We start from the raw sequence: 57,671 nt of genomic DNA, 5'->3' as shown, positions 1-57,671 counted from the left end.
TTTCCGTTTCTGGAACTCCAGCTGCTTTTGCATTTGTAAAAAACAACTCATCGAAAGAAGGTGTCGGAATCATATGATCTACCGCATTTTGAAACAAACCAAATTCATAGCTTGTGCCCGTACTCAACGCAGCCCCTTTCACGATTTGTTCCACTTTTTTAAAGACTATATCTAACGTTTGGCGATTGCCAGCACGTAAATAAAAACGTCCTGCAGCATATTCAGGGATGACGTTAGCAGCAACTCCGCCGTTAGTGATGATCCCATGGATATTGACATCTTTAGGTAATTGTAAGCGTAGTGCGTTGATACCATTAAAAACTTGGATCAGTGCTTCTAATGCATTTACTCCCTTTTCGGGTGCTGCAGCAGCGTGAGAAGCAACTCCATAAAATTTGATATCAACTGGATCATTAGCTAGCGATTCGGTTGTTTTTCCGTAACGGTAAGCTGGATGAGCACATAAAGCAGCCGCCACATCGTCAAATAATCCCTCACGAACAAAGCTCCCTTTCGCTGAACCATTCTCTCCTCCTTCTTCCCCTGGTGTTCCATACACTCGGATCTCACCACCAATTTCGTCAATTTGTTTCTTAATGATACTCGCGGCTAATACGGAATACGTTCCAAAAAGATTATGTCCACACGCATGTCCAATTCCAGGAAGTGCATCAAATTCAGCTAAAAATGCAATCGTCGGACCTGGTTTATCTGAGCGATAGCTAGCAGCAAATCCTGTACGGTGTCCAGCGACCTCCTTTTCAACTGTAAAGCCTTCTTTTTCTAACTGGCGAATCAATGCAGCAGATGAATAAAATTCGTAATTGCTCACTTCTGGATGTTGATGGATATCCAAGGCAAGTGCTTGATATTCTGGTAATCTTTCTTGGATCGCTTCTTTCAATAAACTGGATCGATTCGTTGAAATAGTTGATGTAGTCATAAAAAAATTCCTCCTTGTATGCTGGCTTCCGATAAAAATTTCTAGTTCATTTGAGCTGTACTTTCTGATGATGCTCATTTACGACCAAAGGTTTTCCATGCTGGAACACTCGAACCTTTTGACGTTTCTTCAATGACTTTAGCAGTTGCTTCAGTTTGATAAGTATCAACGATTTTTTGATACGTACGGTTTGTTTCATCTTCTTTTCGGGCAACAATGATGTTGACATAAGGGCGGGCACGATCATCCACTGGTTCTAAGAAAATTGCATCTTTCGTTGGTGTGAACCCTGCATCGACTGCTACCCCACTATTGATGACCGAAAGACTCACATCGTTTAGCGCACGTGCTGTTTGCGAAGCATCCAATTCTGTGAGCTTAAGTTTTTTATCGTTTTCTGTCACATCAGAAATCGTCGGAGTCTGTCCTTTCGATGGATCAACTTTGATCAGCCCCGCTGATTGAAGAAGAAGTAAAGCGCGTCCCCCATTGGTTACATCATTAGGGATGGCTACTTTTGCACCTTCTTTTACTTCCTCAATCTTTTTGATCGTATTGGAATAGATTCCTAATGGGGCATTTACGGTGTTTCCGATTGAAACTAGATTTGTGCCATGTTCTTCATTATAGTTATCTAAAAAGAACTGGTGTTGAAAGGCATTCAAATCAATTGAGCCATCAGCTAAGGCCGCATTTGGTTGATTATAATCGGTAAACTTTACATATTCTAATTCAATATTCTCCTTTTTTAGACGTGCTTTTACATCGTCCCAAACATCTGTATCTTCACCAATCACCCCTAATTTGACAGTTGTTTCTTTTGTTTTTGTATCTGCCTTTCCTTGACTACAGCCTGCCAACCAAAATAATGCGACGAATGTCACTACAGCAAATCGAATCACTTTTTTCATTTTTTCTCCTCCATTAATGTGATATTTTTTTAATTAAAAAATTACTGATAAATTGACTTAAAAACACCAATGCCAAAATCAATAATGTCGCAACAACCGTTACGTCTGTTTGAAATCGATTATAGCCCCGAGAAATAGCTAAATTTCCTAAGCCACCAGCTCCTACAGCACCTGCCATTGCGGTTAAGCCAATAACATTGATGATCGTTAAAGCTGAGACACGAATGATACTAGGTAGTCCTTCCAGTAAATAAACACGAAAAATGATACCCAATGGACTCGTTCCCATTGCTTGTGCAGCTTCGATAACACCGGGATCAACTTCAAGCAAGGCATTTTCGATTTGTCGAGCAAAAAAAGGAACGATGCCGACAATCAGAGGAACTAGGGCTGCCGTTGCTCCAATTGTTGTTCCGACAATAAAACGAGTCGTCAATGCAAGTAAAGAGAGTAAAATGATAAATGGAATGGATCGTACGATATTGATCACCTTATCAAAAAGTTCAAAACATAAGCGGTTTTCAATTAATCCTTTAGGGCGGGTAACGACTAAAACCACCCCTAATATAATGCCCAAGATTCCCCCAATCAAAGCAGACCAGAAAGTCATATATAGTGTTTGCTTTGTCGCTTCAATGAATTCATCTGGGATCAAATAAACATTTGGCAGATAGCTTTTGAGCCATTCGTTCATCTTAAACGCCTCCTTCAACGAGTTTGATTCTTTCTTGTGTTTCATGTTTTTGTAAGAGATTGACTTTGATACCTAATTGGATCAAATAATCTAGAGCTTTTTGTTTTTGAATGCTATCTCCCGCTAAAGTTACCACCAAGCTACCTATCGGTGTTTCTTGCAGCCATTCGATATTGCCATAAAGAATGTTTGCTGTTACTTGGTATTTGCTATACAACTGGGCAATCAATGGTTCATTCGTTTGGCTCCCCACATAACTCAGTTCAACTAGCCATTTATCCGTAAGCTCTTCTGCAAATCCTTGCTGTCCAGTAATCTTTTCCAATGCTTGATCTAAGTGAGTCGCTGTACGTATAAAATCTTTCGTTAGTTCTTCTTTTGGATGACTAAAAATTTGAACACTACTTCCACTTTCGATAATTCGTCCAGCTTCCATCACCGCCACTTTATTACAAATTTCTTTTACTACTTGCATTTCGTGGGTGATCAAGACGATCGTTAATCCTAATTGGCGATTTAATTTTTTGAGCAGCGCTAGAATTTGATGAGTCGTTTTTGGATCAAGGGCACTCGTCGCTTCATCACAAAGCAATATTTTGGGATCATTTGCTAAAGCTCTCGCAATCGCTACTCGTTGTTTCTGTCCACCAGATAATTGGTTGGGATAGGCAGAAGCTTTTTCCTTTAACCCTACTAAATCCAGTAAGTCACTTACTTTCTGACGACGTTCCTGTTTTGATTTCCCAGTATACTTTAAGGAGAAATCAACGTTGTCAAAAATTGTGCGACTTTCCATTAAGTTGAAATGTTGAAAAATCATACCAATCGTTTTCCGTTCTTTTCTTAATTCTTTTGGTGTGAGATCACCTAAATTCGTCTGTTGGATGATTACTTCCCCCTTCGTTGGTTTCTGTAAGAAATTCATCACACGAACTAATGTGCTTTTTCCTGCCCCAGAGTAGCCCACAATGCCATAGACATCTCCTTGAGCAACTGATAAATTCACTTCATTGACAGCTGGGATGTCATTACCTTTTTGCTCAAAATGGACACTGATGTTTTTTAACTCAATCATTCGTTCTCCTCCTTGTTGTATAATAAAAAAGGCATCCTCAAGAAAATGAACTCAATCATTTCCTTGAGGACGCCTTTTTGCGTGTTACCACCTCATATTCAAGCCACATTCACATGTCGCTCCTCTTCAAGTACAAACATACTCTAGCGAGATACCGGTCGCAACCGTTACCGCCTCACAAAATGCTTGGGGTAAAATGCTCAGTAGCCATTTTCCAATCGTTCCTCTTTGCTTCTTCTCAGCTCCCGAAGCTCTCTGTTAAAAGATTTCCAACTGTACTTACTACATCATTGCAAAAAAATATAAAAAAAATCCTCTTACCAACAAAAAATGTTAGTAAAAGGACGACGAATCGTGGTACCACCTTTATTCGGAAGTTTCCTTCCCTCTAGCCAACGTCTCATTCCTGAGAGATTGGGGTTCAGTTTAACGGTTGAACGACGACCGAATTTATCTACTTATCGACAAATTATTCTCCAAGGCCATTTTCAACTTTGCGGATTTGACTCTTTTCACCAAACAGAGCCTCTCTAGGAAATCGTTCAAGTTTACTTTCCTTATCAACGAATATACTTATTTAGTTGTTGCGAATAATTTACCGTACTCATAATTAAAAGTCAAGGAAGAAGTTTACAAAAAAATGATTGAATTATTTTGTTGTTTTTTTATCTAACATTTCAATAACAGTTCGTAAGTCGTTTCCTTCAGCAAGTAAATTTAATTTTTCTTTTTCTTCTGCTGTATAATTTCGTTCAAAACTAGTATCTGGAATTAAAACAACGCCCATCCCAGCTCGGGAAGCAGAAGTAGCTCCAACTAAAGAATCTTCCACTGCAAATGCTTCTGAAGCAACTAATTTTGTTCTTTCTAAAGCGGTCAAGTAAGGAACAGGTGAAGGCTTGTTTTCACTTACTTCATCACCGAATGTCATCGTATCAAAATAATTAGCCAAATCAAATTGGGCTAAGATATCAGTCGCTCTTTTAGTAACTGTCGTTGTCGCTAATCCAAGTCGTAAGTCACGTTTTTTTAATTCAGCTAAAACTTCTTTCGCATAGGGTTTTAATTGTATCCCACCGTTATGAAGCTGTTGATAAAAATATTCTTCACGCTTAGCACGAACTTCTTGAACTTTTTCAGGGCTTCCAGCTGCTTTCACTAAAATGTCAAAACTTTGCTTCCAGTTTTTACCTCCCCAAGCATCTACTACTTCTTTGGGAATCGCTAAATCATACTGTTGGAATCCCCATAACCAACCATCACGATAAGTTTTCTCCGTGTCAACTAATAGTCCATCTAAATCAAATATTGCGCCTTTCATTTTTCACTATTCCTTTCAGAAAACAATATCCATAGTTTAGCATGTTTCATTGTTATTTGCACAGAACGAATCATATTTTCCTTTCATAATAAAATGAAAGGTGTAGAAAAAAATGAGTCCGAGGCACTTTTGAAGTGCCCCGAACTCATGATTAGAGGTGAGAATGGACGGGTAAACGGTGTTCATTCATCACCTCCTTGCAATAAGCCTGAATTTTTCAAAACATGAGGAGCTGTTTCAAAAAATTCTTTCTTATTGTCTTCGGAGCTACCCGATGACTTCACAACCTCTTTTTCACGGTGTTCATTCATCAACCATTACAATAGTTCACCGAATTTTTTAATATAGAATTTTTTGACCATTGTCACTAATATCAAGTAAGCTAAAATCGTTACGACTAACCAAGTCCAGTAAGTTCCTGGTAACGGCATCAAACCTAGTTCTGCACCAAAGCCTGTAAATGGCAGAATCGAACCTACAACGATTCCTAATGTCGTAATCGTAAACATCGCAAATGTCGCATTGCTTTGAATAAATGGAATCTTTGGTGTCCGTAGTGCGTGTAGGACTAATGTTTGTGACCATAATGATTCAACGAACCAACCTGCATGGAACAACGCAATAAATACGATCTTTTGTTGTGCATCTAATGTATGGAAATCTCCACCTACAACTGCTGGACAAATGATAAAGTACATCAATAAGTAGGTAGTGATATCAAAAATCGAACTCGTAGGTCCAAAGTATACCATAAATTTCCCAATGCTTGATGCTTCCCATTTTTTAGGCTCATGTAGATATTCTTTATCCATTTTATCCCATGGAAGTGAGATACAAGACACATCGTAAATCAAATTCAAAAAGAGAATTTGCAGTGGCAACATTGGTAAAAATGGTAAGAATGTGCTGGCAACTAAGACAGAGAACATATTCCCAAAGTTTGAACTTGCAGTTGCCTTGATGTATTTCATGATGTTCCCAAATGTTTCTCGACCAGATAAAAGACCTCTTTCTAAAATCGTTAAATCTTTTTCTAGTAAGATCACATCGGCTGATTCTTTTGCGATATCTACTGCTGTATCAACCGAAATACCGATATCCGCTACTTTCATTGCCGGTGCATCATTGATACCATCACCTAAAAAGCCCACGGTATGGCCATTTTGCCGTAAAGCAGTCGTTAAACGAGCCTTTTGTTGAGGATTCAATTTAACAAATACTTCATGATTTTCAGCAACTTGTGCTAATTCGCGATCATCCATTTCTGAAATCTTTTCGCCAGTGATCAATTCATTAATTTCCAGACCCACTTGACGACAAACCGAACGAGTGACTAATTCATTATCACCAGTTAAGACTTTGACTGCGACACCATGATCTTTCAATGCTTTTAGCGCTTGTTTCGTCGTTTCTTTTGGAGGATCAAGGAAAGCAAGGTATCCAATCAATACCATATCTGATTCATCTTTCACTGAAAATTCGCCAACTACGCTTGGGTTTGTTTTTTGGGCCACTCCGATTACACGTAGACCATCTTCATTTAAATCTCTCACTTTTGCAAGAACTGATTCTCTTTTTTCATTGGTTAATGGACTAACGATCCCATCAATGTCGATGTAATTAGAGATACTCAACATCTCTTCGATCGCACCTTTGGTAATCATTTGTGTTTTACCTGCGGTGTCCTCTACAACGACACTCATCCGACGACGTTCAAAGTCAAATGGAATTTCATCCACTTTGCGGTAATTGATTTTATCGGTTGCTAATGTTTGTTTGGCTTCATCAATAATTGCTACATCCAACAGATTTTTTAATCCTGTTTGATAGTAACTATTTAAATACGCATGGCGTAAAACACGATCATCTTCTTTACCAGAACAATCCATGTGGTATTCTAAAATGATTTTATCTTGAGTCAATGTCCCAGTTTTATCCGTACATAACACGTCGATCGCACCAAAGTTTTGGATCGCATTCAAATTTTTGATGACCGTTCCTTTTTTCGCCATCACGCTAGCACCTTTAACTAAGTTCGTAGTAACAATCATTGGTAACATTTCAGGTGTAAGACCGACTGCTACAGATAAACCGAATAGAAAAGCTTCTAGCCAATCCCCTTTAGTCAACCCATTGATAACGATAACTGTTGGTGCCATTAAAGCCATGAATTTGATCAATAACATGGATGTTTTATGAATACCAATTTCAAAGCTTGATTTGATCGGTTTTTCAGAGAGCGTTTGAGCCACATGTCCAAATAATGTTTCATTACCAACAGATACAATAATACCTTCAGCACTCCCACTGATAACGTTACTTCCCATAAAAGCCAAATTTTCATAACTAGTTTCACTCAAAGTCTCATCATCGTAAACAATCGCTTGCTTTTCGACAGGGTAACTTTCACCAGTTAAGGCAGCTTGTGAAATAAATAAATCTTTGGCTGACAACAGACGCATATCTGCAGGAATCATATCACCTGCTGATAATCGAACAAGGTCTCCACAAACGATTTCTTCCATTGGAATCTCAGTATAATCACCGTTACGTTTAACTGCTGCGGTTACTTTTACCAATGATTTTAATTTTTCTGCGGCTTGGTTAGAGCGAACAGATTGAACCAACGTCATCGTTCCACTGACGATGACCATCGTAAAGATGATAATTACTCCAAATAAATCTTTATCCCCAGGAGCGGCTAACACGTATTCTGTGATAAATGAAATCACTCCGAGTGCAATCAATACCAAGGTGAATGGTGTAATATAAGCTTTTAAAGCTTCTACAATAAAGGGTGTTTTCTTCCCATAAGAGATTGAATTTTCACCATATTTTTCTCTTGATTCTTCAATTTGTTCGTCTTTCATTCCTTGATCAGTCGAATGAAAGAAGTTCAATAATTCTTGTTTTGTCTTTCCTGCAAATGCAGCATACATTTTTTGTGTATCTCTCTTTTTTTCCATCTCATTTTTCTCCTTAGACCCAGTAAATATAAGCAATACTTATTTAAGCTGGGTTATTTTTAGTTAGTTGAGTAATGGAGAAAATACTGTATTTAAAGGGGCTGAAAACAGATAGATAATAGCCTCATCCAGCAATTTCTCTCGCATTATTTTCTTCGCAGGACTGTCATCCATTTGTTCTCATCTCCTTTAACTTGATAGAATTGTTCTTGTTTCTCTTTCGTTTTAAAAGCATCAACTTCCCAACGAAACCACCTCCATTTTTTGTTTGTTAGGATTGTTTCAACACAAAAAGACCTTTCATCAAAAATTCAGCGAAAGGTCGAAAAAGCACATAAAAAAAAGCTTCTTTGATCTCATCGTTGAGTTTTGACACTGTACAACGTAAAAAGCAATTCCTTGCTTTTAGCTACCTTATGAAAAGCCTTGTCTCGACAATTCCTGTTCTACCCATTGGCGTCTCTCGACGTTTTTGGGCAGTAGCCTGTGTTTGTATAGGAGCCTCACCTAACAAATCCTATTTAGTTTTCCTTCGTAAATATAACAACTTATGCACCGATTGTCAAACTTATTTTTTGCTTTTTCCAAACATTTATGGTAAATAAATTGTTTTTGATTGATGGGGTTAGAAAATTCTTATTGAATTTAATAGCCCGCATGTTGATCAGCTTTTTCACTTTGATTGTGGGTTTACTCAGACACCAGTATAATAAAGGTATAACAAAAAAAGGGGTGTATCAGATGGAACGTACATTGGTCATTATCAAACCGGATGGTGTCAGACGTCATTTAATTGGGCGGATCATCCAACGATTTGAAGAAAAAGGATTAGCAATTACTGAAATGAAGTTTGCAACAATGACAAAAGAACTCGCACAAGAGCATTATCATCACTTAAGTGGTCGGAGCTTTTTCGATGAATTGATTGATTATATGACCTCGGGACCAGTAGTCTATCTTGTTTTAGCTGGAGAGGATGTCATCGATATCGTCCGTAAGATGGTCGGTGCAACTAAAGCTGTAGATGCTGTTCCTGGAACGATTCGTGGAGATTATGCCTTACCTGGAACTGAAAATATCATTCATGCATCTGATTCAAGAGATGCTGCAACCAATGAAATCAATCGTTTTTTCCCATTATTCGATACAAAAAAGCAAAAATCTGAGATCGTTCATCCTGAATGACCAAACAGATTTGCTCTGACTGATAGTTGAGTGAAAGAGCAGAAAAGTACCTGACAGTTCGTTTAGTCAATGATTGTTGCAAGGTCTTTTCTACTCTTATTCACTTGTCTTACTTATTCTTGTTCTATTTTTGCAATCTGTTCAAACAACATCATTTTTTTCTCTTCTTCTTTTATCACTTCCAAGAGTTTCTCTTCAAGACGTTTGCGCTCTTTCTTGCCTAGGGTATATTCGATGACCGTAAAAAAAGTATTCAACTCTTTTGAAAGTGGTTCACCTAAGGCTTGTGCAATCAGCTTTCTGTAGTATTCTGTCATCAAACTTTCATAAATGATTGTTGATTTTTCTTTGTGTGCCAAACTGCGAGACATATCGAGGTTGATGCTACGCGCTTTTTTGAAACGTTTTTTATCGATATAATAAAGCGTGAGATTCATTAAAAATGTAAATAAATAGTCTTCATTCAAAGAATCGGTCATTTGTCGCATTCTTTTTTTGATTTTCAAGTAATGATTGTCTAGAAATGAATCACTGAAAATATAGGGATACTTGGAAAGAATGTCTAACTCAAAATGACCATATTCCCTGATTTTCATAAAGTATTCTTCAATCGTACGACACTCATATCCTAGAAATTCTAATTGCAACTCCATTTTTCCATTCGTCTGCCAAAACATCTGTAGATTTAACATTAAATAGTATAAATCAGCTGTTTTTTTATATTGCTTTCGGTTGTTGGCAATTTCCTTATAAGGATCAAAGTTCTCTTCTTGGATTTTATTTAAAAGATGCCGACTTTTCTTCGTTTTTTTGGGTTCTTCAAGCTGATTACGTAACCATTCATATTCGGCCAAAGAAATATTTAAGCGTTCCAAGAAGGCTTTTAGTGTACAAAAAGAGATCTTCTTTACGGTATGATTTTCGATTCCTACTAGAGATGTTTTGGAACAGATTCCCTTTGCTAACTGTGTTTGTGTCAACTTTCGATTCACTCGAAGTTGCTTGATTAATTCTCCATCATACATAATTGATCGTTACCAAAACCAATAACTGAGTGAGTGCCATGTACGAAACAGTTGATCTTTCATCCTTCTTGTAACACTTCTACAACACGTATCACATGACCGTTTGTATGATAAGAAATGTTTAGCCAAAGTGTTGAAAAATAAATTAGCTGCTTGGATCTGTGCTTCTATATGTACATGTTCGTTCATTGCCAGTTGTTGTTTTGATTAAACGTTTCCCCTCCTTGTTGTTTCTGATTTTTATTCTTCGGTCAACCTATAGCTGACAAGTTTATCCTATTTTCCTTTTCTATTTTTATTTGATTCAACTGAATTCAGCCATCATTTTTTACACCTATCCAAATTTCCTCGGATTTTTCACTTCCAAAAGAATCGCTGTAAAAAATTTGTTTCCTTCACTAATTACATACGCTAAAATAAAAAAGTTTACGAATTATATAAAAAAAACTTCCAAAAAAGTGAAAACAAATCGACTTTTTTGGAAGTTTTGTCAACTATTCATTTAATTATTCTCATCTGTTTCTGCAGGGTAAAGGTTAGTCGTTGTTTTATTTCCATTTTTAGAATAAACACTCGTGGACTTGCTTCCTTTTTGTTTTTCAATGGTTTCATTTTTCTCTGCATCATTTTTATAATCATACTTTTTGGGATCAATCGTTTTAAAGTTATCTGGTACATAGAAACGTAATAGATTCTCTTGATTCAACTTATCAGATAAACTTAAAGCCGTTTTGACTTGATTCTGATCTTTTTCCACTTCTTTTTGGATACCAGCTTTTTTAGGATCAATGATTTCCCCTGTTTGGTTATCATAAGTTTTTCCATCTAAAACGGTATATTTAGGTGTCACAAAATTACCATTTCTAAAGGCAACCAACTGATCATGCTGTGGTGAAAGCAAATCTGTACCAAAATGGATATAGTCTTTATCATTGATTCCTACTAAGTGTAACAGGGTAGGTAACACATCAATTTCGCCACCATATTCATGATTGATCTCACCTTTTTTATAACCTGGAATGTGGAACATCAATGGCACTCGCTGCATTTGAGCATTATCAAAATCATCCCAAGTAGCAGGGTCTTTTCCTAAAGCTTTCGCCAAGTCTTTATTATCCGTATTGGATATCCCAAAATGATCTCCGTAGATGACAAACATCGAATTTTGATAGATACCGGATTTTTTCAAATACGTAAAGAATTGTTCCAACGATTGATCTAAATAATGAGCTGTCCGGACGTAATCATCTACTCTGCTATTGCCAGTCTTCAATGATGGGAAATTAAAATGTTTATCGTCTGTATAGTATGGCGTATGATTGGTTACCGAAAGAAACTTAGTATAGAACGGTTGTTGTAAATGTTCCAAATATTTAGCTGATTCTCTGAATAAGTCCTTATCTAAAATACCATATCCCAACGTTTCATCTGAACTATTGAAATAAGAACGATCAAAGAAGTTGTCATAGCCTAAATTTTTATACACATGATCTCGGTTCCAGAAGCTCCCGACATTCCCATGGAAAACCGCGCTCGTATAACCTTGCTGTTGCGCCAAGATTGCTGGAGCAGCTTGGAACGTGTTATCTGAACCTAACTCGGTAAACAAAGAACCTTGTGGTAAACCAAAAGTTCCCGTCTCTAACATATTTTCTGCATCACTTGTTTTTCCTTGTCCAACTTCATGGAAGAAATTGTCAAAGCTGATCGTTGATTGATTCTTATAGATACTATTTAAGAATGGCGTTACTTCTTGACCATCTACCTTCATATTGATTAGAAATTGTTGGAAGCTTTCTAAATGCAGGACAATGATGTTTTTCCCTTTAGCCACGCCAAATGTTGCTGGATTAGGAGCAGCATAATGATTTTCGGTGTATTTTCTCACTTCTTCCACACCATTACTACTTGCATGCGCACGAACACTACTTGTCATCCCAGTTTTGATAGCATCGTAAATAGTATAGGCATCGATTCCCAAATATTTGACGATGTAAGAACGGTCAAACGTCCGTTGCAACAATTGGGGACGATTTGCTTCACTAAGCGCTAAATTTCCTGAAAAAATCAACGCTGACAGACAAGTAACTGCGATCGCCACTGGTTTAGAGACTGCAGGACTTTTTACTGGTATTTTTTTAACAAACATCCAGATGATGAGTCCTACAAATACTAATATATCCAACCAATACAAAATGTCATGAGGTCTCATTAATGCAAAGGAACTTCCTGATAAACCTTGCGAAACTTTAGAAAAGCCTAGAATAGACTTTACGGTCACGAAATCTGTAAATTCTCGATAAAAAATAATATTCAAATAAAGCAAAAGCGTATTTAAAATATCAATGATTAAAAGAACAATCAATGCGGGTTTCAATTTTTTTATATATAATGCTAAACCAAAAAACAACAATGTCGTTGCAATTGGATTAATCCACAGAATAAAGTATTGGATGCTGCCTTCAACGCCCAATGAAAAATCAACGTAATAGGCAAAGATCGTTTTCAGCCAAAAGAAAAAACTAGCTGTCAAAACAATCAGCAAACGATTTTGGCACAATTTTTTCAAATGTGTCACAAGTATCACTTCTCTCTTTTATTTTTTTTTATTCTGCTCCTAAAATATGAAAATTTCCTAAAAAAAGGGTTATTTTAAGATTTTTTTTAGAAATGAAGGGAGCAATTATGGATATCTATGCCAAAAAAAAGAACCCCTCAGACTAAATATGTCCATCCTGAGGAGTTTTTGTTAGCTGTTTTTGTTTTGGTCAACCTGAACTACAATAGTTCTAGTTATCGAATGAAGCAAGAACAATCAGTCAAAGATTCAGCAGAAAACAGTAACTTAGTAAAAACAAATGAGCTTCCATCATTTCAAACGAATGACTATCGTGCACCTTTCAGTACTTGAGCTGGAAAAGACGTGTTGCCCCATCTATTTCACAGTTTGCGTACTCTTACTAAAATACTCGTGTTACTTTGCCTTCTGTTGCTGACTTGCTTTGCTGTTTTTTGTGCTATTTTTAGTTGTACGACTCGATTGCGTCTTGGACTTACTTTGGGTCGTACTTTGAATTGTTTCCGAACGTTCAGAAGAACTTTCCTGAGTCGGCTCAACCTGAGTCGTATCAGAATTTTCTTTGACTTCTTTATTCATTTTTATCCACTCTTTCAGACGGGTACTAACAACCTCACGATTCACCTTATCTGAATAGCTGGTTATTACTTTTCCGTTCTTTAATCGAGCTAGTTTTTCTCCGTCATTGGTTAAAAGTAAGACGGTCAAATGTTTATCGTTGAATTGATATTGTCTTAACGAAATAGCACTTAAGACATCATCAATATTGATAAACTGATTACTTTCCTTGTCTTTTGGCAAATAAAGCTCTAATTCTCCCTTATCATAGTTGGCTACTATCTTGTAATCCTTCCACCAATAAGTAGAAAATTCTTTTTTAAATTTATCTACTGATTCTTTACTTGCAATGATTTTTTCTGTTTCTAGTTGAGCGATATCTGCTGTCATTTTTCCTGAAACTGCGGCTGATAAAAAAAGCAGTAAGAAAAAACCAACTAACCAAAAGAGAAGAAAAGGACGTTTTTTTCTCATACCTTTCTCCACTCCCATTCAAATTTGCCTATTCCATTATATACAAAAAATGAAGAGTAAAGACAAAAAAGTAAAAAAAGATATTAAATAACGAAAATTTTTTTATAAATAACCCATACTGATGTATTGTTTTATAAAAAAGGTTGTAACTAAATTTATAGTAAAGCAAATTTAGAACGTTTCTAAGATCATACTTTCACCAAAAAAACGTTATAAGTACATTGAAAATAACCTGAAACTTACAACGCTTGAGACTGTTAATCATTTACAACAATTACCTTTTGGATTAGTTTTGATAAACAATTTTGTTAATTGCATGCTTCGATTTATTTACCTTCGTTTTGGCTTGCTCTTTTCTTGAATAGACTTGAATAGACTTGAATAGACAGATTTCACTAATTTCTGTCCCTCTTGTTTACTTGATTACCCGAAAGTTATGATTCACTTCAGCATGAATTTGTTGATGTTTTCTTAAATAATCAGCAATCAGTTCAGTCATATCGATTTGGATTTCACGAATGATTTTATCGGCAGAGAACATGTGATAATTCCCACCACCGACCGCTCTGTACTGATTCATGACTACTTCCAGCTCTTCCTCAGGATGGATCGGTTTGCCTGCTCTGGCTAATTTAGTGATCCTTTGCCCTACTGGTTGACGTAAATCGATCTCATAATCAATGCCCTCATACATGTCATAATTATAATACTGTGGTTTAGGTTCAATGAACGCAGGATTAAATACGATCTCGCCTGATTCTATTGCCAAGAAGTTTGCTGTTTGTTCTAAGGCATCTCTTAGATCCTGCCCTGTAATTTTAAGAACTGCTAAAGTATTAGGATAAATATAATTGGTAATAATTTCTCTCATTGTAATAGTTTCATTGAATCCTTGACCTTCATTGTTGAACAGAGCCGTTCCAGAAATCGATACTCCGCTGGCAGCCATTTGCACCCGATTAATAAACTCAATATAAGGATGTTCCACGATTCGTGCTTGCATCGGATCAGTGATTTTCATGTCTCCTTGTACCTCTCCCACTGGTTGATCAAGCCATGTTTGCAATTCATTTTCTGTTTTTTGAACAAGTGAAAGAATGTCTTCATCTGCCTCGTCAGTTACTAAGGAAATCAGTTCTGCTTTTCCGTCCGAAACACGATAACCATTAACCGTTCGTTCCAAGGATAATTCGATTTTACCTAAAAATTCGCCACGATAGCCCGGTTGGATAATCGGCACACTATTTACCTTCGCAGCAATCACTCGATGTTGGTGCCCAGTAATCAACGCATCCATCCCAGCTACTTCTTGAAGTAGTTGGAAGCCTTCATTTTCGCCAGTCAATGCTTCGGTGGGTTCGCCAGTCTCTAAATCTTTCTCGAATCCACCATGATAAGCTACAACCACTACATCTGCTAATTCTCTAAGTTTAGGTACATATTGTTTTGCTGCTTCAACTGCAGAAACAAATTGTAGGTCTTTAATTGTTTCAGGTTGTTCCCAATGAGGAATATATTGCGTGGTCAACCCTAAAATTGCCACTTTGATCCCTTGTTTTTCAATCATCACATAGGGCTGTCCAAAATAAGGATCGCCTTTGCTCGTTAAAATATTAGCAGATAAGACAGGATGATGATAACTAGCGATAGCTTGTTCTAAGTAAGATAAGCCATAATTAAATTCATGATTTCCTAATATACTAGCATCCACATCCATTTCATTTAAGACATTCGTTAATTCTGAGACGTGGTGATCTTGTTGTTTTGCTAAGTAGTAACTAAAAGGTGACCCCTGAATGAAGTCACCGTTATCAATGACATAAAGAGGGTCTGGGCTAGTTTCTCTGATTTGTTTTATCCTACTGGCAATTTTAGCATAGCCATAAGGTTGTTCTTGATCCGTCGCATAGTTCGTTGGATAGATATACCCATGGACGTCACTAGTTGCTAACAATGTTATTTTCATACTTGTCTCCCATTTCATGAGACTGAACCAAAACTTGCCTCAGTCTCTTTTAGTCTCTCTAAAAACGAATAAACGGCGTTCAAGAAGCAACTCCTCAACAATAAGAGAGGAGCTAAACGCTTCTCTCACAACCTCTTGTTCACAGCGAGACAAAAGCAGCATCTTCGAAAAATAAGCCGAAATTGACCCAAAATTTGAGAAGAAAATTTCGGAAACTCCTTCTTATTTCTTGATGTTAAACACTTTTGTCTCAACCGCCTAAAGCAAACAAGCTAACGTTCTGAACGTTCTTTCGTTCGATTGTTTATTGATTCCAAGCATCTTCCAATTGAGGAACGGAATCTTTTATCAGTTTCTTCGTATCTTGATTCGTATTCGATAAAATGTTTTCCATGATCGAACGTACCTCATTATAAGCAGGATCTGCGTTTTCAATCACAGGGATCGAGAATAGATCAGAAGTAGCTGCTTCTAAATATTGTGGTACTTTTGTTTCTGTAGAATTCTTGTATTCATCACTTTCAAGAACCGATTCAACGATTGGCATATAACCAGTCATATTTGCCCAATACAGTTGGTTTTCCGGTTGTGCTAAAAATTTCATATATTCAAAAGCAGCTGTGCGTTTTTCAGCACTGGCACTACTGAACATATAGATATCCGTTCCTTGTTGCAAATTGATTTTTTCAGGACGTGGCGCAACGCCATACTCAAATTTTCCTTCAGTATCTTTTTTCACATAACCTTCTCCAGCAATCGAGCCAACAAACATTGCCACTTGTTCATTTGCAAAAGGACCTGACAAGTACTTATCCGATCCAGCAATTCGGAAATAACCATCTTTGACGCCCTCAGCATAGTAATCGATCACTTTTTGTGATTCTTTCCCATCTAAAGCTAAGTCTTTGTCAAAATCAACACCTTTATTTTTCATACCGATCGCATAGTAGTTATTCAATGAATCAAACCCAGCACCCACCACTTGCCCATCTGATTTTTCATAGATCGTTTTTGAAGCTTCTTTTAATTCTGCTAGTGTCGTCGGCACTTCAACGTTATATTGTTTTAATAGATCTGCATTGTAGAAAAGCATTTCCGTTGATTTGTTAAAAGGGATACCATATTGCTTGTCATCAATTTTAGCACCTTCTAATAATGAATCACGGATTTCTTCCTGATCCTTCCAGCCAATCGTATCATTTTCGATATAAGGGTTTAAATCAACCAACATCTCATCTTGAGCGGCATTCCATAGCCATCCTGGATAAGCTTGAGTGATTGTCGGCAGATCCTTAGGTGAAGGTAATGTCGAATTGATTTTTGCTTGAAGATCCGAATATTGCGATTGATTTTGCAACTCTACCTTGATATTAGGATTTTCTTTCATGAAGTCATCTGTAAGTTTAGTTAATGCTTCTTCTTGCGCACCATTCATCGCATGCCAGAAGTTGATCGTTGTCTTTTCATTGATTTCTGTTACGATATCCTCACTTGAACTATCTACCTTTTCATTCTTTCCACAAGCACTTAACGCAAATACTGCTGCTGCAGCCACAAACACAGAAGCCCATTTTTTCATTTTCATCTTCTTTTTACTCTCCCTTTTCTCTTATAAAATAATTTGTTCGCCACGTTTTGGCAAAATTCTTTCTCCATAAGGATTGACTAATTTCTCAGGTTTTAACGTATGGATCGGCACTAACACTTTTGGTTGTATCTTGTCGATGATTTCAGCTAAATCAGCTGGAAATGCGTGTCCAGACAGCGATAATCGAACAAATTCAACTTGCTTTTCAGCTAAAATCTTTAAAAAGACAGCATATTGTGGATCAAAATCTCCCAATGGTTGGGCATCACTATGAATGTATAAACCTCCTCCTTGCAAGTTTTCTATATTATCAACGACTTGCCAAACAAAAGTTGTTTCATCGTTGCGTAAAACTTCGTAGGGATATTCTAATTCTGACTGAAGAATCGGAATGACTGGACTATCCGTTAAATAGTAATAGGGCACATCCATTCCTAGGACTTCTTTCATTAATGCAGCCATATTCGCTTCTAAAACCATCGTTCGCGGGGATTGTTTCACCAGCATTTCAAAGCGTTTAAGGTTTGCTGGGTACCCATTGAAAGTAATTTGACGATTAGGATATTGATCGACCAGTTCACAAAAGCGCTGCACTAGCTCTTCTTCCGTAGCAATTGGCGTTTGTTCGCTTATTTCTCGGTCAGGAAAACTGATGCTGACGCCTTCCATCATCAATAAGTCAGTCTGAAATGATTTTTGACAAAACGTTTCTGTCATTTGCCGGTCATATCCATGAAGACGCAAGTCACCAGTGTAAGTCAAGAATCGGTCAGGCGTTTTGATTAGTAAAGCAGCTGCACCATACGCATCATGATCGACTGGTAGAATCTCCACACTGATTTCTCCGATCTGGACAGTTTCATAAGGAGATAATCCATTCATTTCACGTATAAACCCTTCTTTTTCAAAAGGAGAAGGAATCAAGAAATCGTTGTTTCGATGAAGGGAATGTAAGATTTGCTTCGTTTCATTTAAAGTGTATAAAGGAATTGCTGGATCAAGATAATTGATCATTTTTGAATGATCCAAATGAGCGTGAGATAAGAAAACGGCTGTATGCTGATACGGCTCTCTTTCTCCTGCTTGTATGTGCTGTACTTGATCAAACAGCCTTGGATCATATAATCCATTCAAGTCAGGAATCAATCGATGTTCAAGCAATGTATTTAAAGATTCATCAGCTAAGTCTAATTCTGGACGGTACTCTGTGCCAAAATCAAAAAAGATGTGTGAATCGCGGTAGGCAACTTCAATGATCGTTCCACCGATCGTTAAGATTCCGCTATGGAAAGTAATCACTGTTTTATCCTTTGATTCCATTTTTCGCCACTCCTCGTATAATTTCTTTTCTAAAAATCAAATAAATAATCAAAATCGGGATAACTGTTAACGTCGCCGCCGCCATTTGTAAATGAACGTCACTCCCACTTTCAGAGGTAAAAGCAGCTAAACCATTATTTAACAGGCGGAATTTTTTCTCGTTCGTCACAAGCAGTGGCCATAAAAATGAATTCCAACTTGAAATAAACGTCAAGATACCCACCGTGACTAATGCTGGTTTAGACATCGGCACTAAAATTTTCCAAATATACTCTAGATCACTGGCACCATCGATTTTAGCTGCTTTATAAAAGGTACTGGAAATACTCTTTAAATACCCGTTCAAATAATAAATATAAAAAATACTGGTCAAGAAAGGAATGATCAATGCACTATAGCTGTTTAGTAATCCCATTCGTGAAATCGTATTGTAATTCGTAAAAATAATGGACTCATAAGGAACCATTAGTAATGAGATCATGATTCCGATAATCAATTTTTTAAAACGAAATTCCAGACTTGTTAACGCAAAAGCCGCTAAAACAGATGTGATGACTGTAGCAATCGTAGTTACTAACGAAACAAAGACGGTATTGAAGAAATAACGTAAAAATGGCGCTTTTTCAAATACCTCCGTATAATTTCCCCATTGAAATGATGTTGGCAGTATGGTTGGCGGAATACTCGTTGCCTCACTATATGTCATCAACCCAGCTAAAATCATATAAATAAATGGAAAAATCGTTACGATCCCTAAAATTCCGATAAATAGCAATGAGAGTCCTGTAACAACTTTTTTCATCATCTTCTCCCTACTTTCTTCAACAATTTATTTTGAATAAATGTGATCAGTAAAATGACGAGGAACAAAATGACCGTCGCCGCCATAGCGATCCCTGGTCGACCAGCGATGTGGAATTTATCGTAAATATAAAAGACCGCTGTCGTAGCACTTTTGGCGATCCCTGGCTGCCCACCAAACAAAGCATAGACTTGAGTATAGACTTTAAACGCTCCGATGATATTGACAGTCAACAAGAAGGTGATCGTTGGGATCAATTGAGGAAACGTGATCCGACTAAAAATCTCCCAAGCATCTGCTCCAAACATTCGAGCGATTTTATAATGCTCTTCGTCAATATTTCTTAAACCAGCCAATAAGATAATGATATTGAATGCGAGACTGGTCCAAACCCCAAAGATGATCAACGTTGTCATACTCATCGAAACATTATCTAACCAATTGATTGATTCAAATCCTAAAAAATTCAGCAAATAATTAATGAGCCCATAGGACCCGTTGAAAAAATAGCGAAAGACGATCCCGATAGCAATCGTACTTGTCACATAAGGCATGAAAAAAATCGTTTCAAAAAAAGTCTTATGTTTCACTTTTTCAAAGATCACCCAAGCGATTCCCAGTGAAAGGAGCAATGAAATAGGAACAACTGTAAAAGCAAACAATGCGGTGTTTCTTAATGCTTTGATAAAGACTGGGTCTGACAACACACGCTGATAATTCTCAATTCCTGCAAATTGTTGATTGATTAAGGAGCCTTTTTGAAAGCTCATCGCTAGTGAACGGAACAACGGATAGATACTGAACAAAACAATAATGACCAATGATGGCAGTAAGAAGAACCAAGCTTTCGGTTGATTTTCTGGATCATATGCTTTTTTGAACATTAGTACACCCGCTCCCCTTCTTCATTGAAAAGAAACATTTTATGGTACTGAAAATCAAAAGAGAGTACCGTATCTTCCTCGATGAGCTTTTCAATACTAACGATCGATTTCAGACGTTTCGCAGCGAGCGAAAAATTCAAAATCTGTTCACGTCCGATCAATTCAACTCCAGAAACTTGTACTTCGAACAATCCGTTAGTCGTTGGAAAAACGTCTTCTGGTCGAATCCCTAAGATATATTTTCCATCCACTAATGGTTTTCTTAATTGAGCGGATTCCAGTTTCGTCAGAGGAATTTGAAAATCCGTATGGCTGATTTTCCCTTCACGAACATTGACCTCGACCGGTAACGTATTGATGATCGGGTTACCGATAAAATTGGCAACAAAAAGGTTAGCCGGGTCTAAGTATAAATTCTGCGGAATATCATTTTGTTGAATCACACCTTCATTCAGTAAAATGATTTTGTCACTAATCGAAAGTGCTTCTTCTTGATCATGCGTCACAAAAATCGTAGTGATTCCAACTTCTTTTACCAAACGACGGATTTCTTCTCGTATCTTTAATCGCAAGCGTGCATCCAAATTACTTAAGGGCTCGTCTAATAATAAAACTTCTGGTTTCTGGACTAAGGCTCGTGTAATAGCCACACGTTGTTGTTGTCCACCTGATAAAGTCCCTGGTTTTTTATCTTGGAGTTCTTCGATATTCGTTAGTTTCATATATTCCTGTGATATTTTTTTAGCTTCCGCTTTTTTGATTTTATTTTCGCAACCGTCAATGGAAACATAATATTCTCAACCACAGTCATATGCGGGTATAAAGCATAATTTTGAAATACAAAACCAATATTCCGATCTTTCGGTTCCGTTCGTACCACCGACTCTCCACTAAAACGAATGTCCCCATGACTAGGGCTTAATAACCCCGCAATCAAATTCAAAATCGTTGATTTTCCACAACCACTAGGGCCAAGCAAACAAACCAAATCCCCTTTTTCGATTTGAAAATCAACAGACTTCAGTGCTTCAAACCCATTATCGAATACTTTCTTCAGATTGATAACCTCAATCATTTTTCATAGCCCCTCACGTAATAAAATTTCTTTTTACAGGTGTTAATAATTTCTACCTTATAATCAATGCTAACGCTTCTATGTGTAGATTGATTTAATTCTGTGTAAATATCTTGAAAAGAAAACCATCTGCTCACACTTCCTCCAAAAAAGATAACGTTCGTATTTTAATCATATAGAAACGGTTACAATTGATAAAAACTAAAAAAATCACTTAAAAAGCATACTTACTTTATAAAGATATCGAATAACATTCTTTATTTATATACATTCAAAAGCGTTTTCATTGTATTCTAATTTTTCAAACAAACAAAAATATTCCTCTTGACCGTTTATTAAACGGAGCAAGAGGAACGTTGACTTTTTTATATTGTAATTTGGTTGGTATCAGATAGTTTTTTAAACCAGTGACCAGATTTTTTGATTGTCCGTTTACCATCATTCGCTAAATCAACGGAAATAAATCCATAACGATTTTTGTAAGCATTGGTCCACGACCAGTTATCCATACACGTCCACATATGATACCCCAAGCAATTAGCACCTTCTTCGATTGCTTGGTGAACATATTTTAGATGTTCTTGGACAAATTCAATGCGATAATCATCGTGGATCATCCCATCTTCTTCGATAAAACGTGCTTCATTTTCAACACCCATACCGTTTTCAGAAATGAAACAGTCAATATTACCATAATGGTCTCGAACATTGATTAAGATATCATAAATTCCCTTTTCATAAATTTCCCAACCACGATAAGGATTCATTTTACGATTTGGCATTTCATAATTATCAAAATAATCTTCTGGCATTGGTCCATTTTCATGATCAATCGGTGTTTCTTTTGCTTTGACCCTTCTTGGTTGGTAATAATTGATCCCTAATAAGTCAATGGTATTTTCTTTAATGATCGCTAAGTCATCTTCTTGCATCGCTGGTACCATGTCTAATTCTTTCACAATGGCGATCAATTCTGGTGGAAACTCACCTTTAACTGCTGGATCAAGAAACGAACGATTAAAAAAGGCATCAGCTAATTTAGCTGCTTTGACATCTTCTGGGTTGTTTTCATCCCGAGGATAGCTTGGTGTTAGATTCAAAATGATTCCGATTGAACCATCTAACGCCATGGAATGATACGCTTTGACGGCTAATGCAGAAGCCAGCGCTTCATGATAGCCTACTTGGATCGCCTTTTTCATATCGGACTCTTCCGGGTAATGCCAACGGTAAAGATACCCAGCTTCAACTGGCACGATTGGTTCATTATGGGTAAACCATTTTTTGATTTTCGTCCCAAATAATTCAAAACAAATCTTAGCATATCTTTCATACGCTTCAACCGTTTCCCGATTGAGCCATCCGCCTTTTTCTTGCAAAGGCATCGGCATATCAAAATGATATAAATTCACAAATGGTTCAATGCCATTAGCGATCAATTCATCGAAATACGAATGGTAAAAATCAACAGCTTGTTGATTCACTTCGCCAGTCCCTTCAGGAATCAGGCGACTCCATTGGATCGAAGTACGAAAACTATTGTGTCCAGTTTGTTTCATTAATTGAACGTCTTCTTTATACTTCGTGTACACTTGTGATGTCTTTTCAGGACCTACTTGATCAAAGAACTTTTCTGGTTCTTGGCTAAACCAATAATCAAAAATATTCTCTCCTTTACCATCGCCAGCAACACGACCTTCTGTTTGCGGGCCACTTGCGGCTGATCCCCACCAAAAATTACTTGGAAATTGATAATTTGTCATCCACTCACACCTTCTATTAAAGAGTTCAGTTTATTTGCTAAATAATACTTGTTCCCTACTCAATATAGCAAACGTTTACACCAGTTACAAGTTAATTTAGCAAACGTTTTATTTAGTTGAAACGACTCGTACACCCCTACTTCATTTGCTGTACTGAGCAAACCAGTCCTTTTGAAGGGGAGTTGACATCTGTAAAGAAATGAGATTGAATAGAAGAGACATAAACACCTTTTTTCAATGGAATAGACAAAAGCTAGTATTCCTAAATCTTATAATAGAAGCTATGCTAATTTATTAGTCACAGTAAACGCAACGACAGAAACCCAGCCAACTTGGTTGACTAGAGGATTCACACCGTTTGTAGTTAAAGCTGTATCATACAATGGAGGAAATATTTTGAAGAAATTAGTCATCATGGTTCTTTCGCTTGTCAGCTGTTTTACTTTATCAGGATGCAGCCTATTCGGTGGCTCCGGTAACTCAGCAGACCAAACGACAGATTCATCGACTCTACAAGCTGAAAAAGAGGATATCAGTAACAGTAACTATTCATTAAAAGTCCGCAAAGACATGAATTTAGTCAGTGGGCAAATCATTTTTAGCGACCATAAAATGGAATGGACACGTACCTATACAGGAACTGAAAAAGATACCGCAAGTACTTCTCAAGAAAAAACAGTACTCAATGATATCAAGATCAAGACCGAAGCAGACACTTATACCATCTCTGGTAAAGAAGTATCCGTTACCTTCAAAAAGATCGGAAACTACCGAATCGAAGATCAGGACGGAAATATTTATAGTTTGTAAAAGACCTAAAAAGACCGACTTGACCTGATCAGTAAAGGAAAAACTTTTAGAACAGCTTTTATTTTTGAAAATACTTGCAACTGTTCTGGCTGTTTTCTTGTCACTTCGTACAAAAAAACGAGAGCTGACATGGCTCACTCGCTAGGAATTAACCGGAATTAAGAGAAATTGTTAATTTCTCTTAATTTTTTTGTTTCTGCCATTTCTTTCTGGTATATTGGGTAAGCACAATGTGATAAAGGAGAAAAAAATGAGTATATTTGATAGTCATGATTATTGTACTTGTACAACCAGTAAAAATATTCATACCGAATTTAGTGATCAAGGAAGCTTAAGTATTTGCGATCACTGTCATAAAACTGTAAAAGATTCATTTAAGTCATTTGAATCCTATACGAAAGAAAGACATGCGGATGTTTTAACTGTTAAATAAAGTCTCGGCCTTATTTTGTATAAGTATGGCAGGATACCAATAGGTCAAAAGATTTGAAGATGTCAAAAGACACGTTCAAATCTTTTGATCTATTTTTACTATCTTTTTCACTTAGCCAAAAACAGCTTTTTCCTTGATAAATTGATTACTATCGAACTGTGTTCTTTCGAATCATGGCTTTTCAGGAACCGCTCTATCAAAAACAAGCTGGAAAACCTCCAAATCGTTTCGACTATCTTGGAGGTTTTCCAGCTTGTTTCTTAAAATGAACGATGTCATCATCTTTTTAAAATGGAACATTATGACTGTTTACTGACCCAGTCCTTGTCCTTTTGCATGTTGATTCTCAGTAAAGTATTTCCCTGCCTCTACATCGCTTAATTCTGCTAATTTTTGTTGGATTTGTTCAATGACCTCTTTTGCATGTTCTGGCTTTTCAACAAAATCGAAGCGGTCACCATCGATTTGAATCTTCGGACAAACATCAAAATCTTCATACCATTGATCATAACGTTGATTTAAAGAGCGATAATAGTCATAAAGTGTCTCATCACTTTCCAGCTGTTCATAATCACGACCCCGTTTTTTGATGCGATCCAACATTGTATCCAAGGACACTTTGATATGAACCATCAAGTCTGGACGTTTCTTAGGAGCAACATCATCTAACTCGTTAAGCATCGTATCCAATAAATTATCATATTGTTGCACTTCAATATCGGTCACTCGACCTAGATCTGCATTTAAATGAAATAGCAGGCTATCTTCATAGATCGAACGGTCTAACACGTTATCATCATCCACTAAAGCATTTTTCATCGCTAAAAATCGTTTATTCAAAAAGAAAATTTGCAATAAAAAAGCATACTGTTCTGGATTTGAATAAAAAAGTGGTAACACTTCATTATCCTCAACACTTTCATAAAATGGTTTTGAGTCGATTTCTTTTGCAAGCATATCTGTCAAACTGCTTTTTCCTGCACCAATCGTTCCTGAAATTAATATCACTGACATGCAATCCTTCCTCTTTCTATTTCTATAAGTACTCGCCTACGTATTTCGTTACTGGTAATGTTTTAAAATCGTAGTCACGTACTTCGTCAACTGTTTTTAAATAAGTATGCAAACTTTGAGTAATCATCAAATTAGTTGGAACAGTCTCTTCTTGGAAAACAATCATTGGTTTTTTCATCATTGTCGCTGCCCCTAATTCATAAGCTGTCCCTGGATCAATGATTTGATGTTCATAATCTAAAATAGCTACTACGTAATCAGCTGCTGTTAGTTCTGCCATATCTTTTTCATAAACTTCTTGTGCCCAACCTGCACTAAACATTTCATAATTACTTTCTTGATGATGTCTTGGTGAATAAAAACCAGTCACCGTTGGATTTTCTTCCAATGCTTTTTCGATACGAGCAACACGCTCGACTTGCTCCTCTGAAAAGAATGGACCTGCTAAATAAATTTGACTCATTAATTTGCCTCCTCTAATAATTGTTGTGTTTCACTTACTTCTGCGCGTAATAAATCGACTAGTTCTAATGGGTTATTTGAAAAAAAGACGTAATCCAGCCATTTGGCATCCATAAATTCTTCTTTGGCAAACGTTTCTAATAACGTCTTTAAACCTTCATAATATCCTCCGATATCTAAAATACCAATCGGTTTCTTCGCTGTTAAATCAATGGCCATCCAAGATAAAAGTTGAGAAAACTCTTCTAAGGTTCCCAATCCTCCAGGAAAGATCAAAACAGCATCTCCTTGTTCAAATAACAATACTTTTCGTTCGTCGATTGTCTCGGTAGGAATAAAAGTTGTTACATTTGTATTCGGTAACTCAGAATCAAAAAGCCCTGTTGGATAGATACCAGTGACTTTCCCATTGTTTTCTAGTAAAGTCTGACTGAAAACTCCCATGATACCCGATTCTGATCCACCATAAACCAGCTCAATCTCTTCTTGAGCCATATATTTTCCTAACGTTTGGGCAATAAATTTATAGCTTTCTTTATTACCAAAACGGGAGCCACAAAAAACTGTTAGTTTCAAAAAAACACATCCCAACTCAAAAGTCTAACTTCATTTTACACTTGTTTTTTTAAAATAAAAGACTAGATTTTGTGATTTTTTAGTGGTATATAGGAAAACAAACACTATATCTAGTGTTTGTTGGCGAATATTTTTTTAATCTTTTTTATTTTAAAAAAACATTAAATAACATAAATGTTTAAATTTGAAACGACTTTCTTAATTAAGAAAGCTTGCTTTCATCGTGTTCTGACAATAACATTCACTCATTTAACGAGAATCTAGCATCATTCTTTTCTCGAAAAAAATTTGATAAAATAATTGTTATGTTTCATTATCTGTAAATGTTTCGCTAAAAATTTTATGTACATGAACTCCCCAATCAAATGTTTTCTTGAATTGTTCTATTTTCTGATATTCATCACATTTTGACAACCAATAAGAAAGACCAACTTTTTATCTAATAGCAAAAAAATAAGCCAATACTTGAAAGAAAATCTACATTCCTTCAATATATCGGTTTTATCTCATGGTACGACGGCTCACTCAATTATTGTTCTGATCTTGAAAAACGATAGAAACAGCCAAATGCTTTTATTCTAAAACATGTGCTTTTTTATGTTCCTTGAAAAAGCCAAAACCAACATTGACACACTTTACTCGCCCAAGTAAACTCTCCCCTATTTGTTGCACTTGCTATCTTCATTTTACTCGTTATCCTCAGGTGTATGTTTTTGGATAAAAAAATGGACTGGACACATCGTATCCAATCCATTTATGGCACAGTAAATAAAACACATGTAGTTCATCTATTTTTCTCATCAAAAAAGGTAGATTTCTCCTTTAAGATTCGATACAATAAACGAAGTTGATGGTTTCCATTGACTATGGCAAACTTGATTGGTCAATGTGGTTGACTTTTTCAAGACCTCTGTTTCTGGCTGCCACTAGAAATGGAGGTGCCTTTTTTTATTTGGCTGTTTCTATCTGTTCCTTATAATACTGATCGCTTACGTGGTAGTCAAGATAAAACGAAAACCTACAAAAAACTGTACTGTTTTTCTCCCAGATTTTTGTCAAAAATATTTTTCCTTCTTTTAGACCCTAAAAACAACAGAGAAAGTTAGCGATCTAAAACGACCGCTACAGTTGCAACTCTATTCAATCATTTCTGGATTTTTACCTTCTGCTTGATAAACTCTTGGCTGATCTGCTATCTACTAAAAGCTAACTTTTAATATTTCAGACGATGTCAAAAAGTCTCGAAACACTGATTCCCGTTTCAAGACTTTCTTAACGCTCCGATGCATTTTATTTCGTCAATTCATCACAAGACTATTTCTTAGCGAATCAAATCGACATCTGGCGCATCTAGTAATTGTTGAACCTGTTTTCTAGTTGTGAGCGGAACATCTCCTTGGATTGCATGAGCCAAACGAGCATTTCCTGTTGCAAACTCGACGGTTCTAGTCATTGACCAGTTTTCCGCATATCCTAATAATATCCCAGCCGCAAAAGCATCCCCTGCACCAATTCGGTCTAAAACAAATAACTCGTAAAAAGGTGTTTCAACGTCTTCTGTGACGGTTATCAAATATCCTTTTAATTGTTTTCTTCCTTCATGGCTGGTTCGTTTCGTACCAGCAAACCATTCGATGTCATAATAAGCTAAAAAGGATTGGATATAGGCGATAGGATTTTTCGTTGAATCGCTTGTTCGCCATTCTAATAATTCCGTCAAATCACGGATCGAGCCAAATAAAATCGTACAATAAGGTAAAATTTCCTCATAGCGTTGTTTCAAGATGTTTCTTTGATCTTGTTCCTGGTTCAATGTTGGCCGAAAGTTGAAATCAAAACATACTTTTTTTCCCTGAGCATGAGCTTTCTTGGCAAGAGAAATCGCTGTTTCGGCACACTGATCAGACAAACTCAAACTGATCCCGCAAATATGCACAAGATCTACTGTTTCAATAAACGCCTGTAATTCATAGTCATTTTCTTGAGACAATCCAAAAGAACTATGTTTTCGATTTTGGTAAGTAACTTCAGTAGGACGAACACCATACCCCATTTCTGCGAAATAGGTACCGATATGTTGTTCTTGTTGGATTACATACTTCGTTTCAACACCGATACTTTTTAAGTTAGCTAATGCAGCACTGCCTAAGCGATTATCGGGCAGAGCCGTCAATAGATAACTCTCCATATCAAAATGGGCTAGATTACCAACTAGATTCACACCTGTTCCGGTATATGCCAGTCTTAATGTATGGGTTTGTTCTAGCATCAAGTGTTCTGGAGGTGTCAATCGCAACATCACTTCTCCGAATGCCCCAAATTTCATTTTCTCACCTTTTTTCATCTTAGCTGACAACTTTTTTCATGATTTGTAGTAATGTCCGGACATCCTCTGGCTTCGTATTGCCCGTTTCAGGGTCAATAATCGAGCTGTAGACATGAGGAATAATCTTTTTCACCTTGGCATCGACAGCGATTTGAAGGATCTCTTCAAAGTTGGTTAAATCAATTCCTCCTGTTGGTTCTAATGCAAAATCATAAGTGGCACAAGCTTGCGCTACCGCCTCATACTCTTTTTGATGTGCTAACCCTTTCATTGGAAAATACTTGATTGATGTTCCTCCCATATCTTGCAGTAAGCGAATCGCTGTTTCAATCGTGACTACGCCTGCTGTACCTTGAGAACTTAAAGGACCGGTTGCAATATTGACATACCCTTCTTTACCTGTTGGTGAAACTAATCCATTGACCACTGTTTCATTTTGACCTAACACAGCTCGTGAAGCACCCACTCCAGTAAATACTTGGTTCACATGTTGTGGTTGCAAGACTTTTGCCAAACGAGTCACCATTTGACTCTGATTTGGATCACCTGCTCCCAAGCCAACTGATAGCGCATTATTCGTTGCTGCTTGATACTTTTTCATGTCAGCAATAGCTGCTTCGTCTGTTTCATAGTTTTTTGAAAGCACCCCTAACAAAATATGTCCTTCAGCTGCTTCATAACACTCCACTGCATTTTCAACAGAATTAGCTAAAACATTCAAACAAACTTGATCGTGTAAATAGTTAGGAATTCGTGACATTTTTTTCTCTCCTTTTTCACTCAAGATAATTTTGTTTCATTCATGATTTCTTGCAGGCGAATAATGATTTTTTTCATTTCTTCTTGATTGACCGAACGTATGTCAAATTCAATGATACCATGATTCGCTTGATAATCTCGTGTATAGACTGCTGGATTTTTTTCTTTTAGTGCCTGAATAACTGAATGTGCAGAACGATCACTGATTTTAACACTCGCTCGATAAATCTCTCGACCAGCTGGATCTTGAACAATAGTTGCTGACAAATGATCAATGTGATTCAACTCTTCAACAAATGGTTGTAAACGGCGCTTCATTGACTCACCAGATTCACTGCCATGTTCAAGATAATCGGTGACCGCTTGGGTAAATCCTAAAATATTCTCTTTACCGATTTTCATCGAACGACCGATCCCTTTTGATTGTAATCGCACCCATGGTATATAAGGATTCTTTCCAATCACCATTCCTGCACTTGGACCTTCGATCGCCTTTGCACCCGAATAGATCACTAGGTCCGCTCCTAGTTTAGTGTATTTGAATAAATCCTCTTCTGCTGCTGCATCAACAATCAACGGGATTTCATGTTTTTGAGCAACTGCTACTGCTTCTTCTACTGACAACATACTTTTTTGAACCGTATGGTGACTTTTGACATAAAGAATCGCTGCGGTATTTTCAGTGATACAGCTTTTAAGATGTTCAGAGCTACACATATTGGCATAACCTGCCTCGATCACTTGCCCCCCACCTTGTTGAATCATTAATTCAACGGATGTGCCGTAATCAACATTGTGTCCTTTGGGTAAAATAATTTCCTTTTTCTTGATAGTTGTTGAATAAGGATGATAAACATGAGTTAAACTTCCTTTGCCAATAACCGCTGCCACTGCTTGAACAATACCAGCAGAAGCACAAGAAACGATCTGAACATCCTCAACTGCTAAGAGATTCGCCAGATAAGCACCCGTTTTTTCACTCAGGTCTGACATTTCAAAAAAATGTTCGCCGCCAAAGCGTTGCGCTGCCAAAACAGATTCCGATACTTTGGAAACACCTAAAATCGTCATCCGGCCTGAAGCATTGATCACTTCTTTTAAATTGAATTTATCATAACTTACACTCATAACTCTTTCCCCCAATAACTACGCTAACTGGTTTGATTTGTTGATCGATCACTTGCTGTTGTCCATTCGAGTCAGTAATCGTCTTTTCTTGGTCAACAAATTCAAATATTGTAAAATCCGCATCAAAACCTACTTCTATCTGACCTTTCGTTCCTAAATGAAAATTTTTAGCCGGCACACAAGTTACCTTTTCTAAAATTTCTGACCAGGAATAGCCGATAAAATGCAATTTTTCCATCGTTGTCGCTAAATCGTAAACGGGGCCGTTCTTTCGATTACGAATATAGATATCCGTGCTAATAGAGTCCGCTTTGATTCCTTGGTCATAGGCTGCTTTTGCCACCTCAAAATTAAAACTGTCGGTGCCATGACCAATATCGAAAATCACCCCTTTGGCTAAGGCATCTTTGACAAACGGTTTAATCTGATGAGTTTCTTTCTCCATAATCCCGTTATCTTTCCCATTAAAACAATGGGTCAAGATATCGCCTTTTTCCAGAAGCTGCAAAATTTCTTCTAAATGTGGTGGGGCAGAGCCAATATGCACCATCAAAGGAATCTGTTGATTCTCTTTTTGAATTTTTTTCGCCCATTCCAGCGGTGTCAATCCATTATTCCCAACCACGGTTTTGCTCATTCTGGCTTTGATTCCCACGATAAATTCTGGAAATTCAGTTAATTTTTCTTTGACCAAATCCGCCTGTATCTTGGTTAAATCAGCTAATTCATCTTGTTCTACGATGCCCCACTTTGAAATATTCAACAAGGCATATACATTGGTTTTAGCTTTTTTTGCTCGTTCATAAAATTGATGGATATTTTCGGCACCTGTTGTTCCTGCATCGATAACCGTTGTTACCCCTTTACTCACACCAATCTGGTCTGGGTAATCATAATATAAAGTCATTTCCTCAAAACAATGGACATGGTCATCGATCCAGCCAGCAGAAAGATAGTGCCCTGGCTGCAACGTTTGTTCTGTTTTTCCTTTTTCTGGGATACTTGTTGCGATTTTCTGGATTTTTCCATTATTGATCCCAATATCCATTGTTTCGCCAGTTAATCTACGAGCATTTCTGATCACTAAATCGAACATCACAACGCCTACTTTTCTATAAATTTGAACTTCGACCATGGGTGGATAAAATCTAGTAAGAGATGTTCTTCTGGTACAATTGCGCCAACTTTATTTTTCCTTGCATCCCGATGTGGTTCTAAAACAATTTGAAGTTCATTTTTGTATTTGCCAAATGTATCATTTCCAATGACTACATCACCAATTTGAAATTCATTTTCATTGTCATGGGCTTCATTTTTTGCATCTTTATATTTTTTTCGAACTTCAGTGGAACGAATAACCTGTTCAGTGATATCTCCTCGACGAACATGTTGTTCTCCTAGTACAATTTGTCGTTCTACTTCATGAGCAGCTGTCTGCCACTCGATCGTAAATACTGTTTGATAGCGATCCATTTCTCCTAACATACGCAGCTCTTCTTCAGATGCGTAGGCATTTCCAATAATGACATCATCGATCAACCCAGTAGCAAACAAATGTTTTGCTGCTACATGGACCGGTAAATGACGGTGCATCTCTAACGTAGTCAACCCATCATTGATATACCAAGGTCCGATTGTTCCTACCTGAGAAGAGACAAAAGCAGCCGTTCGTAACCCTTGTTTTTTAAATCGTTGGCTGCAAGACTCAAAAAATCGGTAAGGTAAGCCTGTTCCTTCTTGAGGATAAAAATTATGACACCCATAGAGAAAGGGTTTATTTGCTTGATGAGACAAAATATTATCCAAATAAGCAACATCATTACTCATATTCAACTCAATCGCTAAATGATAAGGGTTATATGACAGCAAAGCTTCTTTTCCGCCGTCAAATCCTAAATCAAGACGGATTCCATCTGCACCAGTTTCGTGGAAAAAACTTAAGTCGTCATACGAAATGTCCAACTGTTCAAAAATGTTGGGAGCAACATCTAAAATCGTTTCAAATCCCAATTCTTTCGCAAAATGAATCAATTTTTGAAACTTTTGTTTTACAATCAGAGGATCTTCCGTTACTTCTAACATACTCATAAAAATACGGGTAAACCCATAACGTTGTGCTAATTGCAAATATTCTTGATCTTTGATTGGATCACTATGATCTGGGTAAAGTGAAATCCCTAGTGCACGTTTCATAGCCACTAACCTCCATTTTTTATTATGCTTGTTCCTCGGTAACGCCCGTCACCATTGGTGCTTCTTCTTGCGCTTGTTCTTCTGCTTCACGAGCCAGTTGTTGTTTTTCGAATACTTTGAAGAACGGATAATAAATAGCCAATGTGATCAGGAAGTTAGCAATAACTAACACGCCAGCTGCTACGCTCCAGTTTGTACTCATCCAAGCGGCGATTGGCGAAGGAATAGCAAATGGTAACCGAGCCGTCATCATTGGGATGAGACCACTAACCGTTAAGACATATGACAAAGTAGTCGTTACTAACGGTGCAAGAATGAACGGAATCCCTAATACCGGGTTCATTACAATCGGTGCCCCGAAGATCATTGGTTCATTGATGTTGAATAGTCCTGGTAAAATCGATAATCGACCTAAACTCTTTAAATATTTTGATTTGGAGAACATGAATAAAACCACTAAAGCCAAGGTTGTTCCTGCGCCACCGATCCACACGTACCACTGTAAAAACTGTTCTGTAAAAATATTCGGCATATTATGAGTATTCGCACCAGCGTTGAAAGCATCAATGTTTTCAGCAATCGAAATATCCCAAAATGGGCGAATCACTGGTCCCATAATGGCTGGTCCATGAATCCCAAGAACCCAGAAAAAACAAATCAAGAAGACTGTTAATAAACCACCAAACAAACTATTCCCTGCAAGTATGCCTTTTAGCGGCATCAATAACTCACTTAAAAACCCATTCAGATCAAAACCAAGCATATGTCGGATCACCCAGAAGAAAATCAAAATCACCGCTCCAGGAATCAATGCAACAAAAGAGTTTGTCACTTCTGGTGGCACCCCATCAGGCATCTTGATTGTAATTTTCTTTTCAATGAAGAAACGATAAATCTCGACAGAAATAATTGCTGTAACAATGGCACCAAATAATGAACCTGAACCTAGATTCGCAATATTGATATAACGTCCTGCTGTGATTCCTTCCAAGTCTTCTACTACCTGTGTCGGTGGTGCTGCCACGATCAGAAAAGACATCAATGCTAATATACCAGCCGTCAAGGAATCAACTTTATAACTTTTTGCTAATGATGAAGCAATCCCAAATGTTGCGTATAATGCCAAAATCCCTATCGTATAACGAAAAGGAATATCCAAAATTTGCCGATAGGGTTCGATCACTGCTGCCACAGATTCAATCGGAATGTTCAGTAAAATCGTAAAAAATGAACCGACGATCGTTAGTGGCATCGTTGCAATAATTCCTTTTCTAATTGCCGTCATGTGCCTCTGTGTTCCAATTCGGTTAGCTACTGGCATAATCTTTTGTTCAATCAATCCTACAAACTTATCCATTGCCGCTCTCTCCTTTTATAACATTATAATGTTTATCAAAGTGATCGTACCATATTATGCTGATTTTGTAAACGATTTCTATAAATAGTAAAAATTTTTCTACTCTCTAAGTAAGCTTATCCTAAAAATACACAATCCTTCTCCCATCACAAACAACCACCTGCGAATATCTTGACCCATGTATCTGATGGCTTCTGCGGTAATAACGAGCGTACTTACAAAATATGAAAAGCTATTTTCTGGTAAGCCTTTAACCTGAGGCTTTTACCTCCTGATAGACGGTGTTTGAACGATTGCTTCTGCGGTAATAACGGCGAGCCTTACAAAATATGAAAAGCTATTTTCTAAGGCTCGCCGTTATTACTTGAAGCAGAACATCGTTCAAACAACCTTATGTTTCATAGTCTATATGATAAGGATGCAGATTGGTCTCGTAAATTGCTTCTGAATATTCGATTGTTTTCCCCAAGTGAGTCTTTGATTGTCGCGTTCTTTTAATCGCGATCTCTGAGGTAGTTTTTAAAATTTCCCGTTCATCCTTTGTTAGAAACACAGCGGAAAAATCATCGGCAAAGGAGTCGATGGCATAACCCTTTTGGGTCAATAAACGATATAAAGACTCTTCATCAAATACTTTGCGCTTGATTTCTAACAAATCACTTGGCAGATAATGCGTAAAGTAAATATAAGGACGGTCGTTTAAGTAGTATAATCGCTTAAAACAGACAGCCGTTGAACCAAAAGAGGCAAATAATGGGTGATCTTTTTTTAAAGTGATTTTCTTTAATTCCAACGTTTCTTTGTGAACTGTATGTTGTGAGTTTTCTAGAATCTGTGTAAAACTTGCCGCTTTTGACAAACGATTGTATGGACGATTACTTACTACCGTCGTCCCTCGTCCGCTTTTCTTTTCGACATATTCATCTGTTGCTAATAATTCAATGGCCTTACGAACCGTGATCTTACTTACTTGAAACATTTCTTCTAATTCATTTTCTGTAGGCAACATGGTGCCGACAGGATACTTTCCTGAAAAGATATCTTCTTTGATCTTGTCTGCAACTTCTAGGTATAGTACACGTGTCCTTTTCATAACTTCACCTTTCGATTTTATTACTAGAATCATAGCACATAAAAAATAAAAAAAGAATATAAACGCCATGGATTAGCTATGTTGGTGGATTGAGGATTGAGACAATCGTTCTTCTTTTTTATCTATAAAATTATAATAGGAAGAAATTATTTTATCAGTTACAAAAAACACCAAAGTAAGCAAAACGCAAACTTCGATGTTCTTATTAGTCTTCTAACTTATCGATCAACATGCTTATTTTCAATGATGCTTATAGCTTGCATAGTAAAATCCTGATACGAATATTGCACCGCCGACAATATTACCGATATAAACTGGGATAAAATTCAAGAGAAATTCTGTCCAAGTTGCTTGTCCTTCAAAAATTGCGGCTGGGATCACAAAGCAGTTAGCCACACTATGCTGAAAGCCGATGGCAACAAAAATCATTACGGGGAACCAAATAGTCAATACTTTTCCAGCTGCATCTTTTGCTCCATAGGATAGCCATAATGCTAAGCCGACAAACCAGTTACAACCGATTCCCGAACCAAGTGCTTGCCACCAAGAAGCTTCGATCTTATGATCAGCAATATGGATGACTTGGTCCAAATAAACGCCTGAATGAGTCAATCCGACAAAGTGTCCAAAGAAATATGCAACAAAAATGGCACCCACGATATTAGCTAATGTGATAATTGTCCAATTTTTAACTAATTGTGAAAAAGTTACTTTTTTATCCATAAAAGCAATTGCAACCGCCATCATATTTCCAGTAATTAATTCCCCACCACCAAGCAGGATCACCAATAGTCCGATAGGAAACACAGCCGCCCCTACTAAACTAGTTAAACTCGCCAGTGATTCTGGGATCGAAGCTGAAACTCTGATGTAGGCTAAATAACCTAACGAGATCATTGCTCCTCCGATAAAACCTAGAATTAATTTCGCAAGAATTGGCTTTTGGATCTTTTTCGTTCCAAGATGGATACTGATATCCATAATTTCTTCTGGTGTATACATAGATGTTCAAACCCACACTTCCCATATTTTTTCAAAAACAATAGTGATTTATTTCACATTTTCATTTTAGATTATATCATCTTCCATTCCTAATCCCTATGATTATTTTAAAATAACTGATATTTTTTTATCATTCTATGACAGGGCACACAAGTGAGACTTTCCCACATCTCGTGTTTTTTTCCTTCAGCAAAATGAGAGTAAAATGAATCGCTTGATTAAATAGAAAAAAGACCATTTTCGACAGTGATTTGTCAAAAATGATCTTATTTTCTTTATCAGAAATGAACTATTCTTAATTTCTTAGTAAACAACGGTTCTATCATGAATACAGACTTACAGTTCTTCTCCATTGGTGGCGATGACTTTTTGATACCACTCAAAAGATTTTTTCTTTGAACGATTTTTGGTTCCGTTCCCTTCATCATCCAAATCAACATAGATAAATCCATAACGTTTACTCATTTCACCAGTCGAAGCACTTACCAGATCAATACATCCCCATGGCGTATATCCCATGAGTTCCACTCCATCAGCCACAGCTTCTCCCATTGCTTCGATATGCCGACGTAAGTAATCAATACGGTAATCATCATTGATTTGCCCGTCTTCTTCTACCTTATCAATCGCGCCTAACCCATTTTCAACAATAAACAATGGTTTTTCGTAACGGTTGTACAACTCGTTTAATGCAATCCGTAAACCTTCTGGATCAATCTGCCATCCCCATTCACTGGCTTCTAAGAACGGATTTTTAACTCCACCTAAAAGATTACCGGCTGAGGCCGCTGCATCTGGGTCCGTTTCGTTGACTGCAGTAGACATATAATAGCTGAAACCGATATAGTCGACTGGATATGCTTGCAACAACTCAAAATCTTCAGTCGTTTGTTCTAATTTGGCACTATCTACGCCATATTTTTCATACGTGCGGTTTGTGTATGCCGGGTATTTGCCCCGTACTTGAACATCTGCACAGAAGAAATTAAATTCTTGGTTCTGGATCAATGTAGCTACTTGATTGATTGGATTAGCATCTATGCTATACGTCGTTGCATAGATAATCATACAACCCACTTGGCTATCCTCCCGTAATTCATGAGCGATTTTTACAGCTTTACTACTTGCTACAAATTGGTTATGCCATGCTTGGAAGATATTTTGATAATCAGCTGCACCATTACTTTTTACTAATCCTTGACTCAAAGCTGGAAAATGAAAAGCTGAATTGATCTCATTGAACGTCATCCAATATTTGACTTTATCGCTGAATCGTTCAAGCACCACTTTAGCAAAGCGTTCGTAAAAATCAATCAGTTCTCGGTTTTTCCACCCGCCATATTTTTTTGCTAGATTTAATGGCATCTCGTAATGGGAAATCGTGATCACAGGTTCAATCCCATATTTCAAACATTCATCAATCACTTCTTCATAAAACGTTAAGCCTTTCTCATTCGGTGTTACTTCGTCTCCTTGAGGGAAAATCCGAGTCCAAGCAATGGAGAAACGATAACATTTAAAGCCCATTTCAGCAAAAAGCGCAATGTCTTCTTTAAACCGATAATAATGATCGATCCCTTGATGGTTAGGATAGGTATATTTATCTGGTTGGATCGTCCAATCAAAGTCTTCACTGCCAATAACTGCAAATCGTTGTTTCCCCCCAGGCATCGCGTCAGCAACTGAGAGCCCTTTCCCATCTTGATCGTAAGCACCTTCTAATTGATTGGCAGCTGTAGCGCCACCCCATAAAAAATCTTTTGAAAACTTTGTAGTCATCTGCTATTTCCTCCTTATTTGACAATTGCTAGAAAATCTTCACTAGCAATCAGTTCTTCTTGATTTAATTCCAACACATCAGCAAAATGTTCCGTATTTGTAATAACGATTGGCGTGATCACACTGTATCCAGCGGCTTTAATCGCTTCAATATCAAATTGAACCAATAAATCACCAGCTTTTACTTGATCCCCTTGTTTTACAAAAGTCTCAAACCCTTGTCCTTCAAGCTCAACGGTATCCATACCGATATGCATCAAGATTTCAATTCCATCTTTCGTTGTTAAACCAACCGCATGACCTGTTGGGAAAATGGTCGTGATCTCCCCATCTGCTGGCGCAATCAATTCACCTTTTTCCGGATCAATCGCAAGCCCTTTTCCCATCGCTCCAGAAGAGAAAACTTTATCCGGAACATCAGATAATGGCAGGACTTTCCCGCTTAAAGGACTTTTTAGATTATGTCGAGCAGAACTAATCGTGTCACCTGCTGTTGTTTGTTGATTTGTTTCTAGTTTTTCATCTTGGACGGTTTCATCAAATCCAACGATCAGCGTACCTACGAATGCTAAGACAAATGAAAGAGCTGTCGCAAGGATTGCCATGGTCACATTGGATTCAACTGCTTGGTTCGTACTAATAAACGTTGGGATCGTTAACAAGCTTACTAACCCGCTAGAGAAAGCTTTCACACCAGCAAAACCAATCATTGCGCCTCCGATACCGGCTGACAGACAAGCAACGACAAACGGTTTCTTTAACGGTAAAGTTACCCCATAAACAGTTGGTTCCGTAATGCCAAAAAGTGAGGTAATTGTAGATGAAATACCTAATGAACGAAGCTTAGTATCTTTGGTCCGAATCGCCACTGCTAAGGCTGCACCACCTTGAGCTAAAACGGCTGGTAAAAGCATTGGAACCATGACGTCAAACCCATATTGTTCAATATTCAAGAACATGATCGGTACAAAGCCCCAGTGCATCCCAAACATTACGAACACTTGCCATAAACTTCCCATAATCAAGCCCGCAACTAATGGACTAAAGCTGTAAATCGAATTAAATAGACTACCTAACCCATTACCGATAACTGTCCCGATTGGACCTAACAGTAAGAAAGTTAATGGCACCATCACCAATAAAACGATCATTGGTACAAAAATCATTTGTAAAAATTGTGGAATCACTTTTTTCACCAGCGGTTCAAATTTGCTTTGGACCCAAACAGCCAAAATGATCGGAATCACTGAAGATGTGTAACCTGATTGAGCTAACACGATTGGTAATCCAAAGAAATCCACTGCCCCTCCAGCTCCAGCTAGTTGCGTGATTGCTGGATAAACTAACGCCATAGCAATTGCCACAGATAAAAATTGGTTCGTTTTGAATTTTTTGGCTGCAGTAAAAGCTAACATCACTGGTAAAAAGGTAAAGACACCATCTGCGGCTGCAAATAGAACTTGGTAAGCCCCAGTATCCGTAGCCAGCCAACCTAACACCGTTGCCAAAGATAAAAATCCTTTTAAGATCCCTGCAGCTGCCATTGCGCCTAAAAATGGCGTGAAAATACTAGAAATAATATCAATCAAGCGATTCAAAGGATTTTTTGACTGATCCTCTGTTCCTGATTGATCTGTCAGACCTTGCTCATCAACGATTGCTTGGTAAACGTCAGCCACATTACTACCGATAACTACTTGGTACTGACCACCACTTTGTACTACTTGAATCACATCTGGATCCTGTTTTAACTTTTGTGTATCTGCGACCGATTCATCTTTTAATTTGAAACGTAAACGTGTCGCACAATGTACTAAACTATTGACATTCTTTTCACCTCCGACTGCCTCCCATACTCTTTTACCAACTGCTTGATTATCCATCTTATTTTCCTTCTTTCTAGTTGATTTAATCAAATAAAAAACCTAGATTGAAAAAACGGTCACGAAAATTCGTGCCCTATTTTTCAATCTAGGTTTTGCCTGCTTTACCAGTAACAATCCTTAAGATTGGGTACTTTGTTTTTCACTCACTACACGTTGGATGTGAATCGTTAAATAGATTTGTTCTGCGACTCCCATTGGTTCCTGTTGTGTTTTTAAGAGATAGTCATTGATCCGTTCCGAACAGCGAAAGGCTTTTGGATATTTCCCTTGAACGAGCGCATAGAGAAATTCATCCTGCTCATCCGAACTTTCGCCTTTTAAATAGCGTTGTGTAAAAAATTGTAAATGGGTGATGATTCGTTGGTAATTCAATGATTCCTCGTCAAATGTCACACCAAAGAACTTACTAATAATGCTGAGAATATCTCTAACGATCGTCGTTGCAGTCATCGTGACTTGCATATCCCCATTTCCTTGTTGGCTATTCACTAAATGAAAAGCGATAAATCCTGCTTCGTCAATCGGCAGACTGACTCCAACTTTTCTCTGGATCAATTGCAATACTTCTTTGGCCACCAAGTATTCTTTCGGATAAAATTTCTTTGTTTCAAAAAGAAGCGGATTTGGTAACTGGATATTTTCGTTCGCTCGACAAATCGCATAATGAATATGATCGGTCAATGTCAAATAAATATTTGACGACAACGAAACGCCTAATCGTTCTTCCGCCACATCAACGATCTGTTTGACTAATTCTACTTCTTCTAATGGGACATCCGCCATCAGCTGTTGAAATTGATTGGTTGCTAAGGAATCTTTTAAAACAAATTCTTTTTGAACTGCTGTTTTATCAATCCTATCACCAGGTCTTTTTTGAAACGCGAGGCCTTTGCCCATACAGATAATCTCTTCACCTCGTTCGTTTTTTGAAATGACGACGTTATTATTTAAGACTTTTTCAATAACCATTTTCCCTCGCCCTCTCATAAAAAAATAAAAAAACCTAGAATCCCCCTGTACTTTAGGTTGAATTCTGGTTTTGCCTGCCGAACAGTAACAATCCATCGATTATCTGAACCAAGCATAGCACCCTTCTTTTATTTTTGCAAGCCTTTTCAACCTTTTTTTTTTTTAGTAATTGTAAAAATGAGAAATTAAAAAACCGACGAAAACTATTAGCTATTCGAGCGAACTAGCAATCGTCGGTTTTCATTAACTATTTTCCTCTAAAATGTTCGTGTTTCCATATTGAATGCTGCCTTCATTTCTTTCGTCGCTTTTTTCATTGGTGTTACCTTCTCTAATTCACCTTGAACGACTAATCGAGTCACCGCATTCATATCTCCGCACGTAATCAAAGTAACGAGCGATTTTCCTTCTTGGATATTTAACAGCTGGGTCTCCGTCGGTGCCACTTTTTCTTTAAAGGTTGCTTTATACGTATAGACATTTTCCAAATCTACCAAATAGATTTTATCTCCTAATGATAAATTTTCTAGTGGCGTGAATAATAGTTGTGGATTGCTCGAACGATGACTCGCTAAAGCATAATTTCCTTTTCCCATTTGCTGATTAGGATCTAGTGTCCCCGCACCATAAAGCAAGTTCGCATTATCTAAACCTCTAAAAATCGGGATGTTGATTGCCACAGAAGGAACAGCAATACTACCAATAACTGGTAAGTCCGTTCGATTCAATTGGGCACGCAACACACTTTCCGTACTCATTGACTCCACTGCATCAAAATCAAAACTTGCCTCTTTTTCGTTGTTTTTCTTAATTTCATCTTTTGTCACATTGGCAATTGCGTATTTATCTCCGGTATTTTTAACAAAATAATCTTTGATCTGTTCATTAAAAATTAACGCTAAGCCAACCAATAATAGTAAAAATAAGAAAAAATTGGCGATCCATCTTTTTACTCGACCTTTGCTTGGTTTTTCCTTCATTCACTTGCCTCCCTTATTTAGCTAAAATAAACGCAACCTGTAGTTTCACACTTAAAGTTCTGTATATTTCTTTCGTTGTCCTCGACTTGCTTCTACTGGATATTTCAATTTATTTTTTGCTAATTTTTCTTCAATAATTTCATCAAGATCCAACTGTAAATTGTCAGCCATCATGTAAGAATAGATCAAGACATCTGCCAGTTCTTCTTTGATCCGCTCTAATGAAGTTTCCTTCACTTCTTCTGGTTGCTTCCATTGAAAAAGCTCCAGTAATTCAGAAGCTTCTAAGGAAATAGAAATTGCAAGATCTTTTTCGTTATGAAATTGTCGCCAATTTCTTTCGTCTCTAAATTGATTGACTTTCGCCATACTATCCATGAACATTCACCTATTTCTTTATTCGATTACTAATAATCATACCATGTTTTTAATAGAAAATAAGTATATTTACCTAGATAAAATAAAATATACGTATTTATTTAACGATCTTTTTATAAAGCAAAATGATAACGAATGTTACTTATCCACTGATAACTTACACCAATGGATGTTATTCTTGTAAGCTGAATTTTAATTCTTTTACACCAGTAAGTGTCCACAAGACCACTAGACTGACAAGATAAATACTACTTAGAAAAATAATCACAGCAGATAATTGATAATGATCCATCAAAAAGCCAATAATGATCGAAGAAAATCCACCTACAGCTCTACCTAAATTCATAATAAAGTTATTGGCTGTTGCACGGATCTCAGTAGGATACAGGCTACTGATGATTGCACCATAGCCGCCATACATGCCATTGATAAAGTAACCAACAACCACCGCTGCTGCTACTAAACTCCATTGACTACGAGCTAAAACGAGTAAGAAGACCGAGAGCGCTGAACAAATCAAGAATAAAGTAAAGGCTGTTCTGGGACCTAATTTATCCATGATGATCCCAAAAGTCAACATACCTAATGACATCCCCACAATCGTACTCACCATCCATAAAGACGAACCTGAAACGGATAATCCTAGTTGTGCTTGCATGATCGAAGGTAACCAATTCATCAAACCAAAATAACCAGCAATTTGGACAGTCACCATGATACTCAAGCCAATCGTCTGCCAAGTAAGTTGTTTCGTTTCAAATAGATTACGTAACTTTGTCGCCTTTTTAGTTGCTTTCGCAGCTTGAAATGCCTCCGGTTCTTTTAAACCATGTCGGATGACTAAAACTAATAATACGGGTAATACACCAATCACATATAACATGCGCCACCCGAGCCATGGAATGACGATTGCCGCCAAAATAGCAGCGAGAGCCGCGCCTACTTGGGCTCCAATACCAGCAATGGACGAAGCTCGTCCAATTTGTTTTTTTGAAAAAGTTTCAGAGATCAAAGACATACAAGCGCCATACTCGCCCCCAGCCCCGATTCCGGCAATAAACCGAAACAAGTAGACTAAATAAATCGTTGAAGAAAAATACATCAATAATGAAGCAATTGAAAATAAGATAACCGTTTGAGAGAACACCTTTACTCGACCATATTTATCCGCCATCAGACCAAAAAAAATACCTCCAACGAGCATCCCCAGATTAGTGATCGTCGCAATCATTCCCGCTTGCGTTCCACTAATATGAAAAGTTGCAATCATTGAAGATAAAGAAAAAGCTAGGAACATGATATCCATATTCTCTAATGCAATCCCTGATGATGTTGCTAATAAAACCTTCCGTTGATACTTCGTCATTTTTGTTACCCCTTTTCTTTCATTTTTACCCTAAATTGTTAAAATCATATATAAAAATCAAGAAAAAAGCAAGAACTTTTGTTTTTTTATGTCAATTCATTCACTCAACTGATCTACGCTGTTTTTGAGAACTATCACTTGCTCAATAATTACGAAATCGCTACACTTATTTTGTAGTCAAAAAATAAAGCGTTTTTCTAAATCGCTTATTTGTCTGAGCAAGCAATTTATCTTAGATAACCGTTATCTAAGTAATCACTTTTTTGCTATCATTCGCATAGCCTTAGCCTTTTGCGAAACGTTTTTGTGAAACTGAGAAAAACTATAAAGGAGAAAATCAGAATGGACAAACAATTATTCTTAGAAAAAATTGCTGGTGGGCTGATCGTTTCCTGCCAAGCCTTACCTGGAGAACCTTTTTATACAGAAGAAGGTAGTTTGATGCCTTATTTTGCTTTAGCTGCTGAAAAAGCAGGAGCTGTTGGTATCCGTGCGAACTCAGTACGGGATATTATGGCGATCAAAGAAAAAGTGGCCCTGCCGATCATCGGTATCATTAAACGTGATTATCCTCCTGAAGCGCCATTTATCACAGCAACCATGCGTGAAGTTGATGAACTAGTAGCCACAGGGGTTGAAGTTATCGCTTTGGATTGTACTTTACGCAAACGCCACGATGGTCTGACCATCAATGAATTCATTGCTAGAGTCAAAGAAAAATATCCACAGCAATTATTGATGGCTGATATCGCCACTTTTGAAGAAGGAAAGAATGCTTACGAAGCAGGAGTTGATTTTGTGGGGACAACTTTAAGCGGCTATACAGAAGAAAGTGTGAAACAAGCTGGTCCTGATCTCCCACTCATCCAAGAACTGATCCAAGCTGATATATGCGTTATTGCAGAAGGTCGGATCCACACGCCACAACAAGCCAAACAAGTCAAAGATCTAGGCGTAGCTGGCATCGTTGTAGGTGGTGCGATCACACGCCCTCAAGAGATTGCTCAACGCTTTATCGAAGCATTAGATTAAGAGACTCCTTCATTTTTTCAGGAGAAATGCTTTTTCGTCCTTCTAACTAAATCAGCTAAATATAACTAACCAAAAACAGCCAGAACGAGACTGAGCCAAAATTTGCCTCAACCTCATCCTGGCTGTTTTTCAGTTCATTATTCCAACTTTATTCACAGCCTCTGTCTCACCAGATTCTCAGATCCGCTTAAAATCGACATCAGATGACAGGGGGACCTACTGTTCAAAACAAAGGATATGACTCAGATCAACAGTTATAGAAAGCTGATCCTCCCTGGTTTCTCAACAATAAATCATCAGATGTGAAGGAAGAACTTTTAGTGTGACAGGCAGCTTGACACCTTCATCGCCATCCACATTTGTTGCCAATTCTTGGTCTTCATCCAAAGCAATCTGGATCGTTTCACAGGTTTGATAAGCCAGATGATCGGTAGAAGAATCAACACCTTTTAACAAATCAGGCAATGTTTTTAACGTATCTAACAATGAAGTGTCTTTTAAATAAACCAAGTGCAATTTGCCATCATTTACTTTAGCATTAGGTATCAATGTTTCAAAACCACCAATTGAATTAGTTAATCCTACCAGCAATGTACTACTTTCAATTTGTTTTTCCTGCCCATCAATGACTAACTGGAATTTATAAGATTGGGTTCCAGCCAATTGCTTGATTCCTGAGATAAAGTAAGCAAACTTACCATATTTTGTTTTCTTTTCTGGATCTACATCATTGATTGACTCAGGAATGGTCCCGATCGCCACGACATTCATAAAATATTGGTCATTGATTTTCCCAATATCTAATGGTTGTAACGCATCCATTGAAAGATGAGCGATAGCTTCTTCGGGTTCTAACGGTATGCCTAAAGCACGGGCTAAGTCGTTGACTGTCCCTAACGGAATAAAACCAAAATTTGGACGATGTGCTTGTTCAGCGATCCCATTGATTCCTTCATTAACAGTACCATCTCCACCCATGACAAACACGCTGTGATACCTATCCACTGCTGCTTCTCGAGTAAAATTCTTGGCATCTCCAGCTTTTTTCGTATGAAGAACAACGACTTCATCAAACATCGTGGTTAACTTTTGATGGGCCAGTTTTTCATATTCTTGTGCTTGTTCTCCTCCAGAACTTGGATTAACGACCAACAACGCTTTTTTCATCCTGTTTCCCCCTTCGTTTCACAACATGACTTTGACTAAACTATAGCACAAAAAAACTCAGAACATCTAGTTTCAGACATTCTGAGCTACACCAGCTGATTGGCTATCTTATTTTACGAATCAAATAATAACCCACCGATCCGACGATCATCGTTCCCAGAAAGACCAGAATGGATGAAGAATGTTCATTTGTTTTTGGTAACTGTTCCGCTTCAGAATCAGTCGAAGATTCAGAAGCAATCTGGAGCATCGTCTCTTTTTTAGTTGTACTTGGTCCAGAGTTTCTTAAGTCGATGGCGCTTGATTCGGTCATACTTGATTCTGTGGTGCTTGGCTCCGTGGTGCTTGGCTCCGTGGTGCTTGGTTCTGTTGTGCTTGGTTCTGTTGTGCTTGGTTCGGTCGTTTTTTTCGTATTCGTGATCACAAAAGAATTGCCATTATTGGTTACAGTACTCTCAAATTCATCAGGTACATTCACTTCCGCTACTTGATAAGTAAAGTCTTCTCCTTGATTATTGTATTTTGGTAAGACCGCTTTTTCGTTTCCCACTGGCAGTTCCTTGATCGTTGCTTGATAATTATCTTGTTTTCTTAAAGAAAGCACCGCTGAACTTTGCCAACTCGTAGGATCAACGACCGAACTCCTGCGAATCACATAGTCAATAGTCTCTGGGATCTCGGATGCCGCTACATTTTTCCATTTTTTTGCTACTTGGATTGTGGTTGTCGGTGCCTTGATTGAGGGGATTGGAAAATCAAGTAATTCACTTTCATTTGTTGGTGCTAATGTTGTCCGTCCATTACACAAATACCAAGTTTCGCCTTTAAAATGAGTATTTTCAGTGTTTAAACGGACTTGATAGGTACACGTAAGCCGTTCATTTTCCCCTAATGCAATATTTGCAATCGTAATCGTTTGGTTCGCTTCCGATACAACTACATCAGCCACTACATCATTGGCTTGTTCCCAATTTCCTTGTTCATTTTTTCGCCAACCGACTAATTGATAGGAGCGTTCATTAAACTCACCCGCTCCTTGGAGTAAAATGTCTTGCCCCATAGGATCAGCGATCGTACCATTAGGAATCGTTTTATCAATTTGGTTGGCGATCTCTGTTAAGGCAGAACCCAAACCGCTTAGATTTTCATCGGTTGTAAGGTATTGTTGCGGTTTAGAAGCTAAGTTTCGCCCAATATATTCCCCTCGAGCAGAAGGTGCTGTCGCTATCGAATAACAGGTAAAACCCGAATGCTTGAGAGAAACAATCGTTCCTAAGGTCGCATCTGTCACAACTGAACTACTAACAGAAATTGCATTGGGATCAGAAGGGTTACTGTTCGTCGTATAGTATTTGTCAGAATCAGTTTGAAAATCTTGAATATAACGATCGGTATGGTAGCCATTATAATCAATGATCTCTCCCTCATTTGGATACTCTTTCGCTCCTTGTACTGGAAGATAACTACGATTGGCACTGTCATCACCAATATGAATAAATAGTTTTTCCGCTTCTGGCCGACTTTTCTCCAATAATAACCGTTGCCCTGCTAATAATCCTTTTTGCATAAATGTTCCCGAATGTGACTCAGCGGTATATTTCAAGAAGTTCTCTAAGTCATTCATATTACTTGAAAAACCATTTGTTGAATAAACCTCTCGATTGTATGCTACGATCCCCACACGTATATTCCCATTAGCTAACGAATCCGCTAATTCATTGCCAAATTGTTGTAATCCGATTAAAGCATTGGTTAATTTTTCGCCAGTCATGGAGGAAGAATAATCGATCACCAAAACTAAATCAATCGGTGTTCCGATCTGGTTGCCTTTCACATCTAACGTGGCATCAAATAAACCTTGTGTCTTGCTATCTTCTGTGACACTCTTTTTTAAATATGCACGGTCGGCGTAATTAACATAATTTTCTTCGTCAAATACGGCTTCTGGTGCATGGCCATAATCATAATTATAGGTATTCCCTACTGCTGTTCCATTTGTTAAACGTTGTCCCGTAGAATCGGTATAAGCAAAATCAACCGTCTCCGCAAATGATTTTTGCATCCCTATTCCCAGTAAAATACTCATTAATCCTACGAATAAAATCACTATCTTGAAATAGCTGTCTTTTCTCGTTCTCATCATTTCTCTCCTTTTCTACCAACAGATTTCCCCATCCTTATTAAAACCCTAGAATTTTTTCAACAATTGCTAGTATAAATTTTCTGGAATCTTTTCTGAGCTAAAAAAATGTACATTTGGAATACATTAAAATCCTCTTTTTATGATAAGATGGCATCAAGTAACAGCTAAGAATCGAGGGAAATCTTTGGTTAGGAGTTTTTTTATGGAAATATTCAATGATTTTTTTGGAAATGATGTCAAAAAAGAAATCGAACTTTTGCATTTTTTATATCATCAAAAGCGCTTTGTAACGATTGAAGAAATGAGCCAAGCCCTCAATATGGATCGGCGTTCGATCTACAAATATTACGATGTTCTAAGCAATCATTCCCTAATGACAGATGAAAGTCGTGAACCAATTTTTCATACAAAACATGGTCTCGGCTATAAATTCACAGGAACCAAAACAGACTATAAAACGGTGATTCGTAAAATATTACAAGAAAATCCTTTTTTCAATTTATTTGAAACTTTATTGTTGGAAAATGAAGTGAATCTAGTCAAATTCGCCTACGAGAATTATTTATCCGAATCTACTGTACGAAAGCGAAGCTATGAACTAGAAACGCTACTACAGCCATTGGGGTTTACCGTAAAAAAAAATAAAGGAACGCTCTATTTAGTCGGTGATGAACCTCGTATTCGCTATTTTATGGTTGCTTTTTTTTGGAAAAATTTTTCTGGTCTTCACTGGCCATTTCCAGGTATTTCTCAACAAAAATGTGAAATGCTCGCCCGACACTTTTATGAAATCAATGAAATTCCTTTCAATGAGATTGAACTAAAAATTACTACTTATGTACTAGCAGTGACGATTATTCGGTTTAGAAAAGGCAAAAAAATAACAGCTGAAATGATCACTTTAGCTCCTGATCTACTGCCTAAAGACCAAGAAATCTTCCAACAATTGACGGACCAGCATTCATCACTCTTAAAAAAACTGACAGATGAGTTGAGTGAACACTTCTTACTCGAAACAAAGGAGAGCCACTTTATTTTCTTGTGGCTACGATCAAATCTGAATCTCACTTTTTCTAAAGAGCAGTTAGCTGATTATTTTACCGCTCAAGAAGAAGGCGTACAAAATCGGTCTTACTTGCAAGCAATCATCCATTTGTTACTGAAAGATACAGACTCTCAACAATTGTCTACCAGAAAAAAGAACTTGATTTTGCGAACGATTCTTTCTGGAATTTTGTCCGTCGAACTATTTGGAGAGACGATCCATACCTTGACCGGCTATAATCTACAGCACTATGTCTCGCAGAATTTTCCCAACCTTTTGATGCGTTCTGAACAATTGTTAGATCAAATTGATCTTTACTCATCCTCAGATAGCAAACGAAAAGGACTTGCGTTACATGTAGCGGTTGCTTGGACCTTGGTTTCACCACCATCCACCTTTATGAAAAAAATCAACCTTAAACTCGAAACAGATTTACCTTTGGCACTTTCTTTAACAATCAAAGAACGTATCGAGTCTTCTTTTCAAAGCTACTACCATCTGGATATTCGCAGCCATTTTGAAAACGAAGACTATGATCTCTGCCTTAGTACCGCTCCTTTAACAGAAAGTTTTGAAACCGTCCTCGTTTTACTGATCAATGCCCAAGTCACATTAGCCGATCTGCTGGCAATCAAACAAGTACTTGAAGAGCTGGTGTAGTAAGAGCAGAAGAAATGGAATGTTCATTATTTGAACTGCGAATAACACTTCTTCGATCATATTTATACTTTTTCAATTCATAAAAATAGCCTAAGATTTGTGGGAAATAAAAGCAAAAAAATGGGACATTCTTCAGATTTATTTCTGATGAATGTCCCAGACTCTTAGTCAGTACTATATTTCTAAAGTTAAAGATCTTATTTTTTTAAAGCCAGACTAGGTGATAGGTTGACCAATCGATAATTAACAAAACCAGTTATGCCAAAAACTAATCCAATATTTACTAACAACAAAAGCATCCCTAGTTGGAAATTAAACTCTAGATTATAACCAAAGTTCTGGCTATATACAGTATTAAAAATAAGAAGCCATATACTACTAAATAAGACGGATAGTAGACAAAATAGAACGGTTTCTCTTCTCAATATCTTAGAGATATTTCTGGTACTATATCCTAAGCAACTTAGTATACCAACTTCTGAATATCTAGTGATAGAAATTCGATAGATTATAATAAAACTAACAGAGATAAATAGGAGTAAAAGTAAATTGGATAATATGGTGAACAACTTTATAGTATCAGCAAAACTATTTTTAAAAGCACGAATGTCTTTTTCCTTAGTGTATATATCGTACCCCTTACTTTTCAGCAGGCGATGAATTTTGGGAATGTCCTCAAAATTTTTCACACTAAACGCTATAGCAGAAGCCTCACCTTTAGCTACTTCTTTATAAATTTTCTTTTCCAGCTTCGTACTCATTGTAAAGTTATCAAAAGTATCGTTTGAGATACCACTCACTTTCATTTTTATTTTATGTTTTTGTCCCTCCTTATCAAAGTATTCAAAGTCAACGTACTTTCCAACTAATTGATTAATATTCTTACTCAAAGACGAGGCAACACTTAAAGATAGACTGATTTCATTCCTATTATCTTTAGGCATGTCCCCATAAATCATCGAAAGATTGGAAGAAATCAACGTTGGCGATTTAGTATCTAAGTGTTTATTCTTATGATCATATTTAAGATGAATATTTTGAAGATTATATTGGTAATACACATCCTTAACGTTTGGTAATGTTTGTAAATAAGTAAGCCCTTCAGATAAAGGCTTTTTTGAAAAAGCAATTGATCCTTTACTATAGTAATCATTTTTTTCTTTAAATGACTGTATTTCATTTTTTATTGTATTTTTTATTCCTAACGTTGAAATAAAAGAGACCGTTCCTAATGAAATCAATACGATAGCAAGTAAATTTTTTAAAAAATGTATTCTAAAATTCCTGATTGCTATCCAAAAAAGTAATTTTGAGTTAAGTTTTGGGACAATCTCTTTAGCTTTTTTCGCTGTGAAAGTCTGACTTTCCTTACTATAGTCTAATTCATATCGCTCTTTTTCTTTAACTATTTCTATTGTATGATTTTTTAAACAGACTATTTCATCGGCGTACTTTGAAACTTTTTCACTATGTGTAATAACAATCACGGTTCGATTCCTTGCCAACCTTTTTAGTATCTTCATGACACCATCACTATTTAATTCATCTAAAGCAGCCGTTGGTTCATCTGCAAGAATTATTTTAGGATCGTTCATTAAGGCTCTCGCTATAGAAACTCTTTGTTTTTGACCACCGCTTAACTCACGGACCATTTGATTTGCCTTGTTTTTTAATCCCAGTTCCGTTAATAAATTCAATGCTTTTTCGATTTTCTTTTCTTTCGTTAGTTCAGAGTCTAAATGCGCCCCCATTATGACGTTTTCAAGTACTGTATATCCATTTAAGAGATGATAATCTTGAAAAATAAATCCCACATTGTTGAATCTATAATTAGACAAGTTTTTATTTGATAAATTTTTTTCCTTAAAGCATAAATTTTCAATTTCCCCATCATAATCTATGTCTAAGCCTGCTATTAAATTTAATAATGTTGATTTACCAGCTCCACTATTCCCTAATACACAAGTTAACGTACCATCTTTAAATCGATAATTGGCATGTAATAGTATATCCAAATCTTTGTACTTTTTACTGACATTATTTAAGTAAATCATTCGAATCACCTTGTTTCATTTTATGAGTAGGATTAGTTTTAAGAAATAATAAGTAGGATAGGAAACTGATTATTATTGATTGGACAAATGGTAGCAACAATACCAAAACTAAGTTATTAGTAGATACTATATATATACTAAATATTTTTTGACTTAAAAGACTAAGCATTGGGAAAGTTATCAGAAATAGAAGAGAAGACATTATTCCAAGTATAAAATATTCTGAAATGATTAAACTTAAAATATTTTTATTACTGAAACCATTGAATTTGAAAAAACGAAATTCACTTTTCTTTATATAAAAATTGAACAAAGCCAGAACAATACTAATTGTTAGTGACAATAGAAAGAATATCAAACTGATGGTAACCCCTTGCTCCTCATTTTTCTTTCTCAATCGGAGCATGTCTTCAATCATGCTAAAATCTCCAGAAGGTTGTAAACCTGATTGTTGTAGTTTATTCACGATAGGTAAAATATCATCTAATGTTTTTGCTCTTACGTTATAACTTATCGATTTCTCAATGCCTGCTTGTTGGCGCATTTTTTTGATAGCTTCTACACTAAACAACAACGGGCCATCCGTTAGTTTCCCGTCACGTCTTCCTAAAGTGCTGGTAATTGCTCCACCTTTAGGATTATTTTCAATGACTCCCACTACTTTTACATCATTTAATGAGACCTTTGATCCTGTAATTTCATTGCTTCCAATCTTTGGATTTACGTCTATAAGGCCTGTCATATTTAATTTTTTCCCGATTACGTCGGTGGGTTTTAGACCTAGTAAATCCAGTAACCGTTTAGGAACAGCCACTTCTATTTCTCCAATTGAAGGATATCTTCCAGCTATCAATTTCGTAATTGCAGGAAAGTTAAAGCTATCCTTCACTTCATAATTTTTAATCAAATCTCCTACGTTTAGTTTCAAATCACCCACTATTTCCAAGGGTGCCACAAAATCTACTCTGGGATCATCTTTTAATAAATCTACTGCTCCTGAAGTATCTTGTTTTAGAGAACCCGAAGGACCACCACCTGTCGATTCTTTTGACAAATAAATATCTTTGATCGTCTCTCCTCTTTCTTTAACGAGACGGCTAAAATTATCATCTTGTTTTTCTTTTATTTCCCCACTCAAATTAATCAACATAAAAAAGGAAGAAAGTATGAGTAAAATAATCGTTAATATAGAATATATGGATGCGCCTTTTAGAATGTTAAAAGATTGAGAGATACAATTTTTTAAAGATAAATAAGGAGGTTTATTCAATCGATTGTTTTTCCCGTCATCTTTTGAGTGTTGTTTACTTTGCCCTACTAATTTTAGTTGTCCTTGCTCCATGCTATAGACATTTGCGTCTTTTTCAATTAAACCTTTATCATGAGTGACTATTATCACTATTCTTTCTTTAGCGATTTTTTTTAGCTCCGTCATGATTTTATTAGCAGCTAAAAGATCTAATGCTTTAGTTGGTTCATCTGCTATGATTATTTCTGGATCTTTTACTAATGCTCTAGCTATCGCTACTCGTTGTTTTTGTCCGCCAGATAATTTTGCCACTTTCATTTTAGCTAATCCAGATATTCCTAGTTCCTCTAATACCTTTGCTACTTTCATTTTTCGTTCTGCTTTATTTAAGTTCGATAGGCTTAGAACTAAATCAATGTTACATTCTACACTTAAGTATTCTATCAATTGGTAATCTTGCCAGATAAAACCGATTGAATTGTAATAATAGTCGGATAGTTCTTTTTTCGTAAAACGTTTCATCGACTGATTGTTAAAATAAACATCTCCTTCAAAATTTTGATCCATACCACTAATGATATTTAATAGCGTTGTCTTCCCACTACCCGATGGACCGTAAATAAAATTGAGGCCTTTTTGGAAATCTCCTGATAAATGATTCAATACTATTTCATTTCCAAATACTTTTTTTATTTCGATTAAACTTAACATAAGAATCTCCTTTTATAACGAATTTGGGTTATTGCTCTGCTAGAATAAACTGTAACGTTACGTTACATTCAAGGAGGTAATTATGAATAATTATTTAACAATCAGTGAATTTGCAAAATACGTCAATTTAAGTAGAAGAACCTTAATTTATTATGATCAAATTGATTTATTCAAACCAAAAAAAATATCTACTCATGGTTATAGATATTATACTTGTGACCAATGCTTTGAATTAGACGTTATACTAACCTTGAAATTTCTTGATGTACCTTTAGAACAGATTAAATATTTTCTCGATAATCGAAACATGGATGACACGCTGATAGAATTTAAAAAGCGAAAAGAAATTTTAGATGAAAAAATCAATGACTTAAAACATATGCAGACGTTTTTAGAAAATTATATCGATCGGTATACAACATTGAAAAATATAAATTTTGATATAATTACTCATTCTTATAGAGAAGAAGAATCTTTTATTTGTTCTGATTTAATGCATTCTCATTACTACGACTCCATCGATTCTTTATCTAGTTATAGTGATTTTTATTTATCCTTAGATCAAAAAGATTTATTTAATGGCTATCCTATAAATTTTTTAGTAGAAGATTCTATTTTTTCTGACATTCAAAAAACTCCTTTTAGGTCACTAATTAAAATAAACAAGGAACAAAGTCATCTTTACGACGCAGAGAAAATTATAACCAGATCGAATGGAACATATGTCTCTTTCTTCATAGAAGATTCAAATTATAATAAGCAAGAAATCAATCAGAAACTACTGAACTATTTTCAAAAAAATAAATTTATTCCAGAAAGATTTTTTTGGAAAATATTATGGCAAGATGAAATTACTACCACGATTCCTGAAAAACGTGTATTTGAAATCTTGATACCTGTAAAAAAGAATTAATCGTTTACTGAAACTAAGAAAGTTCCTTATTTCCCCTTCTTAAAACAACCTCTTAAAAATGATTCGATTTGTATATATATGCATTATTGTTTTAAAATATACTTAAAAGGTACCTAGGAGATTTTTATGGGTTTGGGAAAACTATGAAAAGATCTCACCCACATCTGTCTTCCTCTAATGGTTGAATCACCAAGCTGATCGTCAGCTAATGATAGACAATGAAACAAAAAAAAGAGATTGGGACAAAAGTTGTCTCAGTCTCTTCTAGTATCTCTAAAAACGAATAAACGGCCGTCATTGATCAGGTCAGTAATCGAATTTGCTGCTTTGGGCTTTGGTCAATTGTTCATGAGCAGCGTCGCCTAAAATTCCACCCAATGCGATGACAATTTTTGAGATAAGCCTCCACCTATCTTTGCGGTTGTTGTTGTGTGATACAGTGAATATTTCCACCACCGTATACGATCTCAACTGTATTTACGCCTACGACTTCTTTATCTGGAAAGAATTCTGCTATTTCCTCAAGTGCCAGCGCATCATTTTTATCTCCATACTGAGGAACGATCACACCGTTGTTCGTGATCAGAAAATTCATATAAGAAGCAATACAAATGTCGCCATCTTCACGTGGCATCGTTCCTTCTACGTAATCGATCTTGAAATCCCCATTGATCGTGACATTCTCTACTGGGCAACAAAGCTTATGAACTTTTAATTTGCGGCCTTTGGCATCGGTCATTTCATTCAAACGCTTGTAAGCAGCTTGAGCCGCTTCATAAAATGGGCTGTTTTGATCTTCAGTATAGATACAAGCCACTTCTCCGGGACGAACAAAACATGCCACATCATCCACATGCCCATTGGTTTCTTCCGGATCGATCCCGTCACCTAACCAAAGTACTTTCTCACAGTTTAAGTAGTCACATAATTTTTGTTCGATCTCTTCTTTTGTCATATGAGGATTCCGACCTTCACTCAATAAACACATCTCAGTCGTTAAAACAGTGCCTTCTCCATCAACATGAAAGGAGCCCCCTTCTAAAATAAAATCCTCCGTTCGATACGAATCCACGTGTTCGATTTCACAGATCTTTTGTGCAATCAAATCGTCTTGATCCCAAGGGAAATACAAGCCATCGACTAAGCCGCCCCAAGCATTGAATCCCCAGTCATTGCCTCGTAATTCACCATTGTCGTTGATGACAAAGCTAGGACCACAGTCACGAATCCAAGCATCGTTGTTCGACATTTCATAGACAGTGATGTCGGCAGGCAATTGACGACGGCAGTTTTGATATTGCTGTTGCGACACGACCACATTCATTGGCGTGAATTTGCTGATCGCTTTTGCGACTTCGGCAAATGCTTCTTGAGCCGGTTTGCCTCCATCACGCCAGTTATCCGGACGCTCTGGCCAAATCATCCATACTTTCTCTTGTGGTTCAAACTCTCCAGGCATTCTAAACCCGTCTTGTTTCGGTGTGGTCTTTTCGATTCGCTTTGCCATGATACAGCACTCCTTCTTTTTTGATTTTTTTGATCCAGATAATGATTTCACCAACGAGGGCAAATATAATTGCTCCAATCGTGATTGGTAATTGCTGACTCAGCGATTCAGCATCAAACTGCAAAGGAATCGCTGTGAAAATCAATGAGATCACGATCATGATCATCGGTAGTGCGACTAATACCTTCAAGAACAAGTCGCTGCCGCTCACCTTGAAAGGTCGAGGTGTTTCTGGATCGATTTTGCGCAATTTATAAAACGCAGGAAAAACAGGTACATATGATAGTAGGAACATTACTAGGTTCAACGAGAAAAATGCCCAAAATAAATCTTGATTTGGTAAAATTGGTGCGATGATGACAACGATAGAAGCAACAATACCATTCATAATCGCCGCACCAGTAGGCATGCCGTTTTTTTTGCTGCGTTTGGCAAATACTTTCGGCATATCGTCATTTTCGGCTGCATAACAAGCAGTATTGTTAACCCCTAACGACCAAGAAATCATATTGCCAAACAATGTTAGTAAGAATAAAAAGGCCATCGAAATAATGAACCAGCCGCCTGTTGATCCTGTCAATAACTTAAAACTATCCATCAATCCGCTGCCTGTACTAATCTGATCCGTAGGAATTGCTACACCGATCCCGAATGCAGAAAAAATGTAAATGGCTGCAATCACCAGTCCACCAGCAATAATCGATTGAGGGATTTGCTTTTTAGGATTTTCCATATCATTCGCGAATGTACAAATCACTTCGAATCCTAATAAGTTAAAAATGATTACTGAAATAAAGGACAAACTATTTAAATTGAAACTTGGCAGCATGGAAGAAAGAGTAAACTCATTCGCCACACCTTTAGTAAGCGCAGTATAGAGACCTAAGCCACCGATCAAGATTGCCAGCAGCATTTTGATGACAGCTGCTCCATTCAAAATCCACACGCTGTCACTGACCGGATAAAAACTGATCCAAACGATGATCCATATAAAGATCAGTTCGATCACGATAGCAGCAGCTGTTGAAAATTCGCTGCCTGTGATCGTCATCAATAAATCAGGGCAGACTACTGCTAGAGAAGCTAACCACAGTGGATAATTGATCCAGTAATACCAAGAAACGCGAGATCCCCAGCGATGTCCGAAGGCTTGTGTCACCCAATCATAGATACCGCCATCACCGATATAAGTTGTTCCTAACTCTGACGAGATCAATCCATAGGGCAAAAGGAATGCAATCAATAAAAAGATCCACCAAAAAAATTGTGAATTTCCGATTGCTGCTACCGGTGCAGCCGCTTCTGCCACAAATACAACACAAATAACAGATAATATAGCACTCATCAAACTAAATTTTTTCTTTTCTCCCATTGTTTTCTTCCTTTCCGGTACAAGGGAATAAGGTTGGACCAACGATTGAACGATCCTTGCAACCAGCGGACTCATCTCACATGAATCCTGGTGCGGCATAAAAGCTGCATTAATGTGAGATCAAGTTTCTGCTAGAAAGAATCGATTTTCAGATCGTTAGCCCCTCCTCTAGAACAGAG

Annotated in this window: 44 protein-coding genes, 1 pseudogene, 1 riboswitch and 2 other annotated features (1 of these 48 only partly in view); of the genes and pseudogenes, 6 read left to right on the top strand and 39 right to left on the bottom strand. The window is 37.0% G+C overall.

What is annotated here, in order from left to right; genetic code table 11:
• The 6 genes from AB3H90_RS03935 to mgtA form a co-directional block, all read right to left on the bottom strand.
• On the bottom strand, positions 1-943 hold the 5' portion of the coding sequence (locus tag AB3H90_RS03935; protein WP_368016226.1) for a M20 family metallopeptidase. It extends 293 nt beyond the left edge of the window; the window shows 943 of its 1,236 coding nt (coding positions 1-943); it begins with the start codon at positions 941-943; its stop codon lies off the left edge, out of view.
• Positions 944-1,017: 74 nt separating this feature from the next.
• Positions 1,018-1,854 carry a MetQ/NlpA family ABC transporter substrate-binding protein gene (locus AB3H90_RS03930; protein WP_010738329.1) on the bottom strand — a complete coding sequence of 279 codons (837 nt, stop codon included), beginning with the start codon at positions 1,852-1,854 and terminating at the stop codon, positions 1,018-1,020.
• Positions 1,855-1,867: 13 nt separating this feature from the next.
• Entirely contained in the window at positions 1,868-2,548 is a 681-nt protein-coding gene (locus AB3H90_RS03925) for a methionine ABC transporter permease (protein ID WP_010719905.1), read from the bottom strand.
• 1 nt (position 2,549) lies between these two features.
• A complete protein-coding gene (locus tag AB3H90_RS03920; protein ID WP_368016224.1) occupies positions 2,550-3,623 on the bottom strand; it encodes a methionine ABC transporter ATP-binding protein in 1,074 nt (357 codons plus the stop codon).
• A 62-nt stretch (positions 3,624-3,685) separates the two neighbouring features.
• Positions 3,686-3,923, bottom strand: a binding site (T-box leader).
• A 37-nt stretch (positions 3,924-3,960) separates the two neighbouring features.
• Positions 3,961-4,196: a binding site (T-box leader), on the bottom strand.
• 76 nt (positions 4,197-4,272) lie between these two features.
• On the bottom strand, positions 4,273-4,944 hold the full coding sequence (locus AB3H90_RS03915; protein ID WP_063626674.1) for an HAD family phosphatase: 672 nt from the start codon (positions 4,942-4,944) through the stop codon (positions 4,273-4,275).
• Positions 4,945-5,261: 317 nt separating this feature from the next.
• The gene (mgtA, locus tag AB3H90_RS03910; RefSeq protein ID WP_368016223.1) at positions 5,262-7,910 is read right to left on the bottom strand and encodes a magnesium-translocating P-type ATPase; all 2,649 of its coding nucleotides are present in this window, start codon (positions 7,908-7,910) and stop codon (positions 5,262-5,264) included.
• A gap of 347 nt (positions 7,911-8,257) precedes the next feature.
• Positions 8,258-8,432: riboswitch (M-box (ykoK) riboswitch) on the bottom strand.
• A 219-nt stretch (positions 8,433-8,651) separates the two neighbouring features.
• On the opposite strand from mgtA, the gene ndk reads away from it, so the two are divergent.
• Complete coding sequence (gene ndk, locus AB3H90_RS03905; protein ID WP_010719910.1) at positions 8,652-9,095, top strand: nucleoside-diphosphate kinase; 444 nt, start codon at positions 8,652-8,654, stop codon at positions 9,093-9,095.
• A 113-nt stretch (positions 9,096-9,208) separates the two neighbouring features.
• Here ndk and AB3H90_RS03900 read toward each other — a convergent pair whose 3' ends face one another.
• Complete coding sequence (locus AB3H90_RS03900) at positions 9,209-10,120, bottom strand: helix-turn-helix domain-containing protein (RefSeq protein WP_010738334.1); 912 nt, start codon at positions 10,118-10,120, stop codon at positions 9,209-9,211.
• A 502-nt stretch (positions 10,121-10,622) separates the two neighbouring features.
• The gene (locus AB3H90_RS03895) at positions 10,623-12,698 is read right to left on the bottom strand and encodes an LTA synthase family protein (protein WP_088744981.1); all 2,076 of its coding nucleotides are present in this window, start codon (positions 12,696-12,698) and stop codon (positions 10,623-10,625) included.
• A 117-nt stretch (positions 12,699-12,815) separates the two neighbouring features.
• Between AB3H90_RS03895 and AB3H90_RS03890 the strand changes: the two genes are divergently transcribed.
• On the top strand, positions 12,816-13,031 hold the full coding sequence (locus AB3H90_RS03890; RefSeq protein WP_368016222.1) for a hypothetical protein: 216 nt from the start codon (positions 12,816-12,818) through the stop codon (positions 13,029-13,031).
• Positions 13,032-13,094: 63 nt separating this feature from the next.
• Here the strand turns inward: AB3H90_RS03890 and AB3H90_RS03885 are convergent, their stop codons facing one another.
• The 8 genes and pseudogenes from AB3H90_RS03885 to AB3H90_RS03850 all read right to left on the bottom strand — a co-directional run bounded on the left by AB3H90_RS03885 (position 13,095) and on the right by AB3H90_RS03850 (position 23,128).
• Positions 13,095-13,730 (bottom strand): hypothetical protein, encoded by a 636-nt coding sequence (locus AB3H90_RS03885; protein ID WP_368016221.1) that lies wholly within the window; start codon positions 13,728-13,730, stop codon positions 13,095-13,097.
• 415 nt (positions 13,731-14,145) lie between these two features.
• Positions 14,146-15,696 (bottom strand): bifunctional UDP-sugar hydrolase/5'-nucleotidase, encoded by a 1,551-nt coding sequence (locus tag AB3H90_RS03880; RefSeq protein ID WP_368016220.1) that lies wholly within the window; start codon positions 15,694-15,696, stop codon positions 14,146-14,148.
• Between the two features lie 304 nt (positions 15,697-16,000).
• The gene (locus tag AB3H90_RS03875) at positions 16,001-17,281 is read right to left on the bottom strand and encodes an extracellular solute-binding protein (protein ID WP_368016219.1); all 1,281 of its coding nucleotides are present in this window, start codon (positions 17,279-17,281) and stop codon (positions 16,001-16,003) included.
• A 24-nt stretch (positions 17,282-17,305) separates the two neighbouring features.
• Positions 17,306-18,604, bottom strand: coding sequence for an MBL fold metallo-hydrolase (locus AB3H90_RS03870; RefSeq protein ID WP_368016218.1), 1,299 nt, complete (start codon positions 18,602-18,604; stop codon positions 17,306-17,308).
• The gene (locus tag AB3H90_RS03865) at positions 18,588-19,406 is read right to left on the bottom strand and encodes a carbohydrate ABC transporter permease (RefSeq protein ID WP_053765872.1); all 819 of its coding nucleotides are present in this window, start codon (positions 19,404-19,406) and stop codon (positions 18,588-18,590) included. Before AB3H90_RS03865 ends, AB3H90_RS03870 begins: the two co-directional genes overlap by 17 nt.
• Positions 19,406-20,290, bottom strand: coding sequence for a carbohydrate ABC transporter permease (locus AB3H90_RS03860; protein WP_368016217.1), 885 nt, complete (start codon positions 20,288-20,290; stop codon positions 19,406-19,408). The genes AB3H90_RS03865 and AB3H90_RS03860 overlap by 1 nt, the downstream gene beginning before the upstream one ends.
• Positions 20,290-21,365: pseudogene (locus AB3H90_RS03855) on the bottom strand (ABC transporter ATP-binding protein). Before AB3H90_RS03855 ends, AB3H90_RS03860 begins: the two are co-directional and overlap by 1 nt.
• A gap of 365 nt (positions 21,366-21,730) precedes the next feature.
• Positions 21,731-23,128 (bottom strand): glycoside hydrolase family 1 protein, encoded by a 1,398-nt coding sequence (locus AB3H90_RS03850; protein ID WP_368016216.1) that lies wholly within the window; start codon positions 23,126-23,128, stop codon positions 21,731-21,733.
• A gap of 396 nt (positions 23,129-23,524) precedes the next feature.
• On the opposite strand from AB3H90_RS03850, the gene AB3H90_RS03845 reads away from it, so the two are divergent.
• Positions 23,525-23,938, top strand: a complete 414-nt coding sequence (locus AB3H90_RS03845; RefSeq protein ID WP_207430688.1) for a hypothetical protein — start codon at positions 23,525-23,527, stop codon at positions 23,936-23,938.
• A gap of 742 nt (positions 23,939-24,680) precedes the next feature.
• On the opposite strand, the gene AB3H90_RS03840 is transcribed toward AB3H90_RS03845, so the two are convergent.
• From AB3H90_RS03840 to AB3H90_RS03760, 17 genes are all read right to left on the bottom strand, one after another.
• On the bottom strand, positions 24,681-25,385 hold the full coding sequence (locus AB3H90_RS03840) for a deoxynucleoside kinase (RefSeq protein ID WP_010719925.1): 705 nt from the start codon (positions 25,383-25,385) through the stop codon (positions 24,681-24,683).
• 22 nt (positions 25,386-25,407) lie between these two features.
• Positions 25,408-25,848 (bottom strand): nucleoside 2-deoxyribosyltransferase, encoded by a 441-nt coding sequence (locus tag AB3H90_RS03835; protein ID WP_010719926.1) that lies wholly within the window; start codon positions 25,846-25,848, stop codon positions 25,408-25,410.
• Positions 25,848-26,423 (bottom strand): TIGR00730 family Rossman fold protein, encoded by a 576-nt coding sequence (locus AB3H90_RS03830; RefSeq protein WP_063626655.1) that lies wholly within the window; start codon positions 26,421-26,423, stop codon positions 25,848-25,850. The genes AB3H90_RS03835 and AB3H90_RS03830 overlap by 1 nt, the downstream gene beginning before the upstream one ends.
• Before the next feature lie 1,321 nt (positions 26,424-27,744).
• Entirely contained in the window at positions 27,745-28,749 is a 1,005-nt protein-coding gene (locus AB3H90_RS03825) for a sugar kinase (RefSeq protein WP_081127806.1), read from the bottom strand.
• 19 nt (positions 28,750-28,768) lie between these two features.
• Positions 28,769-29,509: a KDGP aldolase family protein gene (locus AB3H90_RS03820; RefSeq protein ID WP_010719929.1), complete on the bottom strand. Its 741-nt coding sequence runs from the start codon at positions 29,507-29,509 to the stop codon at positions 28,769-28,771.
• Positions 29,510-29,529: 20 nt separating this feature from the next.
• Positions 29,530-30,636: a DgaE family pyridoxal phosphate-dependent ammonia lyase gene (locus tag AB3H90_RS03815; RefSeq protein ID WP_178306145.1), complete on the bottom strand. Its 1,107-nt coding sequence runs from the start codon at positions 30,634-30,636 to the stop codon at positions 29,530-29,532.
• Complete coding sequence (locus AB3H90_RS03810) at positions 30,620-31,732, bottom strand: amidohydrolase/deacetylase family metallohydrolase (protein ID WP_368016215.1); 1,113 nt, start codon at positions 31,730-31,732, stop codon at positions 30,620-30,622. Before AB3H90_RS03810 ends, AB3H90_RS03815 begins: the two co-directional genes overlap by 17 nt.
• A gap of 8 nt (positions 31,733-31,740) precedes the next feature.
• Entirely contained in the window at positions 31,741-32,829 is a 1,089-nt protein-coding gene (locus tag AB3H90_RS03805; protein ID WP_368016214.1) for a DUF871 domain-containing protein, read from the bottom strand.
• Positions 32,830-32,851: 22 nt separating this feature from the next.
• Positions 32,852-34,186 carry a PTS sugar transporter subunit IIC gene (locus tag AB3H90_RS03800; protein WP_368016213.1) on the bottom strand — a complete coding sequence of 445 codons (1,335 nt, stop codon included), beginning with the start codon at positions 34,184-34,186 and terminating at the stop codon, positions 32,852-32,854.
• Positions 34,187-34,577: 391 nt separating this feature from the next.
• Entirely contained in the window at positions 34,578-35,279 is a 702-nt protein-coding gene (locus AB3H90_RS03795; protein ID WP_010719934.1) for a GntR family transcriptional regulator, read from the bottom strand.
• Between the two features lie 240 nt (positions 35,280-35,519).
• Positions 35,520-36,281, bottom strand: coding sequence for a formate/nitrite transporter family protein (locus tag AB3H90_RS03790; RefSeq protein WP_010719935.1), 762 nt, complete (start codon positions 36,279-36,281; stop codon positions 35,520-35,522).
• 336 nt (positions 36,282-36,617) lie between these two features.
• Entirely contained in the window at positions 36,618-38,060 is a 1,443-nt protein-coding gene (locus AB3H90_RS03785) for a glycoside hydrolase family 1 protein (RefSeq protein ID WP_368016212.1), read from the bottom strand.
• Between the two features lie 14 nt (positions 38,061-38,074).
• Entirely contained in the window at positions 38,075-39,943 is a 1,869-nt protein-coding gene (locus AB3H90_RS03780; protein ID WP_368016211.1) for a beta-glucoside-specific PTS transporter subunit IIABC, read from the bottom strand.
• Between the two features lie 120 nt (positions 39,944-40,063).
• Positions 40,064-40,915 (bottom strand): BglG family transcription antiterminator LicT, encoded by an 852-nt coding sequence (licT, locus tag AB3H90_RS03775; protein WP_010738350.1) that lies wholly within the window; start codon positions 40,913-40,915, stop codon positions 40,064-40,066.
• A 257-nt stretch (positions 40,916-41,172) separates the two neighbouring features.
• Positions 41,173-41,895 (bottom strand): class A sortase, encoded by a 723-nt coding sequence (locus AB3H90_RS03770; RefSeq protein ID WP_010738352.1) that lies wholly within the window; start codon positions 41,893-41,895, stop codon positions 41,173-41,175.
• Between the two features lie 51 nt (positions 41,896-41,946).
• Positions 41,947-42,273, bottom strand: coding sequence for a nucleotide pyrophosphohydrolase (locus tag AB3H90_RS03765; RefSeq protein ID WP_010719940.1), 327 nt, complete (start codon positions 42,271-42,273; stop codon positions 41,947-41,949).
• Positions 42,274-42,445: 172 nt separating this feature from the next.
• A complete protein-coding gene (locus AB3H90_RS03760; RefSeq protein WP_010719941.1) occupies positions 42,446-43,639 on the bottom strand; it encodes an MFS transporter in 1,194 nt (397 codons plus the stop codon).
• Positions 43,640-43,981: 342 nt separating this feature from the next.
• Between AB3H90_RS03760 and AB3H90_RS03755 the strand changes: the two genes are divergently transcribed.
• On the top strand, positions 43,982-44,671 hold the full coding sequence (locus tag AB3H90_RS03755) for an N-acetylmannosamine-6-phosphate 2-epimerase (RefSeq protein WP_034699713.1): 690 nt from the start codon (positions 43,982-43,984) through the stop codon (positions 44,669-44,671).
• Positions 44,672-44,953: 282 nt separating this feature from the next.
• Here AB3H90_RS03755 and AB3H90_RS03750 read toward each other — a convergent pair whose 3' ends face one another.
• Together AB3H90_RS03750 and AB3H90_RS03745 are read right to left on the bottom strand one after the other, a co-directional pair.
• Positions 44,954-45,838: a diacylglycerol kinase family protein gene (locus AB3H90_RS03750; RefSeq protein ID WP_034699710.1), complete on the bottom strand. Its 885-nt coding sequence runs from the start codon at positions 45,836-45,838 to the stop codon at positions 44,954-44,956.
• Positions 45,839-45,941: 103 nt separating this feature from the next.
• Positions 45,942-47,978 carry a VWA domain-containing protein gene (locus AB3H90_RS03745; protein ID WP_368016210.1) on the bottom strand — a complete coding sequence of 679 codons (2,037 nt, stop codon included), beginning with the start codon at positions 47,976-47,978 and terminating at the stop codon, positions 45,942-45,944.
• A 205-nt stretch (positions 47,979-48,183) separates the two neighbouring features.
• On the opposite strand from AB3H90_RS03745, the gene AB3H90_RS03740 reads away from it, so the two are divergent.
• Positions 48,184-49,686 (top strand): helix-turn-helix domain-containing protein, encoded by a 1,503-nt coding sequence (locus AB3H90_RS03740; RefSeq protein ID WP_368016209.1) that lies wholly within the window; start codon positions 48,184-48,186, stop codon positions 49,684-49,686.
• A gap of 197 nt (positions 49,687-49,883) precedes the next feature.
• On the opposite strand, the gene AB3H90_RS03735 is transcribed toward AB3H90_RS03740, so the two are convergent.
• Both AB3H90_RS03735 and AB3H90_RS03730 read right to left on the bottom strand, forming a co-directional pair.
• A complete protein-coding gene (locus AB3H90_RS03735) occupies positions 49,884-51,740 on the bottom strand; it encodes an ATP-binding cassette domain-containing protein (RefSeq protein WP_368016208.1) in 1,857 nt (618 codons plus the stop codon).
• Positions 51,724-53,700, bottom strand: a complete 1,977-nt coding sequence (locus tag AB3H90_RS03730; protein WP_368016207.1) for an ATP-binding cassette domain-containing protein — start codon at positions 53,698-53,700, stop codon at positions 51,724-51,726. Before AB3H90_RS03730 ends, AB3H90_RS03735 begins: the two co-directional genes overlap by 17 nt.
• Positions 53,701-53,782: 82 nt before the next feature.
• Between AB3H90_RS03730 and AB3H90_RS03725 the strand changes: the two genes are divergently transcribed.
• On the top strand, positions 53,783-54,613 hold the full coding sequence (locus AB3H90_RS03725; protein WP_094940194.1) for a MerR family transcriptional regulator: 831 nt from the start codon (positions 53,783-53,785) through the stop codon (positions 54,611-54,613).
• 409 nt (positions 54,614-55,022) lie between these two features.
• On the opposite strand, the gene aguA is transcribed toward AB3H90_RS03725, so the two are convergent.
• Positions 55,023-56,120 (bottom strand): agmatine deiminase, encoded by a 1,098-nt coding sequence (gene aguA / locus AB3H90_RS03720; RefSeq protein WP_034699699.1) that lies wholly within the window; start codon positions 56,118-56,120, stop codon positions 55,023-55,025.
• On the bottom strand, positions 56,074-57,492 hold the full coding sequence (locus AB3H90_RS03715; protein ID WP_034866259.1) for an APC family permease: 1,419 nt from the start codon (positions 57,490-57,492) through the stop codon (positions 56,074-56,076). Before AB3H90_RS03715 ends, aguA begins: the two co-directional genes overlap by 47 nt.
• Positions 57,493-57,671 lie beyond the last annotated feature (179 nt).

The organism is Enterococcus sp. C63 (assembly GCF_040887215.1).
Classification (GTDB): Bacteria; Bacillota; Bacilli; order Lactobacillales; family Enterococcaceae; genus Enterococcus_B; species Enterococcus_B hirae.
The sequence above is the reverse complement of the archived record's forward strand: the minus strand, read 5'-3'. Positions and strand labels throughout refer to the sequence as shown.

Bases quoted from the DNA above. Each gene is read 5' to 3' on its own strand.
- AB3H90_RS03930 (WP_010738329.1), bottom strand. From the start codon at position 1,854: ATGAAAAAAGTGATTCGATTTGCTGTAGTGACATTCGTCGCATTATTT.
- AB3H90_RS03925 (WP_010719905.1), bottom strand. From the start codon at position 2,548: ATGAACGAATGGCTCAAAAGCTATCTGCCAAATGTTTATTTGATCCCA.
- AB3H90_RS03920 (WP_368016224.1), bottom strand. From the start codon at position 3,623: ATGATTGAGTTAAAAAACATCAGTGTCCATTTTGAGCAAAAAGGTAAT.
- AB3H90_RS03915 (WP_063626674.1), bottom strand. From the start codon at position 4,944: ATGAAAGGCGCAATATTTGATTTAGATGGACTATTAGTTGACACGGAG.
- mgtA (WP_368016223.1), bottom strand. From the start codon at position 7,910: ATGGAAAAAAAGAGAGATACACAAAAAATGTATGCTGCATTTGCAGGA.
- ndk (WP_010719910.1), top strand. From the start codon at position 8,652: ATGGAACGTACATTGGTCATTATCAAACCGGATGGTGTCAGACGTCAT.
- AB3H90_RS03900 (WP_010738334.1), bottom strand. From the start codon at position 10,120: ATGTATGATGGAGAATTAATCAAGCAACTTCGAGTGAATCGAAAGTTG.
- AB3H90_RS03890 (WP_368016222.1), top strand. From the start codon at position 12,816: ATGCCAAAAAAAAGAACCCCTCAGACTAAATATGTCCATCCTGAGGAG.
- AB3H90_RS03885 (WP_368016221.1), bottom strand. From the start codon at position 13,730: ATGAGAAAAAAACGTCCTTTTCTTCTCTTTTGGTTAGTTGGTTTTTTC.
- AB3H90_RS03880 (WP_368016220.1), bottom strand. From the start codon at position 15,696: ATGAAAATAACATTGTTAGCAACTAGTGACGTCCATGGGTATATCTAT.
- AB3H90_RS03875 (WP_368016219.1), bottom strand. From the start codon at position 17,281: ATGAAAATGAAAAAATGGGCTTCTGTGTTTGTGGCTGCAGCAGCAGTA.
- AB3H90_RS03870 (WP_368016218.1), bottom strand. From the start codon at position 18,604: ATGGAATCAAAGGATAAAACAGTGATTACTTTCCATAGCGGAATCTTA.
- AB3H90_RS03865 (WP_053765872.1), bottom strand. From the start codon at position 19,406: ATGAAAAAAGTTGTTACAGGACTCTCATTGCTATTTATCGGAATTTTA.
- AB3H90_RS03860 (WP_368016217.1), bottom strand. From the start codon at position 20,290: ATGTTCAAAAAAGCATATGATCCAGAAAATCAACCGAAAGCTTGGTTC.
- AB3H90_RS03850 (WP_368016216.1), bottom strand. From the start codon at position 23,128: ATGACAAATTATCAATTTCCAAGTAATTTTTGGTGGGGATCAGCCGCA.
- AB3H90_RS03840 (WP_010719925.1), bottom strand. From the start codon at position 25,385: ATGTCAGTGATATTAATTTCAGGAACGATTGGTGCAGGAAAAAGCAGT.
- AB3H90_RS03835 (WP_010719926.1), bottom strand. From the start codon at position 25,848: ATGAGTCAAATTTATTTAGCAGGTCCATTCTTTTCAGAGGAGCAAGTC.
- AB3H90_RS03825 (WP_081127806.1), bottom strand. From the start codon at position 28,749: ATGAAATTTGGGGCATTCGGAGAAGTGATGTTGCGATTGACACCTCCA.
- AB3H90_RS03820 (WP_010719929.1), bottom strand. From the start codon at position 29,509: ATGTCACGAATTCCTAACTATTTACACGATCAAGTTTGTTTGAATGTT.
- AB3H90_RS03815 (WP_178306145.1), bottom strand. From the start codon at position 30,636: ATGAGTGTAAGTTATGATAAATTCAATTTAAAAGAAGTGATCAATGCT.
- AB3H90_RS03810 (WP_368016215.1), bottom strand. From the start codon at position 31,732: ATGTTCGATTTAGTGATCAGAAATGCTCGTAGATTAACTGGCGAAACA.
- AB3H90_RS03805 (WP_368016214.1), bottom strand. From the start codon at position 32,829: ATGAAACGTGCACTAGGGATTTCACTTTACCCAGATCATAGTGATCCA.
- AB3H90_RS03800 (WP_368016213.1), bottom strand. From the start codon at position 34,186: ATGGATAAGTTTGTAGGATTGATTGAACAAAAGATTATGCCAGTAGCT.
- AB3H90_RS03795 (WP_010719934.1), bottom strand. From the start codon at position 35,279: ATGAAAAGGACACGTGTACTATACCTAGAAGTTGCAGACAAGATCAAA.
- AB3H90_RS03790 (WP_010719935.1), bottom strand. From the start codon at position 36,281: ATGTATACACCAGAAGAAATTATGGATATCAGTATCCATCTTGGAACG.
- AB3H90_RS03785 (WP_368016212.1), bottom strand. From the start codon at position 38,060: ATGACTACAAAGTTTTCAAAAGATTTTTTATGGGGTGGCGCTACAGCT.
- AB3H90_RS03780 (WP_368016211.1), bottom strand. From the start codon at position 39,943: ATGGATAATCAAGCAGTTGGTAAAAGAGTATGGGAGGCAGTCGGAGGT.
- licT (WP_010738350.1), bottom strand. From the start codon at position 40,915: ATGGTTATTGAAAAAGTCTTAAATAATAACGTCGTCATTTCAAAAAAC.
- AB3H90_RS03770 (WP_010738352.1), bottom strand. From the start codon at position 41,895: ATGAAGGAAAAACCAAGCAAAGGTCGAGTAAAAAGATGGATCGCCAAT.
- AB3H90_RS03765 (WP_010719940.1), bottom strand. From the start codon at position 42,273: ATGGATAGTATGGCGAAAGTCAATCAATTTAGAGACGAAAGAAATTGG.
- AB3H90_RS03760 (WP_010719941.1), bottom strand. From the start codon at position 43,639: ATGACGAAGTATCAACGGAAGGTTTTATTAGCAACATCATCAGGGATT.
- AB3H90_RS03755 (WP_034699713.1), top strand. From the start codon at position 43,982: ATGGACAAACAATTATTCTTAGAAAAAATTGCTGGTGGGCTGATCGTT.
- AB3H90_RS03750 (WP_034699710.1), bottom strand. From the start codon at position 45,838: ATGAAAAAAGCGTTGTTGGTCGTTAATCCAAGTTCTGGAGGAGAACAA.
- AB3H90_RS03745 (WP_368016210.1), bottom strand. From the start codon at position 47,978: ATGAGAACGAGAAAAGACAGCTATTTCAAGATAGTGATTTTATTCGTA.
- AB3H90_RS03740 (WP_368016209.1), top strand. From the start codon at position 48,184: ATGGAAATATTCAATGATTTTTTTGGAAATGATGTCAAAAAAGAAATC.
- AB3H90_RS03735 (WP_368016208.1), bottom strand. From the start codon at position 51,740: ATGATTTACTTAAATAATGTCAGTAAAAAGTACAAAGATTTGGATATA.
- AB3H90_RS03730 (WP_368016207.1), bottom strand. From the start codon at position 53,700: ATGTTAAGTTTAATCGAAATAAAAAAAGTATTTGGAAATGAAATAGTA.
- AB3H90_RS03725 (WP_094940194.1), top strand. From the start codon at position 53,783: ATGAATAATTATTTAACAATCAGTGAATTTGCAAAATACGTCAATTTA.
- aguA (WP_034699699.1), bottom strand. From the start codon at position 56,120: ATGGCAAAGCGAATCGAAAAGACCACACCGAAACAAGACGGGTTTAGA.
- AB3H90_RS03715 (WP_034866259.1), bottom strand. From the start codon at position 57,492: ATGGGAGAAAAGAAAAAATTTAGTTTGATGAGTGCTATATTATCTGTT.